At 65.3% G+C, this 54,912-nt stretch carries 57 protein-coding genes and 6 pseudogenes; 37 read left to right on the top strand and 26 right to left on the bottom strand.

Annotated elements, in window-relative coordinates; genetic code table 11:
- Window positions 1-234 precede the first annotated feature (234 nt).
- Together ripC and AWB94_RS16035 are read left to right on the top strand one after the other, a co-directional pair.
- Window positions 235-1,317, top strand: a complete 1,083-nt coding sequence (gene ripC, locus AWB94_RS16040) for a peptidoglycan hydrolase RipC (RefSeq protein WP_409365974.1) — start codon at window positions 235-237, stop codon at window positions 1,315-1,317.
- A gap of 25 nt (window positions 1,318-1,342) precedes the next feature.
- Window positions 1,343-1,708 (top strand): BlaI/MecI/CopY family transcriptional regulator, encoded by a 366-nt coding sequence (locus tag AWB94_RS16035; RefSeq protein ID WP_062657357.1) that lies wholly within the window; start codon window positions 1,343-1,345, stop codon window positions 1,706-1,708.
- A gap of 2 nt (window positions 1,709-1,710) precedes the next feature.
- On the opposite strand, the gene AWB94_RS16030 is transcribed toward AWB94_RS16035, so the two are convergent.
- Complete coding sequence (locus AWB94_RS16030; protein ID WP_062657358.1) at window positions 1,711-2,904, bottom strand: L,D-transpeptidase; 1,194 nt, start codon at window positions 2,902-2,904, stop codon at window positions 1,711-1,713.
- Between the two features lie 224 nt (window positions 2,905-3,128).
- Between AWB94_RS16030 and AWB94_RS16025 the strand changes: the two genes are divergently transcribed.
- On the top strand, window positions 3,129-3,734 hold the full coding sequence (locus AWB94_RS16025) for a DsbA family protein (protein ID WP_084395210.1): 606 nt from the start codon (window positions 3,129-3,131) through the stop codon (window positions 3,732-3,734).
- Between the two features lie 131 nt (window positions 3,735-3,865).
- Window positions 3,866-4,633: a serine hydrolase gene (locus AWB94_RS16020; RefSeq protein ID WP_062657369.1), complete on the top strand. Its 768-nt coding sequence runs from the start codon at window positions 3,866-3,868 to the stop codon at window positions 4,631-4,633.
- Window positions 4,634-4,761: 128 nt separating this feature from the next.
- Here AWB94_RS16020 and AWB94_RS16015 read toward each other — a convergent pair whose 3' ends face one another.
- The 4 genes from AWB94_RS16015 to AWB94_RS16000 form a co-directional block, all read right to left on the bottom strand.
- Window positions 4,762-5,355: a cadmium resistance transporter gene (locus AWB94_RS16015; RefSeq protein ID WP_062657359.1), complete on the bottom strand. Its 594-nt coding sequence runs from the start codon at window positions 5,353-5,355 to the stop codon at window positions 4,762-4,764.
- A complete protein-coding gene (locus AWB94_RS16010) occupies window positions 5,352-5,810 on the bottom strand; it encodes an ArsR/SmtB family transcription factor (protein WP_062657360.1) in 459 nt (152 codons plus the stop codon). Before AWB94_RS16010 ends, AWB94_RS16015 begins: the two co-directional genes overlap by 4 nt.
- 147 nt (window positions 5,811-5,957) lie before the next feature.
- A complete protein-coding gene (locus AWB94_RS16005) occupies window positions 5,958-7,502 on the bottom strand; it encodes a fused MFS/spermidine synthase (RefSeq protein ID WP_062657361.1) in 1,545 nt (514 codons plus the stop codon).
- A 96-nt stretch (window positions 7,503-7,598) separates the two neighbouring features.
- Window positions 7,599-8,357 (bottom strand): AraC family transcriptional regulator, encoded by a 759-nt coding sequence (locus AWB94_RS16000; protein ID WP_062657362.1) that lies wholly within the window; start codon window positions 8,355-8,357, stop codon window positions 7,599-7,601.
- A 111-nt stretch (window positions 8,358-8,468) separates the two neighbouring features.
- On the opposite strand from AWB94_RS16000, the gene AWB94_RS15995 reads away from it, so the two are divergent.
- The 4 genes from AWB94_RS15995 to AWB94_RS15985 all read left to right on the top strand — a co-directional run bounded on the left by AWB94_RS15995 (window position 8,469) and on the right by AWB94_RS15985 (window position 11,675).
- The gene (locus tag AWB94_RS15995; RefSeq protein ID WP_062657363.1) at window positions 8,469-9,401 is read left to right on the top strand and encodes a sterol desaturase family protein; all 933 of its coding nucleotides are present in this window, start codon (window positions 8,469-8,471) and stop codon (window positions 9,399-9,401) included.
- Between the two features lie 278 nt (window positions 9,402-9,679).
- A complete protein-coding gene (locus AWB94_RS34645) occupies window positions 9,680-9,859 on the top strand; it encodes a hypothetical protein (RefSeq protein WP_131805313.1) in 180 nt (59 codons plus the stop codon).
- The gene (locus AWB94_RS15990; protein WP_062657364.1) at window positions 9,859-10,308 is read left to right on the top strand and encodes a hypothetical protein; all 450 of its coding nucleotides are present in this window, start codon (window positions 9,859-9,861) and stop codon (window positions 10,306-10,308) included. Before AWB94_RS34645 ends, AWB94_RS15990 begins: the two co-directional genes overlap by 1 nt.
- A complete protein-coding gene (locus AWB94_RS15985) occupies window positions 10,305-11,675 on the top strand; it encodes a hypothetical protein (protein WP_084395209.1) in 1,371 nt (456 codons plus the stop codon). The genes AWB94_RS15990 and AWB94_RS15985 overlap by 4 nt, the downstream gene beginning before the upstream one ends.
- A gap of 278 nt (window positions 11,676-11,953) precedes the next feature.
- Here the strand turns inward: AWB94_RS15985 and AWB94_RS35830 are convergent, their stop codons facing one another.
- Window positions 11,954-13,381, bottom strand: a complete 1,428-nt coding sequence (locus tag AWB94_RS35830) for a hypothetical protein (protein WP_023363492.1) — start codon at window positions 13,379-13,381, stop codon at window positions 11,954-11,956.
- Window positions 13,378-14,331 carry a site-specific integrase gene (locus AWB94_RS15970; protein WP_225332378.1) on the bottom strand — a complete coding sequence of 318 codons (954 nt, stop codon included), beginning with the start codon at window positions 14,329-14,331 and terminating at the stop codon, window positions 13,378-13,380. Before AWB94_RS15970 ends, AWB94_RS35830 begins: the two co-directional genes overlap by 4 nt.
- Before the next feature lie 131 nt (window positions 14,332-14,462).
- On the opposite strand from AWB94_RS15970, the gene AWB94_RS15965 reads away from it, so the two are divergent.
- The 6 genes and pseudogenes from AWB94_RS15965 (at window position 14,463) to AWB94_RS36290 (ending at window position 17,776) form a co-directional block, all read left to right on the top strand.
- On the top strand, window positions 14,463-14,819 hold the full coding sequence (locus AWB94_RS15965) for a helix-turn-helix domain-containing protein (protein ID WP_023363488.1): 357 nt from the start codon (window positions 14,463-14,465) through the stop codon (window positions 14,817-14,819).
- A 181-nt stretch (window positions 14,820-15,000) separates the two neighbouring features.
- Entirely contained in the window at window positions 15,001-15,636 is a 636-nt protein-coding gene (locus AWB94_RS35825) for a hypothetical protein (protein ID WP_234811751.1), read from the top strand.
- 17 nt (window positions 15,637-15,653) lie between these two features.
- Window positions 15,654-16,172 (top strand): DUF6932 family protein, encoded by a 519-nt coding sequence (locus AWB94_RS15955; RefSeq protein WP_023363485.1) that lies wholly within the window; start codon window positions 15,654-15,656, stop codon window positions 16,170-16,172.
- A complete protein-coding gene (locus AWB94_RS15950; RefSeq protein ID WP_023363483.1) occupies window positions 16,169-17,155 on the top strand; it encodes a hypothetical protein in 987 nt (328 codons plus the stop codon). Before AWB94_RS15955 ends, AWB94_RS15950 begins: the two co-directional genes overlap by 4 nt.
- Window positions 17,156-17,220: 65 nt before the next feature.
- Window positions 17,221-17,624, top strand: a pseudogene (locus tag AWB94_RS15945) (sulfate ABC transporter substrate-binding protein); the annotation flags it as partial.
- Complete coding sequence (locus AWB94_RS36290) at window positions 17,576-17,776, top strand: deazapurine DNA modification protein DpdA family protein (RefSeq protein WP_418303276.1); 201 nt, start codon at window positions 17,576-17,578, stop codon at window positions 17,774-17,776. The pseudogene AWB94_RS15945 and the gene AWB94_RS36290, both read left to right, overlap by 49 nt.
- A gap of 48 nt (window positions 17,777-17,824) precedes the next feature.
- Here the strand turns inward: AWB94_RS36290 and AWB94_RS15940 are convergent, their stop codons facing one another.
- The 5 genes and pseudogenes from AWB94_RS15940 to AWB94_RS15920 form a co-directional block, all read right to left on the bottom strand.
- Window positions 17,825-18,829, bottom strand: a complete 1,005-nt coding sequence (locus tag AWB94_RS15940) for a glutathione S-transferase family protein (RefSeq protein ID WP_023363479.1) — start codon at window positions 18,827-18,829, stop codon at window positions 17,825-17,827.
- Window positions 18,830-19,061: 232 nt separating this feature from the next.
- On the bottom strand, window positions 19,062-20,510 hold the full coding sequence (locus tag AWB94_RS15935) for an MCE family protein (protein WP_023363477.1): 1,449 nt from the start codon (window positions 20,508-20,510) through the stop codon (window positions 19,062-19,064).
- Window positions 20,511-20,512: 2 nt separating this feature from the next.
- Entirely contained in the window at window positions 20,513-21,670 is a 1,158-nt protein-coding gene (locus AWB94_RS15930) for a virulence factor Mce family protein (RefSeq protein WP_079457956.1), read from the bottom strand.
- Window positions 21,671-21,672: 2 nt separating this feature from the next.
- Window positions 21,673-23,016: an MCE family protein gene (locus AWB94_RS15925; protein ID WP_023363473.1), complete on the bottom strand. Its 1,344-nt coding sequence runs from the start codon at window positions 23,014-23,016 to the stop codon at window positions 21,673-21,675.
- A pseudogene (locus AWB94_RS15920) lies at window positions 23,006-23,590 on the bottom strand (mammalian cell entry protein); the annotation flags it as partial. The gene AWB94_RS15925 and the pseudogene AWB94_RS15920, both read right to left, overlap by 11 nt.
- Window positions 23,591-23,660: 70 nt before the next feature.
- Between AWB94_RS15920 and AWB94_RS15915 the strand changes: the two are divergent.
- From AWB94_RS15915 to AWB94_RS36430, 4 genes and pseudogenes are all read left to right on the top strand, one after another.
- Window positions 23,661-23,984, top strand: a pseudogene (locus tag AWB94_RS15915) (alpha/beta hydrolase-fold protein); the annotation flags it as partial.
- Between the two features lie 345 nt (window positions 23,985-24,329).
- Window positions 24,330-24,713 (top strand): annotated as a pseudogene (locus AWB94_RS15910) (ATP-binding cassette domain-containing protein); the annotation flags it as partial.
- Window positions 24,714-24,959: 246 nt separating this feature from the next.
- The gene (locus tag AWB94_RS15905; protein WP_023363468.1) at window positions 24,960-25,712 is read left to right on the top strand and encodes an SDR family NAD(P)-dependent oxidoreductase; all 753 of its coding nucleotides are present in this window, start codon (window positions 24,960-24,962) and stop codon (window positions 25,710-25,712) included.
- Window positions 25,713-25,775: 63 nt separating this feature from the next.
- Window positions 25,776-25,913, top strand: a pseudogene (locus tag AWB94_RS36430) (ATP-binding protein); the annotation flags it as partial.
- On the opposite strand, the gene AWB94_RS15895 reads toward AWB94_RS36430, so the two are convergent.
- From AWB94_RS15895 to AWB94_RS15880, 4 genes are all read right to left on the bottom strand, one after another.
- Entirely contained in the window at window positions 25,904-26,770 is an 867-nt protein-coding gene (locus AWB94_RS15895) for an enoyl-CoA hydratase/isomerase family protein (protein WP_023363464.1), read from the bottom strand. The pseudogene AWB94_RS36430 and the gene AWB94_RS15895 overlap by 10 nt on opposite strands.
- A gap of 60 nt (window positions 26,771-26,830) precedes the next feature.
- On the bottom strand, window positions 26,831-27,412 hold the full coding sequence (locus AWB94_RS15890) for a peroxiredoxin-like family protein (RefSeq protein ID WP_023363462.1): 582 nt from the start codon (window positions 27,410-27,412) through the stop codon (window positions 26,831-26,833).
- A gap of 255 nt (window positions 27,413-27,667) precedes the next feature.
- Complete coding sequence (locus AWB94_RS35145; protein ID WP_023363460.1) at window positions 27,668-28,090, bottom strand: pyridoxamine 5'-phosphate oxidase family protein; 423 nt, start codon at window positions 28,088-28,090, stop codon at window positions 27,668-27,670.
- Window positions 28,091-28,211: 121 nt separating this feature from the next.
- Window positions 28,212-28,697 (bottom strand): peroxiredoxin family protein, encoded by a 486-nt coding sequence (locus tag AWB94_RS15880; protein WP_033718792.1) that lies wholly within the window; start codon window positions 28,695-28,697, stop codon window positions 28,212-28,214.
- A 91-nt stretch (window positions 28,698-28,788) separates the two neighbouring features.
- Between AWB94_RS15880 and AWB94_RS15875 the strand changes: the two genes are divergently transcribed.
- Window positions 28,789-29,418, top strand: coding sequence for a TetR/AcrR family transcriptional regulator (locus tag AWB94_RS15875; protein WP_062657366.1), 630 nt, complete (start codon window positions 28,789-28,791; stop codon window positions 29,416-29,418).
- Window positions 29,419-29,573: 155 nt separating this feature from the next.
- Here AWB94_RS15875 and AWB94_RS36125 read toward each other — a convergent pair whose 3' ends face one another.
- A complete protein-coding gene (locus AWB94_RS36125; RefSeq protein ID WP_023363454.1) occupies window positions 29,574-29,897 on the bottom strand; it encodes an amidohydrolase family protein in 324 nt (107 codons plus the stop codon).
- Window positions 29,898-29,908: 11 nt separating this feature from the next.
- Window positions 29,909-30,256 (bottom strand): annotated as a pseudogene (locus tag AWB94_RS36120) (amidohydrolase family protein); the annotation flags it as partial.
- A gap of 378 nt (window positions 30,257-30,634) precedes the next feature.
- Between AWB94_RS36120 and AWB94_RS15860 the strand changes: the two are divergent.
- The 5 genes from AWB94_RS15860 (at window position 30,635) to ssuD (ending at window position 35,179) form a co-directional block, all read left to right on the top strand.
- A complete protein-coding gene (locus AWB94_RS15860) occupies window positions 30,635-30,883 on the top strand; it encodes a hypothetical protein (protein WP_023363451.1) in 249 nt (82 codons plus the stop codon).
- Window positions 30,884-31,590: 707 nt separating this feature from the next.
- The gene (locus AWB94_RS15855) at window positions 31,591-32,496 is read left to right on the top strand and encodes an ABC transporter substrate-binding protein (RefSeq protein ID WP_075362184.1); all 906 of its coding nucleotides are present in this window, start codon (window positions 31,591-31,593) and stop codon (window positions 32,494-32,496) included.
- Window positions 32,493-33,317, top strand: coding sequence for an ABC transporter permease (locus AWB94_RS15850; RefSeq protein ID WP_023363448.1), 825 nt, complete (start codon window positions 32,493-32,495; stop codon window positions 33,315-33,317). The genes AWB94_RS15855 and AWB94_RS15850 overlap by 4 nt, the downstream gene beginning before the upstream one ends.
- A gap of 1 nt (window position 33,318) precedes the next feature.
- The gene (locus tag AWB94_RS15845; RefSeq protein WP_063840604.1) at window positions 33,319-34,158 is read left to right on the top strand and encodes an ABC transporter ATP-binding protein; all 840 of its coding nucleotides are present in this window, start codon (window positions 33,319-33,321) and stop codon (window positions 34,156-34,158) included.
- Window positions 34,082-35,179 carry an FMNH2-dependent alkanesulfonate monooxygenase gene (gene ssuD / locus AWB94_RS15840; protein WP_023363445.1) on the top strand — a complete coding sequence of 366 codons (1,098 nt, stop codon included), beginning with the start codon at window positions 34,082-34,084 and terminating at the stop codon, window positions 35,177-35,179. Before AWB94_RS15845 ends, ssuD begins: the two co-directional genes overlap by 77 nt.
- 314 nt (window positions 35,180-35,493) lie before the next feature.
- On the opposite strand, the gene AWB94_RS15835 is transcribed toward ssuD, so the two are convergent.
- Window positions 35,494-36,030 (bottom strand): carboxymuconolactone decarboxylase family protein, encoded by a 537-nt coding sequence (locus AWB94_RS15835; protein ID WP_023363443.1) that lies wholly within the window; start codon window positions 36,028-36,030, stop codon window positions 35,494-35,496.
- A gap of 132 nt (window positions 36,031-36,162) precedes the next feature.
- On the opposite strand from AWB94_RS15835, the gene AWB94_RS15830 reads away from it, so the two are divergent.
- The 3 genes from AWB94_RS15830 (at window position 36,163) to AWB94_RS35810 (ending at window position 38,473) form a co-directional block, all read left to right on the top strand.
- Window positions 36,163-36,813, top strand: a complete 651-nt coding sequence (locus AWB94_RS15830) for an RNA polymerase sigma factor (protein ID WP_023363441.1) — start codon at window positions 36,163-36,165, stop codon at window positions 36,811-36,813.
- Window positions 36,806-37,075, top strand: a complete 270-nt coding sequence (locus tag AWB94_RS15825) for an anti-sigma factor family protein (protein ID WP_023363439.1) — start codon at window positions 36,806-36,808, stop codon at window positions 37,073-37,075. The genes AWB94_RS15830 and AWB94_RS15825 overlap by 8 nt, the downstream gene beginning before the upstream one ends.
- 228 nt (window positions 37,076-37,303) lie before the next feature.
- Window positions 37,304-38,473, top strand: coding sequence for a redoxin family protein (locus AWB94_RS35810; protein WP_023363437.1), 1,170 nt, complete (start codon window positions 37,304-37,306; stop codon window positions 38,471-38,473).
- On the opposite strand, the gene AWB94_RS15815 is transcribed toward AWB94_RS35810, so the two are convergent.
- Complete coding sequence (locus AWB94_RS15815) at window positions 38,474-39,418, bottom strand: SDR family NAD(P)-dependent oxidoreductase (protein ID WP_023363435.1); 945 nt, start codon at window positions 39,416-39,418, stop codon at window positions 38,474-38,476.
- Between the two features lie 82 nt (window positions 39,419-39,500).
- On the opposite strand from AWB94_RS15815, the gene AWB94_RS15810 reads away from it, so the two are divergent.
- The 3 genes from AWB94_RS15810 (at window position 39,501) to AWB94_RS15800 (ending at window position 41,441) form a co-directional block, all read left to right on the top strand.
- Window positions 39,501-40,394, top strand: a complete 894-nt coding sequence (locus AWB94_RS15810) for a haloalkane dehalogenase (RefSeq protein WP_033718784.1) — start codon at window positions 39,501-39,503, stop codon at window positions 40,392-40,394.
- A gap of 118 nt (window positions 40,395-40,512) precedes the next feature.
- Window positions 40,513-40,812, top strand: coding sequence for an anti-sigma factor family protein (locus AWB94_RS15805; protein WP_306341108.1), 300 nt, complete (start codon window positions 40,513-40,515; stop codon window positions 40,810-40,812).
- The gene (locus tag AWB94_RS15800; protein ID WP_023363431.1) at window positions 40,806-41,441 is read left to right on the top strand and encodes an RNA polymerase sigma factor; all 636 of its coding nucleotides are present in this window, start codon (window positions 40,806-40,808) and stop codon (window positions 41,439-41,441) included. Before AWB94_RS15805 ends, AWB94_RS15800 begins: the two co-directional genes overlap by 7 nt.
- Here AWB94_RS15800 and AWB94_RS15795 read toward each other — a convergent pair.
- The 5 genes from AWB94_RS15795 to AWB94_RS15775 all read right to left on the bottom strand — a co-directional run bounded on the left by AWB94_RS15795 (window position 41,411) and on the right by AWB94_RS15775 (window position 44,925).
- Window positions 41,411-42,127: a TetR/AcrR family transcriptional regulator gene (locus AWB94_RS15795; RefSeq protein ID WP_307188177.1), complete on the bottom strand. Its 717-nt coding sequence runs from the start codon at window positions 42,125-42,127 to the stop codon at window positions 41,411-41,413. The genes AWB94_RS15800 and AWB94_RS15795 overlap by 31 nt on opposite strands.
- Window positions 42,128-42,185: 58 nt before the next feature.
- Window positions 42,186-42,749 carry a peroxiredoxin-like family protein gene (locus AWB94_RS15790; protein ID WP_023363428.1) on the bottom strand — a complete coding sequence of 188 codons (564 nt, stop codon included), beginning with the start codon at window positions 42,747-42,749 and terminating at the stop codon, window positions 42,186-42,188.
- A 233-nt stretch (window positions 42,750-42,982) separates the two neighbouring features.
- Window positions 42,983-43,456, bottom strand: a complete 474-nt coding sequence (locus AWB94_RS15785) for a YkgB family protein (protein ID WP_023363427.1) — start codon at window positions 43,454-43,456, stop codon at window positions 42,983-42,985.
- A gap of 226 nt (window positions 43,457-43,682) precedes the next feature.
- Complete coding sequence (locus AWB94_RS15780; RefSeq protein ID WP_023363425.1) at window positions 43,683-44,573, bottom strand: alpha/beta fold hydrolase; 891 nt, start codon at window positions 44,571-44,573, stop codon at window positions 43,683-43,685.
- A 103-nt stretch (window positions 44,574-44,676) separates the two neighbouring features.
- A complete protein-coding gene (locus tag AWB94_RS15775) occupies window positions 44,677-44,925 on the bottom strand; it encodes a hypothetical protein (RefSeq protein WP_023363423.1) in 249 nt (82 codons plus the stop codon).
- A gap of 460 nt (window positions 44,926-45,385) precedes the next feature.
- On the opposite strand from AWB94_RS15775, the gene AWB94_RS15770 reads away from it, so the two are divergent.
- From AWB94_RS15770 to AWB94_RS15750, 5 genes are all read left to right on the top strand, one after another.
- Complete coding sequence (locus AWB94_RS15770) at window positions 45,386-46,048, top strand: DsbA family protein (protein WP_050485427.1); 663 nt, start codon at window positions 45,386-45,388, stop codon at window positions 46,046-46,048.
- Window position 46,049: 1 nt separating this feature from the next.
- Entirely contained in the window at window positions 46,050-46,964 is a 915-nt protein-coding gene (locus AWB94_RS15765; RefSeq protein WP_023363419.1) for a cytochrome c biogenesis CcdA family protein, read from the top strand.
- 50 nt (window positions 46,965-47,014) lie between these two features.
- On the top strand, window positions 47,015-48,055 hold the full coding sequence (locus tag AWB94_RS15760) for an NHL repeat-containing protein (RefSeq protein WP_225337107.1): 1,041 nt from the start codon (window positions 47,015-47,017) through the stop codon (window positions 48,053-48,055).
- Between the two features lie 329 nt (window positions 48,056-48,384).
- Entirely contained in the window at window positions 48,385-51,360 is a 2,976-nt protein-coding gene (locus tag AWB94_RS15755; protein ID WP_023363415.1) for an arabinosyltransferase domain-containing protein, read from the top strand.
- A 212-nt stretch (window positions 51,361-51,572) separates the two neighbouring features.
- Window positions 51,573-52,205 carry a class I SAM-dependent methyltransferase gene (locus tag AWB94_RS15750; protein ID WP_023363553.1) on the top strand — a complete coding sequence of 211 codons (633 nt, stop codon included), beginning with the start codon at window positions 51,573-51,575 and terminating at the stop codon, window positions 52,203-52,205.
- Window positions 52,206-52,394: 189 nt separating this feature from the next.
- On the opposite strand, the gene AWB94_RS15745 is transcribed toward AWB94_RS15750, so the two are convergent.
- Window positions 52,395-52,991: a CGNR zinc finger domain-containing protein gene (locus tag AWB94_RS15745; protein ID WP_023363551.1), complete on the bottom strand. Its 597-nt coding sequence runs from the start codon at window positions 52,989-52,991 to the stop codon at window positions 52,395-52,397.
- A gap of 100 nt (window positions 52,992-53,091) precedes the next feature.
- Between AWB94_RS15745 and AWB94_RS15740 the strand changes: the two genes are divergently transcribed.
- Together AWB94_RS15740 and AWB94_RS15735 are read left to right on the top strand one after the other, a co-directional pair.
- A complete protein-coding gene (locus tag AWB94_RS15740) occupies window positions 53,092-53,661 on the top strand; it encodes a TIGR03086 family metal-binding protein (protein WP_023363549.1) in 570 nt (189 codons plus the stop codon).
- A gap of 110 nt (window positions 53,662-53,771) precedes the next feature.
- Window positions 53,772-54,566: a pyridoxamine 5'-phosphate oxidase family protein gene (locus tag AWB94_RS15735; protein WP_079612721.1), complete on the top strand. Its 795-nt coding sequence runs from the start codon at window positions 53,772-53,774 to the stop codon at window positions 54,564-54,566.
- Window positions 54,567-54,912: the final 346 nt, after the last annotated feature.

Genomic DNA, 54,912 nt, shown 5'->3' with positions numbered 1-54,912 from the left:
CTATGGCATAGAGTCGGCGGCTCGCCAACTGCGTCTCCCCGCGGTGGCGTGACAGCCGCCCATCGTGTCGCTATAACGTTGATCCTGCCAGGACGCTCTAGTGTCGAAGTGCTCCGCGAGGCCCTCGGGTGGGTGTTGACCGCCACGCGTGGACAGGTGGGCCAAACTTCCGTAACCTTCCTGTGATCTACGTAGTAAATACGTATATTCTAAGACTTTCAAGGAGGAGTCGACGTGCGGTACAGCTACGCGCAGCCGGCGTCTCGTACCATCTGGTTTCGGGTGGTCGTGTCTGCCCTGGTGGCCGCGGTGATGCTCGCCGGCGCAAGTTTGGTCAGCGCTGACCCCGCAGCCGACGCGCTTGCGCGTATGAACGAGCTCTCGCGGGAGGCTGAACGGCTGACCGAGCAGATGTACACCGCCGAGATCGACCTGGAATCGAAGACCGCCGCGCACCGCGCAGCCCAAGAGCGCCACCGTGTCGATCTGGCGGCCGCCAGTGCCGCCCAAGGCGAGCTGGCGGGCTATCAGGCCGCGGTCGATGAAGTGGCTGCGGCCGCCTACATGGCCGGATCTACAAGCACTCTAGGGGCAATTCTCGTCGCGCCGTCGCCGCAACGGATGATCGATGACCTCGCTCTGAAGTCTCTGATGGCCGGCCAGATGAGGGACCGAATGACCGCTCACCGCAATGCGATCCTGCGCTCAGATGCTGCTGTACGGGCATCAGAAGCGTCGGCTGTGCAAGCGCGCGCGGCTGCCGCTGAGGCGGCCGCGGTCCGGGCCGATGTGCAGGCTCAACAGAGTCGCCTCAAAGAAAAGATCACCTCAGTGGAGGCCCAATACCAGGCCCTGACTCCACAACAGCGAGTCGTGCTGGCCGACCCTGGGCCTGTTGCCGCGCCCCCCGCCCCTGGGCCTGATCCGGCAATCCTTGCGATGCCCGAGGCGGCCCAACCGCCAGCGTCTCCCGGCGGCGCAACCGTGGCGGTGCAGGCAGCCATGAGCCGCATCGGCTCTCCGTACTCCTGGGGCGCCACCGGGCCGGCAGCGTTCGACTGCTCCGGATTGATCAAATGGGCTTTCCTGCAAGAAGGTAAATCGCTTCCGCGTTCCAGTCAGGCTCTCGCAGCAGGTGGCCAGGACGTGGCGATTAACGCGTTGCAGCCCGGCGATATCGTGACCTTCTACGAAGATGCTTCTCATGCCGGCATCTACATTGGCGAGGGCAACATGGTGCACGCGTCCACCTACGGCACGCCGGTGAAGGTAGCGCCGATATCGTCGGCGCCCATCTACAACGCACGGCGCTACTAGGCCGCAGCTCTAGGGGACGATCAGCGTGCAGCTTGGGGGATTGGGCGAGTTGGAAGCCACGGTGATGGACCGTGTGTGGGCCAGTGTGGAGGGCGTCACGGTGCGTACAGTGTTCGAGGAACTGTCCACAACACGCCAAATTGCCTATACCACGGTACTTTCCACCCTCGACAATCTGCACCGCAAAGGCTGGGTCCGACGCGACCGCGAACACAAGGCATACCGCTACTGGGCGACCATGACTCGCGAGGAGCGCTCCGCGAATCTCATGCGGGCAGCGTTGGAAGCCGGGGGGGATCCGGACGCGGTCTTCGCCTCACTCTTCGCGCAAATGTCCGCCGACGAATCCGCGCAGATGCGCAAAGCGCTACGTCAGGTCGATTCGCGGTAGCGCTAAGCTGCGGCGTTACCCGCCTTCCACTGCTCCCAGGGGATGTTCCAGTCGCCGAGACCGTCGGTGCCGGGCAGCGTGGGCCCGACGGTGTTGATCACGTCGACGATGTCCCCGCGTTTGGTGTTGTCGTAGAACCACTTCGCGTTCTCGGTGCTGGCGTTGAGGCAGCCGTGGCTGACGTTCGTCCGCCCCTGACTGCCCACCGACCAGGGAGCCGCATGGACGAAGATCCCGCTGTAGGACATCCGGGTGGCCCACTTGACCTCGGTGCGGTACCCGTCGGGTGAGTTCACCGGCACGCCGTAGGTCGACGAATCCATCACCATGTCCGCAAGGCGCTCGGCGACGATATAGGTGCCGTTGTCGGTGGGTGAGGAATCCTTGCCCATCGAGATCGGCATCGTCTTGGCCACTTCACCGTTGACACGCACGGTCAGGGTCTTGGTGGCGTCATCGGCGGTGGCGATGACCTCATCGCCGATGGTGAATCGGCTGGTGACATCGTCCTGTCCGAACAGACCGTCGCCCAGATCCACCCCGTAGGTCTTCACCTGTACCTCCACCGTGGTGCCCGGCTTCCAATACTCGGCGGGCCGCCAACGCATCTCACGACCACTGAGCCAATAGAATGCGCCCTCCACCGCAGGAGTGGTGGTCACGGTGACCGCGCGTTGGGCGGCGAGGCGGTTAGGAATGGGCTCGTCGAAGGTCACCGAGATGGGCTGGCCCACGCCGACCACGGCACCGTCATCGGGCATGACGTAGGGCATCGTCAGGTTCTGCGGGGAGTGCGTCTCGAAGGTGGCACTGGTGTGGGTCACCCCGCCCAATCCATAGGCATCGGCGTTCAGTGTGTATTCCTTGTTGTAGCCCAGCGGCTCGGCCGAACGCCAAGAAACGCCGTCGGTGCTCAGCTCGCCCGCGACGACCCGTCCCTGCGCATTCACCAGGGTCACCTCGCCGAGCACGCCGGCCTCGACACTCACCGTCACTGGTTCCTCGACCGTGACCCCGATGTCGCCGTCGGTGACCGAAGCCTGCAATTTAGGGACGAGCAGGTCGCTGTATGGCGTGCCCTTCTCGATCGGCTGCGCCTGCGGGGTGCCTTGCGGCGAGCTGCAGGCGCTCAAACCCAAGACCAGCGCCACCAGCGTGAGGAGCGCGAATAGCGTGGTGAGCGCAGTGCCTCGCATGCGTATCGTGGAAATCGCCCGCCCCATCAAAGCCGTCCTGTCCGTCGCCGAGAATCCGTTGCGCTACCATCCTACGTAGTTGCTACGTATATGCACGTCAGCGGGGAACCATGCCGCTTTAGCGCCACCTAGGGAGTGAACTGTTGCTGACAACGCGCGCTGGCCGTGCCTGGCTGACCGCTTTGGCCGTCATCACCATCCTGGCGGTTGGCGTGGTCTTGCTCATGAACAGCGGTAGCAAGGGTGACGATGCTAACCGCAGTGAAGCAGCGCCCACCGCCGATGCCGGCGGGGTACAGGTTGTGCGCGACAGCAGCCACCGGCTCAACGACCTGCCGGATCCAAAGGTGACTCTCGTCGAGTTCCTGGATTTCGAGTGCGAAGGGTGCCGCGCCGCGTACCCCCTGGTAGAGGAATTGCGCAACCAGTACGGCGATCGTGTCGAGTTCGTGATCCGGTACTTCCCGTTGTCGGGGCATTTCAACGGTGAGCGTGCCGCACGCGCCGTGGAGGCCGCTGCACAACAGGGTCAACTCGAAGCGATGTACCGGAAAATGTACGAGACACAATCGGAGTGGGGCGAGCAGCGCGTGCCGGCTGATGACGTCTTCCGCGGTTTCGCCACCGACCTCAACCTGGACATGGCGGCGTTCGACGCGGCCTACAACGATCCGGCGACGCTGGAACGCATCCGCGTTGACCAGCAGGACGGAGAAAAGCTCGGTGTGATGGGCACACCCACTTTCTTCGTCAACGGCCAGCAGATTGCCCTGCGTCGTGCCGAGGATCTGCGTACCGCCGTCGAGGACGCGCTACAGAACACACCTTGATGACGAAGTGCGACACACGGCCATGTCATGCGGCCGACGGTTTACGGGCCCTGTTAGAGCTGAAACACATGAAAACACCTGTGCGCCGAGGGCTTCGCCTCCTGGTCGGCGCTGCGATGCTGTGGTCGTGGATGATCGCAGTACCGTCGGCCTCGGCAAGCTGCAGTGCTGCGGACCCGCAGTGCGGGCTGCAACAGCGCATCGCGGCCGCCGAGAAATACGTGGCCACCCGTCCGGGAACGGTCGGGTTCGTGCTGCGTGACCGGGTTACCGGCGCGCGCTACCGCAATGCCGCGGCCGGGACGCCGATCTGGACCGCATCGACGATCAAACTGGCGATGGTGGCTGACCTGCTGAGCCGCGAACAGGTCGGCACGCTGCGTCTGACCGCGGCTGACCGGGAACAGATGGCTGCGATGCTGCGCAATTCGGACAATGATGCGGCCGATTCGCTGTGGTCGCGGTACGGCGGGACCAGCAATGTGTTCAACGCGAACTTCGTTCGGTACGGGATGACAAGCGTGCAACCGCAACGCGGGTTCGGCGACGTCTACCCGTACTGGGGCTTTCAGAAGGGCACCGCCGATGACTTCGACGCCCTGATGAACTATGTGCTCACCGGTCTCACGCCGGCCAACGCGGCGGCAGTGGTGGCCGAGATGCAGCGGGTGGACAGCTCGCAGCAGTGGGGGGTGTGGGGCGCCGGGGCCGCGATGAGTCCCGGCAACAAGAACGGCTGGTCGCAGGAGCAGGGCGGGTGGGTGGTCAACTCCGTGGGCTTCGCCGGCCCGGGCCAGCGCTACACCCTGGCCATCATGAACGGCCTCGATGGTGAGGGCGGCTACGACGACGGTGTCGAAACGACCACCGAGCTGTCGCGAATCCTCTTAGGGCCATGACCTTTTGACTCGCAAATGCGGGAGCGCTCCTCTGCGGAAAGCAAGGTTCAGGCGGCGCCCTCGGGGTTCGCGTCCAGTACGACGAGCGTTGTGTGGCATTCTGCCGAGCGAGCGAAGCCATTGAGCTTTCAGGAGACGAGACCGCTAGCCAGGATGACGATGCCAAGACCAATCAGGACGATCGGAAAGAGTATGTGTTCCCAGCGTTCGAGGACTTCGGCGATCGGCCGGCGGGTGGCGACGTACCTGGCGGCAACGACGAGGACAGCGACGAGTACGAGGAACACGACGCAGTAGGCAACGACCGCAGCAGGCCCCACGCTGAGGAAGACAGGGACATAGACGCCGATATTGTCACCGCCATTGGCGAAAGTGACTGCAGCGACGGTCCACACGCCGACGCTTCTGCCTGTGGCGCTCGCATCATCATCGTCGTCACCGTTGCCACGCCACGCCTGCCATGCCCCCCGTAGACCTAGGGCCAGGGGGATCAGGCCGAAGTACGGGATGACCTGTGCGGGAAGAAACGCACCGGCACCCAGTGTCACCAGGACGGCCGCACCCAGAATGCCCGCAAAGCCCAGATACTGCCCAGCGGTAATCCGGACCGTGGTGCCGCGGTGCCCAGCGCCGCGGGCGAAGAACAGCGAGAGCACGATGATGTCGTCGATATTGGTGACAATGAACAGGCCGATGGCCGGCAAAACTGACGACAGGATCATGCCGGTGCGTCCGTGGCAGCGGTGCCTTCTCCTCGGGTCGGCGCATCGTTTTTTTGGTCGATGCGCGTATCGATCACAACGGCGCTATCGGTTCCGTACTGGGGGCACAACACAACGGTGTTCCCTGTCGCTGTTAGCAGCGTCTCTGCTGAGGCCAACAGGTCCATGACTTCGGGTCGGGCCAGTGAGTAGAACATCTGTCGACCTTCGGGACGTCCGATCACCAGGCCGCAGTCCCGCAGGCAGGCGACATGGGCTGAGACCGTGGATTGGGCTAAGCCCAGCTCGCCGGTCAGATCTACCACCCGTGCCTCACCGTCCGACAGGCGGCGGACGATGGCCAGCCGGGCCGTATCGGAGAGACTGCGAAACAACGCCACCGCAGCATCGACACTCGAAGTGTTTCCTGAGCCGCCGCTGCCGAACAGACAGGCACTCTCCTTATTCATCGTCATCTGGCGATGATAACCGGTTAATGGCGATGTATGGGCGGCGGGTTGGTGGCCATCGCGGCGACCCGCCGTCGACGTCGCGTCCTTTTCACCGGCGTCGGCGGCCTCATTTTTTGAACTGTGCGGGCGGTGGGCGGTCGGTGGAGGTTGCTAACCGGTGCTTCGCGTGCGGGACGGTTCGAGAAGCTGGTCGACGGGGGCGTAGTTGTCGGAGAGCGGTGTGGCGTCGCCCACCCACTGGCGCAGAGCTTCTCCTTGCATGACTTTCCATGGCGTTTCTCGAGCGTCGAGACCCGTTTGGATCGCGTCGGAGTCCAGGGCTCGATGGGAGGCGGCGACGACAAAGTTGCCGCCATCGGGTGCGGCCGTCAGATCCAGACCGAGGTCGCGGGGTTCGCCAGCCAGCAGGATGTGATCAAAGGCTTGACTGAGGGTGGCGATTTCGGCGCGCAGGAAAGACAACTCGCCATAGTCGATGAGGTTGGCGACGTATATCCCTGTGGTGTTGAGTGCCGTGCGCACATCAGCGATCGCCTCGGCGGTGGTGAGATGCCACGGCACGCTGACGCCTCCGAAGGCGTCTCCGACAATCAGGTCTTGGCCTCCTGCAGCAAGCCGGCCGACTCCGAGTCTGCCGTCTTCGACGCGGACATCGATGCCAGTATCGGATTTCAGGCCGAGCTCGTCGCGGTCGGCGCGCGCCACGCCCCCGTCGATCTCAGAGACAAGGCTGCGCGTCCCGGGCCGGGTGGCTGCGAGATACCGCGGAAAGGTGAGCCCGCCGCCTCCGAGGTGGTAGGCCGTCAGCGGCTCACCCGCAGGGAACGCGGCATCGACCACCGAGGCAAGCCCGCGTACATACATGAATTGCAGGTAAGTCGGGTCATCGAGATCGATGTAGGAGTGATTCAACCCGTCTAAGACCAGAGTTCGGCCAGTGTCGCGTTCGGGGTCGGCCACCACTCGCAAGCAGTGATATTGGGTTTCCGCATCGCAGCCTCCGGGAGCGACGTAGTCGGCGAGACCGCCGACGATGAGGACCAGCGCGAGCCCGGCAGTCCTGGCGCGGTTGCGGCGGCGCATTCGCCACTCGACGACGACTGCGCCCAGAACCAATAACGACCCGAGTCCGATCAGGATGGCACTGACCGGCAACCGCGAAATCAGGACAAACCCAGTGAGCACTGTGCCGGCGATAGCGCCCACAGTGCCGAGTCCGGAAAGCTGTCCGACGACCGTTCCGGTCTGATCCAGCGTGGTCAGGCGCAGCTTCGTCACCATCGGTGTCACCGCGGACAGCAGGGCGCCCGGAATCAGGATGGTCATCGCCGCCACAATGAGTAGCAGTGGCGGCGCCCACTCCGCCGCCATGCGCAGCACTGCGGGAGTGAGCGCGACGACGGCACCAGATGCGCCGAGCGCGGGTCCTATGAGCTGGCGCGGGTCAGTGCGGTCGGACATGCGTCCGCCTGCCCAGGATCCGAGAGCTATTGCTGCGAGCGCGATTCCGATGACGAGAGTGCTGGTTTCCAGTGTGAGGCCGAGGTAGGGGGCCAGCAGTCGCAGGGCGGTGATCTCGACCACCAACACTGCGGCCGACGAAATGACCACCAGCGCTGCCGCGGCGCGGGAACCCAGATTCGGTAGGGGCGCGGGCTCGGACTGCTCGTGGGGCAGAGCGTTCGGTCCGGTCACCAGTCCATCTTCGCAAACACGAGCCAGATCAAGGCCACGAGGTTGAACCCGCCTGAAGGCGAACGGCGAGGGTCAGCAGAGCGCCACGCCTGCCTGTCATTGCAGCTTGACACCGCGGAAAGCGCTGATGGGAGCGATACCGAACATCTCATGGAAGGCCCTGTTGGCATGCGAGCTGTCGCTGAACCCGGCCGCGTGAGCTGCATCGGTGATCGTGCCACCGTTCCGTGCTACCTCCATCGTGCGGATTAACCGAGCCCACCGCACATAGGCCGAAAGCGACAATCCGACATCGCGGGCGAACAGACGGCCCAACCGGTCGGGGGACAGGTACACGGCAGCGGCCATTCCAGTGAGTCGTATCGGTCCGGTGATCAGTTGTGGGATGAGTGCGACAACCTGCTGCACACCGGGGTGAACGAACTCATCCGGGGCCGCGCTGGTGCGGGTATGGCCGAGCAGTGTTCGCAACACGGCGTCGGCGGCGCCCGAAAGATGTTCTTGAACAGCACTATTCGGGCTCAGCGTTGCAGCGGCGGTGGTCCAGGACGAGCAGGACGCGCGCGTCTGCTTGTCGACGAGCGCGCTCACTGAGCGCCCAACGGAGGTGGTGGGTTCTAGATACACCATCAGGCCGGTTGTGTCTGCGGCATCGAGGGCGTGCGCCGTACCAGCGGGAATGATTCCAGCTAGGGCGCTCGCGCGCTGACCGCGGGCATCGGTGAAGAGAAGCGGAGTGGCGTCTGTGGCCACGGCGATCTGTACCGCCGCGTGGGCGTGATGATGCGCTGTGCCCAAGCGGCCACGATAGATCAGCCGACCCGGTTCGATCACAGCCTGACCGGACCATTGCATGCGGCTCAGTATGGCGTGTCGGATTCCGCTACGGCTAGCACGGGTTGCGCCGAGCTGAAGTCGACGGATCTGTACATGCGGGATAGTGGCTGTGGGCGAAACACTGCTTGCATGGTGAAATCTATTGTTCGGTACGGCTATCCGCCGCTGATGCTGTTGGGGGTCAACGGGGCCGCGATTGGTTTGGCGCAGGCCCCGTGGGCTGAGCTGTGGATGGCAGGTTTGATCTTGTTCGCGATTGCGGTGTCGTTCGCGGCTGAGCATCTCCTGCCCTACAACGAGCAGTGGAACGACACGGTCGGTGATGGCGGCCGCGACGTAGCACACGCGATGGTCAACGAAGTAGCGCTGCTTGCGACTGTGCTGGTGATTCCCGTGCTGACCGTGCTCTCGCCATTCAGTGTTGCGTGGCCGGCTGCGGTTTCCTTTCCTGTACAGGTGCTGCTCGCTGTCGTGGTTACCGACGTGGGGGTAACGCTGGTACATATGGCAAGCCACCGGGTGGGCTGGCTGTGGCGGTTCCACTCTGTGCATCACAGCGTCAAGCGGTTCTACGGGTTCAACGGTCTGATGAAACATCCGCTCCACGGAGCGCTCGAGTTGGCGGTCGCCACCACGCCGCTTCTCATACTGGGTATGCCCAAGGCGGTCGCCGAAGCACTTACGGTATGCATTGCTGTCCAACTGCTTTTGCAGCACTCCAATGCTGACTACCGGGTTGGGCCTCTACGAAAGGTCCTGGCGCTCAATGAGGGGCACCGCTTCCACCATCTGAAGTGGGCAGGGGTCGGCGATGTGAACTTCGGCTTGTTCACCCTGATGTGGGACCACTTGCTACACACGTTTTCATACGATCCGCGCCGCCTTTTCCGCGCCGACGATCTCGGTATCGCTGCCAAGCCGAAGTACCCGGTCGGTTACCTCGCGCAACTTGCCGAGCCTTTTCGTGCCAGCGGCGCGTGCCACTTCGTGGCTGACGCCGACGATCAATCGGCTCGACCTGCTGACGGCCGGTCGAGCGCCACACCTCAGTTGGGTAACTGAGGTGTGGGTGTGGACTCCTGCCCGCCGAACCCCTGGCAGATAAACCGCTGCCAAACCGGGGCCACCCGCGGTACTGCGTATCTTTCCTGCAAACCTCGCGGGTAGGTCATCGCTTTGCTGTGTAGTCGGTGGTAGACAAGTTCGACCGATAGTCGGTACCGACGAGATGGCACCGGCGCTGGCGGCGCGAACAGAGCGGAGGCCAATTCCATGGGAAGGGCCAGTTGGTGTAGCCCCGGTTGGGCGGTTCCACGCCGGCTCGTCGCCCGAGGACCACGATGAGCGCACCACCGGTCATTTTGATGGCCACCGACGTGGGTCTGTGGATGGCCTTGCCGGCCTTCGTCCCAGCATTTGTGGTCGCCGGCGTGGTTGCTTTCGTCATCCGTCGTGACCGCCGCCGTCCGCCGGATCCACTCGTGCCGGAAGCGCCGCCCTCAGCGGCGGAAGGACAGTGATGAACAATCGCCGACAGAAATTCCGCAGCTCTATCGCCGCGACGACATGCGCCTTCGTAATTGGTTGCGGCGCACCACCGGAAGCCTCTCAGACGACGGGCAGTCCGACCCCCGGCGAGACCACGGTCACGCAGTCGAGCCAGGGTCCCGCCACCGCTTCGGCAGCTGCAGAAGACACAGCTAGCACCGTGATCAATGTTGGCATTGCCGGCGGCGTCGTGACTCCGACGAATGGCCAGGCCCAAGCTGTTGCCGGTCGACCGATCGTGTTGATGATCGACAGCGACGTCGCAGATCAACTTCACGTGCATTCGGTGCCGGAGTACACCTTTGACATCCAGGCCGGTTCCGGACAGAAGTTCGAGTTCACCGTCGATGTTCCCGGCCGGGTAGATGTAGAACTCCACGATCTTGATCGCACGGTTTTGACGATCGAAGTCCGGCCATAACGGTGCGCCAAAGCGTTACCGTGCTCGCGCACGGCGTGGGCGGCTCCACCGATCTGCCGGTGCCACTGTCATTCGCCCTGATCGGCGCGGCCTGGGCCCTGACCGCAACTTTCGCCATCGTGGCGCTGGCATGGAGAAAACCTCGCTTTGACCCCGCCCATTCTGGACATGAGCTGCCTGCATGGGTGACCCGCGTCGTGGACTCCGCGGCAGTGCGCTGGACCGCGGCGACGGCGGCACTGTTGTTCACCATCTGGGTGGCCGCGTCGTCGGTATGGGGCCCCACAGGAAGCGGCAATCCACTCCCCGGTGTGTTCTACGTGCTTCTGTGGGTTGGGTTGGTCGCCATTTCGGTGTGCGTGGGACCTTTGTGGCGAATCATCTCGCCGGTACGCACCGTTTATCGTCTGGCCGGCATGGCGCGCCATGGAAACGGGGAGTCGTTGCCACGGCGAAAATACCCAGAATTATGGGGATTTTGGCCAGCGGTATTGGGGCTATTCGCGTTCGTCTGGCTAGAACTAGCCGCCCCCGATCCGGGGTCTACGTCGGCAATCAAAGCCTGGCTGTTGATTTACGCCCTAGTCATGGGTCTCGGGGCATGCGTGTACGGCTCGCAGTGGTTCTCGCGAGCAGATCCGTTCGAGGTGTACAGCGTTGCGGTCTCTCGGCTCGCACCTTTTGCCCGCAATGCCGGTACAGGACGGGTCTCGTTGATCAACCCCCTCGATCACCTGCCCACAATGCCCGTCCGGCCGGGGACAGTGGCGGTCCTAGCGGTGCTGCTCGGGTCGACTGCCTTCGACAGCTTCTCCCAATCACCGACCTTCAGGAACTTCGTCGATCGCCATGCTTCCTCGCTACCGGTACTCAGCGACAGCGCAGGGGCTTCGTTGGTGCGAACCGTAGGACTGCTCACCTTCGTTTCGGTTGTAGGAGTTACATTTTGCGGTGCCGCACGGGCTACAGGTGGGGTCGATCGGAAGCAGCGTCAGCAGTTGCCGGGACAACTGGCCCACTCACTGATCCCCATCGTTGTTGGCTACATTTTCGCCCACTATCTGTCGTACCTGGTCGAGCGCGGGCAGGAAACGGTGGTTCGGCTCGCTGACCCCTTGGGACGGGGATGGCATCTGTTTGGTCTCGACAGGACCGACGTCTGGTACGTGCTCTCTGAGCACCCCTCGGTGCTGTGGACCATCAAAGTGGCATGCGTGGTCGTCGGCCACATCGTGGCGGTCATCGCTGCACACGACAAGGCGCTGCAGGTCCTCCCTGTGCGGCATCAAATCAGCGGTCAACTCGCCATGATGCTCACTATGGTCGGCTACACCTTCGTGGGGCTCTACCTCTTATTCGGCGGCTAAGACAGCGACCGGGCACGAAGCAGTGGGGCAACGGCGCCTGCCTGCATGCGCAACTCAGACAGTCGTGGAAGGGACGTCTTTGGATACCTGACTAAAACCTAGCCGGTGGGAGCGCGGGGTGGTTTTCGGCGGTGTTCGTGGCGTCCTGGTGTTGTTCCCGGCGAATTAGCTGGTCGTCGGGGAGTAGCGGGTGTGAGTGTAGCGGGCGCGACGATAGCCACGCGACGCGCTGGCGTCCGTGGCCGGCCTGAGTGAGCCTCGCTGTCGTGGTGGCGGCGTTAGGCGGTTCGCTCTTCGGGGTGTCGTCGGCGGTGCAGGTAAGCCGCTATTGCGTTTCGGCCCAAAGCGAATCCGAGCATCACGGTCAACTGGCGAACCGCAGCAAAAGCGATCATCCGCCCGCCATAGAGGGTGCGGTCGAGGGTGTTGTTGAGGCTTTCGCTGTCTTCGCGCCAGCCATAGCAACGGTCGTAGACGCTGCCGCGGTCGTCGGTCTTGACGTGCTGGCGTAGGTGCTCGGCGCGGTTGTAGCCGCAGCTGCGGTCGGCGTCGGTGGTGTCGATACGCGTACGATGCACCGTGCCGCAGGATGGGGTGGCGAACTCGATGTACCAGCGGTGGCTGTCGTCGGCGTTGCCGCGCGGGTAGATCTTGGCCACCGGGCAGGGCTGCATGTGTCTGTCGCCGGCGTCGAGGATCTGGCGTTCGCAGATCCGTCCATCTTCGGTCCACAGGTCATGAACGTCGCCGCACGAGCACTCGAGTCGGGCGAATGCGGTGGGTACGCGGGTGCTGTCGTGCATCGGTGAGAGCACGGTCAACCCGAGCTTCATGGCGCGGTCGATGTGCTTGCCGCGGAACGCTCCGTCGTAGCAGACGCCGTCACACCGTACGTCGGCGTCGGCGACGACGCGGTCGATCATGTCGAGAGCGACACGAGCTTCACCGCCGTAGCCCTTGCCCGCTGGCACGGCGTCGACGTCGAGGATGACCCTGTTGTTGCGGATGGTGTCGGGGCGGGTACTGAGCATGGCGAACTTGGTGCCGTAGCGGAATTCGGTGTCGCTGTCGCCGTTTTGGGCTTCGATGCCGGCGTGCACGTGGCGTCCGCCTTGTTCGGCCCAGTGGTCGGCGGTGGCCTTGCGCACTGGTGCGGCGACAACGGTGCCATCGCCGACGACGTACTGCCCGCGCGCCGGGCTGGTGTGGGACACCCCAGCGTCTGGGTCGAGACAACCGAGTTCGCGCGCGAGCCGCCGCGCGAGCAGGCGAAACGTGTCAAGCAGCTTGTCGGTGTACTCGTCGAGTAGCCGTTGGGCGTAGTTGTGGTGCCAGCGCTGTGGTGGGCGCCGCGGCGCCCTTGGTGGCTGATGTTTGGCGGCCCGGTGGCGGATGGTGCGCCAGTAGGTGGGGTGGGCCATCGCGCGGGCGGCCTTGCTGTGCGAGCCCAGCACCCCGGCTAGGGCCTTGTGCAGCACGTGCACCCATGGGGGGTAGTGCGGACGCCGGCCCGGGGTTCCCGGCTCGTGGACGGGCAGGACCGCGGCGAGTTGATAGATGACCTCGTGGGAGGCGATCGCCTCGATGGTGTCGATCTCCAGCAGCGTGAGATCCATTGGCGTTTCGACCCGGCGCAGCTCGCGTTGCTTGATGCGTTCGGCGCCGTAGGCGCCGGCCTTTTTACGGGACCGGTCTTTGGGGTTCATAACGGGCCCGCCCGGTCATGCCAGTGGTAGCCGATGAGGGCGGCGGTGGTGTCCAGCGAGGGTGAGCCGATGAGACGCGCGGCGTCTTCGATGCGGCCGGTGCGGTCGAACTCGCGGCGCGCCGCGAAGGCGGTCAGCGATGCCGGCCGCACCCCGGAGTCGTCGGATAGCTCGGCGCGGGAGAGGATTTCGCGCACGGTCACGCACACCCGGGCCTGCTTATGTGCGTCGCTTCCGCCGGCGCCGGTGCACAACACCGGCGAGGGTTTGGGGCTGGGTAGCGGGCGGGTGAGGTGGGCGGCGCGCTCGGAAAGCACTCGCATCGACCAGCGGTCCAGCGTCAGTGTGCGGGGGCGATACTTGCTCGAGCCGTGCATCCACACGGTTGCGGCCTGTGGATCCAGATCGGCGGCGGTGATGTGTCCCAGCTCGGAGGTGTGCGCGCCGGCGAGTAGCAACGCCGCGGTCGCGGCGTGCCGAGTCGGGGCGGTGCGTTCGGAAAACAACCGCACCAGCGCGGCCTCATCCTCGGACAGTGGGCGCTGGCAGGACGACTGTCGGGCGGGGACGGCGATGTCGATAGTCGGGTCGTCCAGCGTCAGCCGCAGCCGGCGCGCGGTGCGAAAGAACGCGCGCAGCGCCGCACGGCGGTTGTGCATGGTCGCCACCGCCGCGTCCGATACGACACCGTGGCGGGTACGGCCTTTGGCCGCAACGAATTTCGCGACCAGCGCGTGATCGACTGCGGCGAGGGTGGTGACGTCGTGCACTGCGGCGAATCGGCTGAATCGGCGGATCAGCAGACCGAACTTGTCCAGCGTCTGCGCGGCCAGCACCCCATCGGCGATCCACGCACCGGTCACCGCCTGCACCGCCGCGGCCAGGCTCCCGTCAGCCATGGCCGGCCCCCACTGCAGCGGCAGCAGCAGCTGCACCCCGGGCCTCAGCATGCGGCGCCGCCGTTGATGACAGCTGGATCATCATGGTGACCCCTTCCCAAGTGGTGCGTGTATGCACCATTGGAGCAGAGGGGTCCGACACGTCGGCCTGCGGCGACGGTGGGGCGGGATATCGTGGGCCTGTGTCGCGCAGCAATGGTGACCGCCCACCGAGCGCATACGTCTTGCGGGGGTTCTGGCCGGACGCCGACCTGGACCCCGACGCGCCACCGTCGGCACCTGCCGCGCAGCAGCTCGCGCGTGCATTGCGCGCAGCCATGACCGAGACCGCCACCGGCCAGCGAGCACTCGCGGCGACCAGCGGAGTGGCCCACACCACCATCGGACGGATCCTGGCCGGCACCGTGCTCTGCGACATCGGCTCCCTGGCCCGCCTGGAACAGGCCCTGGGCCGACGGCTGTGGCCCGAACGTGACGACGTGCAAAGCCGCCCCCGCTCCAAGCACCGAGCGACCACCCGAAAGGCGAGTGGCGTCTGACACGTGAGGCAGGTTACAGGGTTGTAGTTCGATTGCAGGCCCGCCGATGCGGTGTGTTGCGCTTGACTCACGTTACAAGTGGCAGAACACTAGGTGTCGCGCGAACATACAGACGCGTCAACAGACCGAGCTAATGGGCGGTGGGCTGACTATGGGTAAGACCAGCAGATCGCTGATCGATTTGATCGACGTCGCCGCGCAACGTTACGGTGGGGCGTCCGGGCGCAGGCTAGCCGAGCTGGCGCAACACGGCGGGCATGACATTTCGCACGCGACGCTGAACCGGCTGCGGCAGGGCACGTATGCCACCCGGCCCTCGGATGCGTCGATTCGGGCGATCGCCTACCTGGCCGACGTGTCGGAGAATACCGCGTTCGCGGCGGCTGGGGTGAGGGCGCCGGGTGCGGTGGGGTATGAGCCGCCGTCTGAGGCCCAGCGCATGAACACCCGCCAGTGCAAGGCGATCGACGAGCTGATTCGGGCATTCATCGCCGACGACACCGGCGCGGTGGCGACCCGCAGCGACCTGACCAACCTCGTCGATGCGCGGCAACGGCTTGGGGCCGCGTTGAGCGCGGTCGACGTTGCTCAGCCCGCGACGGGCCAACTCGTGGCCGCCGCACAGGATGCGATGCGCTGCATCGACGAGACGCTGGACATTTTGAGCAACACCAGCGCGATGCCTCCGTCCTGGCACGGCAAGCCGCCGGAGGAGATGACCGACGCCGAACTGGACGAGGCCGCCGCGGCCGGGGACCCCTGGCCTGCGTACATTCGCACCAGGACGAAGGAGCGGATCGACGTCGACGGGGGGTAGACATGCTTCCGCGCTGCATGGGCGAGCACGGAACACTACCGCCGGGCATCCATCGGGCGACGTTGGACGAGGTACGCTCTCGATTCGTCGATGACGCTGCCGATCACACGCGCGAGCGGCGTGGCTTGATTCTGGATGCGATCCGGATTCACATCACCCTTGTCAGACAGTTGTTCTATCGTCACGAGATCACGATTTGGCTCAGCGGCGGCTTCTGCACCTATAAAGACGACACGCCCGGCGACGGCGATTTCGCCTGTCTGGTGCCAGCTCACGCGTTGGAGCAGGTACACGGTGATGCCGCACTGCCGCTGTGGACTCTCGGCTCGGTCACCGGCACCCTCGGGCACAGTGACCTGGTTGTGCAGACAGACAAGCTGCATTGCATGGGCGGGCTCACCGACGCCCTGGTGGTGAACCGCGACAACCCATATGCCGTTGAGCGGCAACGCCGGTGGTGGTCACGGGTGATCGGCCCCGATGGTGAGATAATCGACAGTGCGACAAAGGGCTTCGTGGAGGTGATCGATCAATGACCGGTCTCGGCCACCTCTCCGGCCTCAGCGACGACGACCTGCTTCGAGCCGCCATCCGCTATGAATACGAGCATTTCCCCGACACCGCGGATTTCGCACTCGGCCAGCTGTATTCGGGCACGGTACAAGGTGATCCGGCCGCAGAACGCGTCTGGGCCGAAGAAACCGCGCCTGAACAAGTCGAGCTCGACCTGCACTTGGAGGGCGCCGGGGTGCGGGGCCATGCCACCCGCGCGGACAAACTCGCAACCTTCGTCGCCGGAGTCAACGACGCCACCAAAGCGATCGTTCGAGAGAGACTTCAACTGAACGCGCTGAATCGAAACCTTCTCATACACGGGCTCGGTCCCGGCTCGGTGCGGGTTGTGCTGCGCGCCGACGCCCCACTTGACGGAGATGCGAAGCATGTACCACTCGGCGGCACAAGCCAATTCGCCTCAAGCCCCGATTCGGAGGCGCTGCGCACAATCGCCCGGCTGTTCACCAACGCTAGCTCCAGTGCCGCCGGAGTCGGCAGCGACGTGCGTGACCTACCGATCAAAGCGCGACGAGGCCTGCTGCGCTCCACATCCGCAATGAGAACAGCTGGATGGGACATCGCCGGACAGATACGCCAGCGCGGCCTCGGATCTACCGAAGTCGCCTTCACCCAGGCCGGAGCCGCGCTGCTTGGCAGCGAACTGAAAAACTACAACTACGACAGCGAACGCGGATGGGCGATCGGCACCATCGACGGTTTCCGCCGCAGCCTCGGCAGCCTATACCTCACCCCGTCAGGCACCAAAACCCCTCTGGCGGTCAACGTCAGCGACCCCGACACCCTCGCCGCCGCCGCGCGGCTGGCCGCCGAGGAGGGAGTGGTCGTGCAGGTGCAGATCGAAACCGTGCGCGCGCTCAGCAGTGAGGAATCGACTCGCATGACAACCAGCCGCAGCCTGCTGCAGATCGAACGTGCCGCCGAATCACTGCCCTACCCCGAATAACCTTGCTGCTGTCGGGCACGCGACGCGGCGGGCGGCCGCTGCCGTTAAACCACATCGAGCGGTTCATGAGGCACATCAGCAAGTCATGGGGCAGCGCAGCCGCATTGGCCGTTACCGCAACCCTGCTCGCGGGATACGGCGGGGGGCCGCCAGGTGATGTCGCCGGTGGCGACAAGCGGCCGACCGGTGAGACGACGCTACGCGTGGTGCCCACGCCGCGCCGAAGCCCGGCTGGAGCAAGACCATCCACGCCTTCGCCGCCACGCCGGAGGGCAGGGGAGTGGCCGTGACCACGTTCTACTACGGCGCCTCGGGTGATCAGCCGCGCGCCGTTGTCGACCGCAAGCCCGCCGACATCGTCAACTTCTCGGTGGAGCCCGGTGTCACCCGACTGGTCAGGGCCGATGAGGTAGCCAAGGACTGGAACGCCGACAACATCAAGAGCATCCCATTCGGATCAAGAGCATCCCATTCGCGGGTGGGCTCTGGGATTTAACGCTTTACGGTGGCTGGCATACCACGCCCGAGGAGTGTGTGGTGGCAGTGAAGCGCTATGACCGCGACTCAGACAGCTCGAATGCGCGGCCGCGAGGACTGTATGTGCGAGGACGAGGTCTGTGAGCTGGAGCAGGTACGCCGTGCTGTCTGGTGTGTCGAGACCGTCTGACACTATCGGGCTTCGGGCCCGTCGGGCATGTGTTCCCCCTCGGGAGTCGACTCAGGTGGTGTGCCGTCTCCAAACGGCCTACCGCCTAACTCTTCCCGGCCGTGCGGCGTGAGCCAGTTTGACAGGTCAGGACCCTTCGGCACGACTTGTGTCGGATTGATATCCGTGTGCACGATGTAGTAGTGCTGCTTGGTCTGCACGAAGTCGATGGTGTCGCCAAAGCCCGGTGTCTGGAACAGATCCCGCGCGTAGGCCCACAGCGTCGGCATCTCTGTGAGTTTCGACCGATTGCATTTGAAGTGGCCGTGATATACGGAGTCAAATCGGGCCAGTGTGGTGAACAGCCGGATGTCTGCCTCGGTGATGGTGTCGCCTACGAGATAGCGTTGGGTCTGTAGGCGCTCAGAAAGCCAATCGAGTGCGCTGAATAATCGGTCGTAGGCTCTGTCGTATGCATCCTGTGAGCTCGCGAACCCGCATTGGTAGACGCCGTCGTTGACCTCGGTGTAGATGCGCTGAGCGACGTCGTCGATCTCGTCGCGCCGTCGCTCGGGATAGAGCTGGGGGGCGCCCTCGCGATGGAAATGGGTCCACTGCGTCGAGAAGTCCACGGTCATTTGGGCGAAGTCGTTGGTGACCACTGCGCCCGTCGGCGCGTCCACGATCGCGGGCACCGTGACTCCCTTCGGATAGTCCGGTATGCGCTTGTTGTATGCGTCGCGTAAGAAATGGATCTTCAGCACTGGGTCGAGGCCACCTGGGTCGAGGTCGAAGGTCCAGCTGCGTGTATCGTGCGTTGGTCCGCAAAAGCCAATAGACAGAACCTTTTCCAGGCCGAGCAGTCGTCGCACAATGATCGTGCGGTTGGCCCACGGACAGGCCCGCGCGACGATCAGGCGGTAGCGGCCTGGTTCGACGGGATAGCCGTCGCGGCCGTCAGCGGTGATGCGGCTGCTGATGTAGTTGGTGTCGCGATTGAATTCGCCGGCCGCGGCGACATAGCTCATGGTTTACTCGTCCTTTTCAAGGGGTTACCCGATCTGGAATCGTGTGGGATTGATGTGGCCGTAGGTTTAGACGAGGGGTGCCGGTCAGGGTTTCGACCTGCAATCGGTTAGCCACCTCCGGCGTCCAAAGAGCGTCTTCGACCGATTGGGTATTAATGCCCATCAACACATCTCACGTTTTTACCTAGAACATTGGTGTAGCTCGCATGCGCTGCGCTCCACGTCGGATCGATCAGTCACCACCGCGTGGGATGAGCAAGTCCTGCCACGCGCGCGGCCGCCCGTCCCGAGCGAGATCGGTCTGCGTGTACTGCTTACCGTCGGGCCCGGTGTACGTGCCGGTTGCGGGGTCATACTGGGCGACCGCGATGGGTGGCGGTGCGGGGGGACCGGCTGGTGGCGGCGTCCCCGGCGGCTGCTGGGGTACCGACTGGCCGGACAGCGTGGCATTCGGGTCGCCCTTCCAGTTGTAGCCGTCGTTGAGAGGCACATAGTCCTCGTCGCTCTCGCACAACTTGACGGTGGGTGCACGCTTGCCTGGGCGTGTGATGCATGGGGCGTTACGCGCACCGCGCACGTCCAACGCCGAGTCTTGCGGCACCCGGCAGTACATGTCGCCCGCCGGCCGTTCGGGATAGTCCACTTCGCTGGGCGAGCGTACCTGTTGAGCGGGGAGGAAACCGGTGGTGCACGGCGGAGGGAGGTTGGCGTTGAGGTTGAACGACAGGAACAGTCCCTTGTAGTCCTGCTTGGTATCGCGGTTGGCGAGTTGGGCCGCCTGGAGCATTTCGATGTCCTTGGGGAACAGGACAAGGATCTGTTCGAGACTGGGTTGGTAGGTGACTGCCACCTGTTCGAGGTTGACGAGGTTGGCCAGGACCACGGGCAGCGTGGGTTTGAGCCGGTCAATCAGCTGGCGTGCTTCGGTTGTTGCGGCAGGCCCTCTGTCCAGCACGCCTTTCAGCGCGGGATCCTGTTCTTGCAGTTGGCGGGTGACCTCAGCGACGTTGGCCGCCCAGGCCCGGATCGAGTCCGAGGAGTTGATCTGACTGTCCAGCACGGGCTTGGATTGATCGATCACGGTGGTCAGCGAGTCGAGGTTTGCGCGCGCATCGGCGGCAAGGGTAGTTGCCCCCTTGACGATGCGCGCCAGTTCTGGCCCTAATCCTCCTATCGCCGTGTAGGACTCGTCGATCACAGTCTTGAGATCGCCGTGGGGGATGGCTTGCAGTCCGGCGTTGGTCTGAGCCAGCAGGGTGTTGATATCGGGGGGCAGCGTTGCGTGGTCGGCAGGTATGACGTCACCGTCCTTGAGCTTGGGGCCGTCGCCGGAGCGGGGGACGAGCTCGATGAACAACTCGCCGACAGCTGTCTGACTGTGCACATTGGCGTCGACGTTGGCGGGAATCTTGGTGTCAGACTTCAATGACAGCACCGCGTCGACTCCGCCGCCGTTGAGCCGAACGTCCTCAACGCGGCCGACTTCAACCCCGCGGTAGGTGACGTTGCCGTCTTTGTACAGCCCCCCAGACGATGGCAGGTTCACCGTCACCTGGTAGTGGCCGATTCCGAACAGCGCCTTGGGCAGGTCGAGGTATCCGATGGCCATCGTGCCTCCGGCGACGACTGCGACGACGGAGAAGACCGACAGTTGGCGTCTGACCAGCTTGCTGAGATACACGGTTACGGTCCCTGGTTGTAGCGGTAGGGCGCCAGTAGGGGGTTACCGGCGCCGTTGGGCGGCGCACTGTTGGTGCACGGACTGGGCAGCTGGCCAATGGTTCGGCCCCACTGCATCTCCAGCCATGTCAGATCGCATTCCCATCTGGTTCCGGTGAAGATGGAGCTGTCGATCCGGCTCAGCGTCAGGTCGACGACCAGACTCACGTTGGCGTAGTCGCCGCGGAACCACTTGGTCAAGGTGGATTTCGGGAACGGGAACGTGGGTATCAGGTCCAACGCATGTGTCAGCGCCGGGCCGGCGTTGGCCAGTGATTCCAGCACCGGCCCAAGGTCTTTGAGTTCCTGGACCAACGGTGCTTTGGTCTTGTTGACCGAATCGGCAGCCAGCGCGCTGAATTTGCCCAACTGGTCGACCGCGTCGATGAGATTCTCCCGTTCTCGATTGACCACCGCCAGGGCGTCGGGGATTGTGTCAAGGCCCTTGTCGAGAACCGGCTTCTGCTCGGCGAATTGGCCCAGCAGGCGGTTGAGACTGTCGCTGGCCGCGATGATGTCGCCGGTTTGATCGTTGACCCGGGTGACGAATGTGTTCAACTGATCCATCAGGCTGCGGAGGTCTCCCTCCCGCCCGGATAACGCGGTGCTCAGCGCGGTGGTGATGTCCTGTACCTTGGCGATACCTCCGCCATTGAGCAGCAACGAGGCGGTCGCCAGTGTCTGCTCGGTCGATGGGTAGGCCTTTCCCGATGACAGCGGTATCAGCGAGCCCTGATGAAGCCTGCCCTCAGGCGCTTCGTCGGTCGGCGGCGCCAGCTCGATGTGCAGCGATCCCAGCAATGCCGTCTGGCCCAGTGTCACTGTCGAATTGGCGGGTAGCGTGACATCGCCGTTGAGCTTCATGGTCACCAGCGCGTGCCAATCCTGGCGCTCGATTTTGGTGACTGTGCCCACCGTGACGTCACCGACGCGCACGCGTGAATTGGGCTGGATGTTGTTCACATCAGGCATCTGCGCCTGGATGGTGTAAGCCCCGGGCCCACCGCCTTCGGTTCCGGGGAGTGGCAGGGAATTCAGCCCTCGCCACCCACAGCCTGCGACCGCGGTGGCCGCCAGGATGCACGTCAGGACAGCGGCCGGTATCCGTCGCCAGCTGCGCATCGTCATGACCCCGTCCCCGCAGGCAGCATCATTCCCGCCAGCCCGGCTGCCGGGTCGGTGGTCTGCGGCGCCGGCCCGCCGACTATGGCCGCCGCATCTGTGGGTGCTGCCTGTTCGGCGGCCAACGGGGGGCCGGGTGGGGCGGGCGGCGCAGCTGGAGCCGGTTGCGGCGGAACGTAATCCGGGCGCATCCAGTCCTCGCTGTAGGAGATCTCGTTCGGGCGTGCCGTGGCGCCGACGAACGGGTTGAAGCCAAGCGGCGGGAAGTTGTACTGGCGGTTTTTCACGATCGGCGCCAGGTACTGCACGCACAGCTTCGCCGACTGTTCGGCACCCAGGCGTGATGCCGCCTGAATGGCGCCGCACAGGAAATTGATGGGGTCGGCGAAGTTGTTGACCGCGGCGATGCCGGTGAGGCTGCCTTGTGCGGGCTGATAGAGGTTGGCGGCGTTGGCCGCCGTCGTCGGCAGGATATGCAGGAGCTGTTTGATGTCGTCCAGGCTCTCGTTCAGAGCAGTCGAAACCGATGCGAGTTTGTCGGAGGTGGTGCCCAGCGCTTCGCGGTTGTCTGCAACGAAACTGCTGACCTTGCCGACCACATCATTGAGGTCTTTGACGGCGCCGGCGACCTCGCCGGGCTCGTCCGCGAGCAGTCCGGTGACCGAAGCGAGGTTTCCGTTGAGGGTCTCGAGCAGTCCGGCGCTGTCCTTCAGCGCGGTCACCAGCGTTGCGATGTTCTTGACGCTGGTGAAGATGTCGCCGCTGTGATCGCCGAGCGCCGAAAGTGCCTGGGACAGTTTGATGACCGCGTCCCGGATCGCTGGGCCCTGACCGCGGAGATTGTCCGCGGCGGTGTGAACCAACGCTCCCAAGGTGCTGCTGCCGCCAGGCTCGGTGGGCTGCAACGCCTGGGTGAGGCGTTCAAGCTGAACGCGGACGTCGTCCCATTCCACCGGAACCGCGGTGCGCTCCTGGGGGATGACCGCGTCGTTCTGCAGGGTGGCGCCGCCGGTGTAGGGCGGGGTGAGTTGGACGGCACGTGCGGTCACCAACGTCGGCGATACGATCACGGCCTTGGCGTCGGCGGGAACCGCGTACTCGCTGTCCAGCCAGAAGCTGATTTTCACCCGGGTGGGTTCTGGCTCGATCTTGTCGATCTTGCCGACGTTGACACCACGGATGCGGACATCGTCACCGGGGAAGATGCCGTTGCTGTTGTCGAAATAGGCAACGACATGCGTGCGATTCGAAGCTCGAATGAATTGCACGACAACGTATCCCCCGACCACGACGAGGACGACCAGCGCCGCCGTCAGCGCTGCCTTGACTCTGCGGTTATTGATCATTGCCCGCCTCACTGGAGGCCGTCGGTTCGCCGGGTGCGGGTACGAACACCGGGCTTGGCGTCGGCGGCGTTGATGCGTTGGGATCGGGTACCTGCTTCGCCGGTGGACCGGGAGGTGGACCGCCAGGCGCAGGCGCGGGTGACGGCTCCCGGTAGGGATAGCAGCCGGGACCAGGTAGCGCAATTGCGGGCGGACCACATGCCTGGTCGCCGGGGTTTCCGGTGATCGCGTCGGGCAGCGTCATCCGCGGTTCGCCAGCCTGCCCGGTGCGCGGGTAGGGCGCCGGAAGAGCCGGGGTTCCCGGCTGACCCGTCTGCGGGTCGGTGCGTTGCGACGGCAGCAGGACGTTGGGGTCCAACCCGAGGTCGGAGAATGCGGAGTCGACAAATGGCTGAATGAATTGGCCTGGAATGAGATTGGCGATGTAGGCCTTGAAGAAGGGCCCCCCGGACAACACCTCGCCGAAACTCATCGCATAGGAGTTCAGTCCCTTGATCGACTGCTGGATCTCAGCTTTTCGGTTGTCCAGCGTCGCCAGTACGCCGTTGAGTTTGTCCAACGCGGGTTTGAGGGTCGCCCCCTCTCCCACCACATCCTCAGCACAAGTGACGAGAAACCCCTCCACCGTCATCACCTGACGAGACGTCCAACACCAGGCCATGTGGGGGGCCGCGCAGTTAGGTCGTTGGAAGTGGCATGACCCTGACGTGCACGTACCGCTGCTTGTCGACAATGACACCCGGTTGTGGGTCTACAGCCCATCCACTCTGACATGCAGTGATCCGGCGGCGATGATCGGCCATTGCGATCAGGCGCAGGGCTCGAATCGATCCTTTTATAACCACTACCGCAGCGCAGGCGGACGCAACGGGCACTTTGACATTGCCCAGGGTGGGCAACACGACTGGAACAGCTGGGCTCCCCAGCTGGCAGCCATGGCCCCCGACATGACCGCTACCATCCGATGACCATCGATCGCAACCGGGCGGCCCAAGTACTCCGGCGCGGACGAACTCCGGCCGCCACTACCGCAGGTGCGCTCGCCACGATTCTCACATGCGCGGCGCCGTCTACGGCACGCGCCGACACCGATAATCCGTGTTCGTTGGCGGCGACGTTCTTGTGCCAGTTCATACCAATCGTTCCGGAACTGGAGGACGACGTGGATCTGACTCAGGAAGAGCCACATATGCCGGTGGTCGTCCCCGGATCGGCGACACCATCGGCATCGCCGATGTGGCTCACGGGTGAGCACACAAGGCAACTGGTGGTAAGGCGGTTGAGGATAGGCGCCATGCACGAAGGGATGTCCGGTGGGTATTGATGTTTCGGTTGAGGGGTTGACGAAGTCGTTTGGGGCCCAGCGAATTTGGGAAGACGTCACGATGGAGATCCCCGCCGGTGAGGTCAGCGTCCTGCTGGGCTCGGGTACCGGTAAATCGGTGTACTTGAAGTCTTTGATCGGTCTGCTGCGCCCCGAGCGCGGCAAGATCATCGTCGACGGCACCAACATCATCGAGTGCTCGGCCAAGGAGCTCTACGACATCCGCACACTGTTCGGCGTCATGTTCCAGGACGGCGCGCTGTTCGGTTCGATGAGCCTGTATGACAACACCGCGTTCCCGTTGCGTGAGCACACCAAGAAGAAGGAAAGCGAGCTCCGCAACATCGTCATGGAGGAGCATGAACCACCAGGATCCTTCCCAACCCGGGGAACTCGATGTCGATCAGATATCTCGAGCCATGGACGCTCGACTTAATGCGTGATCCGTCGACGGTGCGGAATGGAGGAACCGATGGTCGGTTAGGCATGTGCCGACCCCTGGCGAGAACGTTGCGGTCACTGAATCATTCATCACCTCGTCGACCGCGCGGGTCGCGACCATGGGGTCAGCGCTTGGTCTGTTGTTGGACTTGCACTTTCGAAAGTATGGGAAAGTATTATGCCGAAATTCTCCGAGAAGACTGTGATCATCACGGGTGGCGCCGCGGGCATCGGTCTCGCCGCTGCTAAACTATACGCCGCCCAGGGGGCCAACGTTCTTATCACCGGCCGCCGACAGGACAGACTCGACGACATCGCACGCGATGACCGAGCCATCGTGGGGCTCGTCGCCGATGCTGGCGATGCTGACGACGTTTATCGGACCATCGATTTCGCGATGGCGCGGTGGGGGCGCCTAGACGTCATCGTGAACAACGCCGGAGCGGGCGTCCTCGCCGCGCTCGCCGACGTTTCGATCGAAGCAATATTCAACACATTCCGAATCAACGTGATCGGCCCTACTCTCATGGCTAAGGCGGCCCTTCCGCATCTGGCCCGATCACACGGCAGCATCATCAATGTGTCCAGTACATACGGGTCGAAACCTGCTGCTGGCTTGTCTCACTATGCGGCAAGTAAAGCCGCGGTCGAGCATCTCACGCGCTGCTGGGCGCTTGAACTGGCCTCCACAGGCATCCGGGTGAATGCGATCGCATCGGGGCCTGTCGAAACGGCATTTCTAAAGGAAAGGATGGGACTCAGCGAGGACGCGATAAAGGAAGTCAAAGCCCTGGAGACGGCAACCATTCCGCTGGGGCGGCGCGGCGTCCCCGACGACGTCGCAGCCTGGATCATCAAGCTGACCGATCCCGGTTCGGACTGGGTCACCGGTCAAGTTCTCGCCGTGGACGGCGGCCTCGCCGTCACATAGCTCCTCGTCACGGCTCCTTTTCGTACTCCACTATTGATTAAACCTTTGCACCCGAGTCCTATGACCGCGGCCCTGGCACGGCGAGTCGGTCGCGCTCGCTTCGAACAGCACAACACCTTCGAAGACTTCGACTTCACCCTCAGCCCCAAGCTGCCCGCCGCGATGCTCGATCTCCGCTGGGAGCTTACAGGTCACCGGGTTGGCAGTGTGCCCGGCGCGGCGCGGACGTCGTTGATGTAGTCGCCGAGTGTGAGCTCGAGTGGGCCGGGCTGTTGGAAGCCGTCTTTGAGTGCTTGGGCGATGATCGATGCGGCGGCGGGGCGCGCAAAGGCCCCGATGAGTGTGTCCATTTCGGAGAGCAGGGTCGCGTCGGCAGGTAGTGACGCGTTGTTCACGAACCGTTTGATGTCGGCGAGGGCGAGCAGGTCGAAGCGTGACACCCGATGTGCGAATGCGTCGACGAATGCGTCGAATTCGGCATCGGGGATGGCCCTGTTGACGTATCCGTAGCGCTCGGCCAGCTCACCGGTGAAATCGTGGCCGCCGAGGAGGATCTCCAGGGCCCGTCCGCGGCCGACTATCGTGGGTAGCCGGCTGGATGGACCACCGCCTGGGATGGCGGCGAAGCCGACTTCGAATTGTCCGAGGATCGCCCGTTCGCGGCTGGCGAAGCGGATGTCGGTGGCCAGCGCTAGCTCGCTGCCGGCGGCACGCGCTCGGCCGCGGATGGCGCTGATCGTCACGGCTGGCAATTTGCTGATCCGGATCAGCAGATTGGTCCAGTGATGAAACGGCGAGGGCGCGGTGGGCAGCGCCGTGAGTGGTGAGGGGTCGGCTGCGACGTCAACGTGGTTAAGGAAGAAGTCGGGGTTGGCGCTTTCGAACACGATGACGGCAACGTGGTGGTCTTGTTCGATTTCGGTGAGGAGTTGGTGAAGTTCGACGACCATCAGCGGGTCGACGAGGTTGATGGGCGGGTTGTCGAACGTGACCCGCCACAGTGCAGGGGTGGTGCGTGTGACGCTGAAGCGTGGCGAAGTGTCGGCTTGGGTGCTCATCGCGTTTCCTTGGGGTTGTGGGTGAAGTCCTGCGCGCCCGGTGGGCGTTGTTGATGGCGATCACTGTTGGCGTGCGGTGGCGAGTATTTCGTCCACCGTCCATTGGTCGTAGGCGTGGCTGCCGTACTTGGCGGCGAGGATTCGTCCATCGGGCCCGATGAGCAGATCGGCGGGCAGTCCGAGGTTGCCGTTGGTCGGTGAGGCGGGCAGTGGTGAGCGGCGTTTGGCGATCGCGGTCTTGATGGCGTGCCAGTATCCGCCGGGCAGCGCGCGCCAGGCCGCGAGTCTGAGGGCTTTTGTCGAGGCTTCCACCCCGAATCGGCGGTAGAGATCCTTGTCGGGGTCGCCGACCACCGCAAAGGGCATATCGTCTTGGTATTTGCGCAGCTCGGCGGCGGTGGAGTGGAACACCACCACTTCGCGGATGCCTGCGGTGTTGATCTCCTCGATTCGTCCGCTGATCGAGCGCAGGTGCAGATTGCATACCGGGCAGCCTGCGAAACGCCGGAACTGCAGGTGCGTTAGCGCGCCCGTGGGGTCGGGAATCTGTACGGGTTCGTCGTTGAGTCCCCTAAGCAGCAGGGTGGGGAACTGCTCGCCGACAGTGACGCGCTTGGATCGTGCTGGGGCCGTGCGGGCCATGATGATCTCCTTCTACTGATGGGCCGATGGTCAGGTCGGGCGAGCAGATGCCCACCGTCGACGATCAATTCGGTGCCGGCGGGCGTTCACTCGCCTCGTCGGCTCGTAGTGTGCCGGGCGGGGAGTTCGTTGGGGGGCCGGAGGGTCCACGCCCGCGTCGTCGTCGTCGACCACGTTCGGACCCGGCCCCTTTCCGCTAGGGCCACACCGCACTTCGATGTGTCTTGCCCCGATGTGTTGCTTTGGTTGCGGTGCTCATCCGGCTTCCGTTGGGTTGTGGGTGAAGTCCAGCGTGTGCTGGTTGGCGTTGTCGATCGCGATGACAAAGCACACGCGTCCGGGGCCGCGGCTCGGGAAGGCGGCGCCGGTGTATTTGATTGAGATCGGGTCCATGTAGTGGCAGGCGGCGTCGTCGCGGACTGCGATGACCCTGCCCTGCAGGGCGGCCATCCGGTAGGGGTTGTCGAACGCGGTGATCGACAGGCCGACGCGAGGGTCGCGGCGCATGTCCTTGGCCTTCGGGGCCTTGGCATGGGTGCAGATCAGGACGTTGTCGTCCTCGCGCGCGACCCACACCACCCAATTGCGGGGATGACCGCCGGCCGAAACTGTGGACAGGTGCGCGTAATTCGGTCCGTCAATAAGCACCCGGATGCTGGCCGGGATCGGGCTCGACATCCTCACCGCCCGCGCCGCTTGGCCGGGGAAGAGGCGGCGGGCACCAGGCGGCTCGGCTGCATGTGTTCCGTCGGGCTGGTCTGGCGGCACGGCAGCGGCCTGCAGCGGTGTGCGGCGTTGCTCATCGCGCGTCGGGGTGCTCGGACAGGTACCGGACGAAACCGATGACGTCGTCGGCAACCAGCCGCCCGATGGCCCCGCTCGAGTACACCGCGAGCCGCACCGTCCCATCAGGTGCCAGCACGAAGCCCGTCGATTGCAGATAACGGGGATGGTCGTTGACGTAGGCACCCGTCGCCGCAGCGATCGCGTCGGCGTCGGCGCTATGGCCAACCGGGAAACGCAGCTTGTGCTTGGCGACCAGCGCAGCCGAGGTCTGCTCATCATCCACCGACAAGGCGATCACCTTGACGTTGAGTTCACTGAGCGTGTCGAGCGCGCGGGAGAACCCGGCCAGCTGGGCATTGCAGTATGGGCACCACGACCCGCGGTAGATCAAGATGACGCCGTAGGACCCGGCGAGATCGCCGGGCAGGGAGATCGTGGCGCCGCCGACGGCGGGAACCTCGATCCGGGGAAACAGCTGACCATAATCGAGTCGGGACATCGGCATCCTTCCGAGGGGTTGGGTGGACTACTCGGTCCATCATGATGACATAGGAGTGGACTGGCAAGTCCAGTGTCGGTAGGCTGCGGTCATGGTGTCAACGGAGGGCCCTGCTGGTTCGCGGCTGACGGCTCGCGGCGCGGCGACTAGAGCCCGCATCGTCGCGGCGGCGGCGTCGCTGGTGCAGGAGCACGGGGTGGCCGGAACCAGCCTGGACGATGTCATGGCCGTCACCGCCACCAGCAAGTCGCAGCTGTATCACTACTTCGCCAACAAGGACGCGCTCATTCGCGAGGTGATCACCATCCAGCTCGGCGGCGTGATCGCCGCCCAGGAGCCCGACCTTCGCGAGGTCTCGTCGTGGGAGGGTCTGCAGCGCTGGTGTGATCACCTCGTTGCCATGACCCGCGCGAGGCAGGGTGTCGGCGGCTGCCCCCTTGGCTCGCTGGTCGGTGAACTCGCTGAGCGATCCGAGACTGCGCGACACGTGCTCGCGCAGTGCTTTGCCGAATGGGAATCGTATCTGTCCGCGGGCTTTGTGGCCATGCGCGACAACGGCGAACTGGCCGCCGAGGCCGACCCGGCCGAGCTCGCGTTGACAATGATGAGCGCGCTGCAAGGCGGTCTGCTGATGGCGCAGACCATGCGCAGCGCCCGCCCCGTCGAACTCGCCCTGAACATGGCGCTCGGGCACGTCAGTGCTTACCGGCGCAACCCATAGGCGCGACGGCGCTGATCAGCCAGCAGCCTGCGACTCAGTCGACGTCAGCTCGCCGGCAGGGCGGCCCCACCCGAGAGGCTGGTTCGGATCGGCAGCGACGCCACGGCCAACCCGACGCTGTTGTGCCGCGACCGTCTTGGATGGATAGGTGCGGCTCAACGGGCTGAGATCGCGAGGATGCGTTCGGCGTTGGCGTGGGCGATCTTTGCCCGGTCACCGGCACTGAGCGTTGTTCGCTGCAGCCGGGCGACGGCCTCTTGCGAGGACTCATACGGGTAGTCCACGGAAAACATGACAGCATCGGCGCCCACCTCCAGCACCGCCCCGGTCAGGGTCGCCGGCGAGAACACCCCGCTGGTGGTGAACACGATGTTGGTGCCGATGTAGGCCGATGGTGGTTGCTTGAGCGGTGTGCCGGGTTGGATGGTGCGGACACGCGAGTCGAGCCTGCTGCGCTGCAACGGCAAGAACGCGCCCATGTGGCCCAAGATCAGGGTGGCCGAAGGGATGGCGGTCGGAAAACTCCGGCGAAGAGTATCCGCAGGGCGTGGCCGCTGACCGCGGCGCCCCAACTCCCCGTCGGGCCATACAGTTCGCGCCGACCGTCCAGGGCATGCCACCGATCGGCCGGCGGGGCGCCCGGGTGCAGATACAGCGCTACGCCCAGCGCTTCCAAGGCGGCCCAAACCTCGTCGTACTCGGGTGCATCCAGGCAGTGTCCGCCCGGTCTGTGGATGCAGTCATTGACCAGCGCCCCGGACAACCCGAGCTGTCGCACGCAGCGTTCCAGCTCGACCGCCGCCCCGGCCGGGTCCTGCAGCGGCAAGGCCGCAAAACCGCGGAACCCAAGGGTGTAATTTCATCGTTTCGGCGCCGATTCCGTCTGAAGTCCTCACGCCCAACGGCTGTGTCGCCGCCGTGGTGGTGACTGCTGGGGCCGAAAGTACTGGCGCTCCTAAAATCCTTAGCGGTCGGGCGCGATGCGCTGATTGTGCCGTCGGCGCTGGCGAGTTGGCGGCGTGCACATTTTTGAACGAACAGCGGATGAGGTCGCACAGGGGGCTGGTGTCCAAGCGGGCGTAAGCATGTTTGGTCGCGGCCGACAGGCCGATCTTGCAGACAGCATGGCTTTTCGGCAGTCGAAGACGGCGACAGAGCGTCCGGGTTCGCAAACGGCGACGGCCAGCTGCAGGAGCGCGGCGCGAAGGACTTTAACGTGGTCGCCTATTCCCCCCTGCACGGGGCAACGCCGCGGCATCCCGATTCCGAGACCAATCTCCTTGTGCCGCTAGACCATACCGCGGCTGCCGCGAAGTCCAGTATCCACCGTGTCATCGGCGTCACCGTCACGATGTGCACGTCCGATTCGGATATCGAACTGGCACAGGCGTTCTGTTCACACCGCATCCCACTCGAAGCCACTGTGATGATGGTCAGCGGACGGCGGACGTTCGCGCTCAGCTGAAGGAGGCGGCGGTCGGGATTCCGATGCTGTCCTCGGTGTTGGCGCTTTTGTTGCTGTCGTTCGCCCGGCAAGCCAGGCCGGGCTGGCCGTGGTGGCGTGTCTGGGGGCGACTCGGTGAACGTCGATACCAGCCCGACTACTTCCGCTTCTCCGTAGGCCCGCGGTAAGACATTGTTCAAGCTTGCGGGAGGGGCGTCTGTGTTGCTTGTGGTGGCGAACCCCGCAGATTTCTAGGGCAGTGCAGGGCGGTGGACGAGGCCGGGTTTCGACTCGCGGTGATCATAACGGTGGCCGCTCGCAACAGGAACTGCAAACTTATTGTGCGGGCGCCACGGTTTGTTGTCGGGTGGGCGCATGGACTCTGACGATGCAGGAGAACATCGATACCCACCGCACTGCGACGTCCGCGTGGCCGGATCGTCTATCAGGTCATCGAGCGCTGTGCGGGACGGGAATGCGGTGCCAGCAGGCGCAGTTCATTGCGCAGACCCGATTGCGCAGACCCGTCTGCCTCGGAGGGTTGAAGTCCTTGGAGCCGGGCTTGTTGATCCGGTTCAGCGATACGAGTGCGCTACAGCTACGTAATGGATCCATAACCAGGAATATCTATCGTGCGACAGATTGGTAGCAAGGGAGTCTGCAGAATGTCGACGCTCCGAGTTCGCGGCGGCCGGCTAGCCCGGTTGGTCGGCCGCATTGGATTTGTTGTGGCACTCGTGCTCTTCGTAGGTGGCTGTGGCGGGGGCGGTGGTGCCCCGGATACAGTCCGGATTGGGACTTTCGCCAGCGCAGTCGATTACGCACCGTTCTATATCGCGCGCAAGCAACGGTTGTTCGAATCCGCCGTCGGCGCCGGCACGAAAGTCGACTACGTGGAATTCGACTCGGCGCCAGCCGTCACAGAAGCGTTGGCGACAAACCGGGTCGACATGGTCTTCATGGCCGAGCCGCCGGCTCTAATCGCCGCGGCGGCGGGAGTTCATTGCAGGATTGTGGCTCTGGGCGCGAGCCTGGTCCAGGACATCCTCGTACCGATCGACAGCAAGATCGCGAGCGCTGCCGATTTGGGCGGAGCGCGCGTCGGTGTGTTAGCGGGTACGTCGTCGCATTACGCCTTGATCAAGATCGCCAAGGATGCCGGCGTCGATCCCAAGTTAATTCAAGTGATCGATATGGCCCCGCCGGACGCGAAGGCGGCGTTCGAATCAGGTCACCTGGATGCGTGGGCGGTGTGGCCGCCGTTCGTGCAGCAGCAGCTTGTCCAGAAGACCGCCAGGCTGCTACCGGCAGGCGATGCTGCGATCCAGTCCATCGCGGTTGCACGGCCCGGGCTGGCCGAAGATGCACTGGCCGTTTACTCCGCTTTGGTCGCTGCCATCGGCAAAGCAAAGGAGTTCATCCGCGCATCACCGGCAGAAGCGAAATCGATTGTGGCCACTGAAGTTCGGGTCGATCCGGAGGTGGTCGAATTGGCCTGGCCGCGCCACGACTTCACCGCCACGCTGACTCAGGAGGTCATTGCCGACATCCAGGCGAAGGCCGATTTCCTGGCCGATGCTGGCTTCATTCAGCAGAAGGTCGATGTCAAGGACCTGGTCGGACCTCCGCGATGACGATGATGGTGACTGCGCCCGTGGCGACAAATGCGCCCCGTCGACGCCGGCGGTTCTTCGATCGTCTGACAAGCTGCGTACTTGCGCTGGCCGTACCGATCGGACTGGTCGTGGCATGGCACGTCGCGGTGGTCAGCGGCGTCCTGCCGCACACGCTCGTTGCTGGACCGCTCGACTCACTCGAAGCGTTCGTCAGGCTGGCGATGGATGGAACGCTGATCGAGCACGCGTGGGTCAGTGTGCGCCGCATAGCGATTGGCTTTGCCATCGGCAGCACGGTCGGCATTCTGGCAGGGGCGGTGATCGGCACCAGCCCGTTGGCAGCCAAAATCCTGGAGCCCACCGCCTTGACGTTGATTCCGGTCCCGGCGGTGGCGTGGATTCCGGTGCTGGTCATCGTGTTTGGCATCGGAGAGCTCTCAAAGGTGACCTTGGTGGCGATCGGGTCCGCCACCACGCTGATCCTGGCGACCGCTGCGGGGATTCGTTCTGCCTCGCAAGATCTCGTGGAGGTCGCGCAGCTCTACGAGAAGTCGCGCTGGACAGTGCTGCGGACGGTGTTGCTGCCGTCGGCGGCTCCGTCGATTGTCGCATCGGCGCGCGTTGCGATGGCGCTGTCGTGGACACTGTTGGTCGCGGCGGAGGTCATCGCGTCGGCTAACGGGTTGGGATGGCTCATCTGGGATTCGCGCAACTTCGCACGGCCCGCTGCCATGATCGCCGGAATGCTCGCAATCGGCATTCTCGGAAAGGCCACCGATGGGCTTCTCGCCCGCTTCGGCCGCTACCTCACCCGCTGGGACCGCTCCTACCGTGGCTGACGTGAATGGCGCGGAGGTGCCGGCCCTGCAAGTACGAATTCGCGAGAAACGGGTCACGGTCGGCAAGCGTCCCCTGGATGTGCTGAGCGAGGTCAACTTCGACGTCCGCCGTCAAGAGGTTGTCGGCATCGTGGGTGGCAGCGGAGCTGGCAAGACGTCGCTGCTGCGCGCGATCGCGGGCCTTGACACCACGTTCGTTGGCGAAATCCGGGCCTTCGGTCGACTCGTTCGGGGACCCGGCCGGGACCGGGGCCTGGTCTTCCAGGAGCACCGACTGATGCCGTGGATGTCGTTGTCTGACAACGTCGCCTACGCGCTGCCGTTCCGGAGACCGGCCGCCCAAATCGAAAAGCAAGTCGTCCATGCGCTCGACCTGGTCGGGCTGGCCGGTTTCGGCAAGGCGTGGCCGAATCAGCTTTCCGGCGGCATGGCGCAGCGAGCCTCCTTGGCCCGCGCCTTGGTCACCACTCCCGAGATCCTGCTGCTCGACGAGCCGCTGGGCGCGCTGGACAGCCTGCTGCGCAGTCAAATGCAAACCGAACTCGAGCGGATCATCCTCGACGAGGCGCTCACCGCGATCCTGGTGACCCACGACGTCGACGAGGCCGTGCTACTGGCAGACCGGGTGATTGTGATGGCTGGTCCACCCGGACGGATCATCGCCGACATGGCGCACCCCCAGCCCCGCCCGCGGGACGTGGCGGACCCAGCACTTCAGGCCCTCCGCGCCCAGATCCTCACTGTTTTGCATCAAGGAGGCAGGAATGGACATCTACTGGTACATCCCCACCCACACCGACGGCCCACACCTGTCGACGATGCACCGGGCGCGGGCGGCTAACCTGCGTTACATCACCCAAATCGCGCAGGCCGCAGACGATCTGGGCTATGTCGGAGTGCTGGTCCCGACGGGCTCGGTGTGTGAAGACGCATGGATCACCGCGTCGTTTCTGGCACCCGAGACCACGAGCCTGCGATTCATCGTCGCTGTCAGGCCCGGGCAGTCGACCCCGTCGATGACGGCTCGAATGGCCTCGGCCTTCGACCGCTACAGCAGGGGTCGGCTCACCGTCAACGTGGTCTGTGGAGGCGATCCGGTCGAACTGGCCGGCGACGGTGTCTTCCTGTCGCATGGCCAACGCTATGAGCAGGCCGACGAGTACATCCAGGCGTGGACCGACCTGCTGCAGGGCAAGACCGTGGACATGAACGGCCGATATGTCCGCATCGAAGGGGGGCAGCTTCACTACCTTCCCCTGCAGGAGCCGCACCCTCCGCTGATGTGCGGCGCCTCCTCTGGCGCTGGGCAAGCGTTCGCCGCGAAATGGATCGACACCGTGCTGACGTGGGGCGAACCACCGGAGCAGGTGCAGCCGAAACTCGACGAGATGCGGGCCAAGGCACACGCTGCCGGGCGACGAGTCACCTTCGGCATCCGGCTACACACCATTGTGCGGGAAACGAGCAGAGAAGCGTGGGCGGCCGCCGATGACTTGATCCGCTACGTGCGCGACGAGGACGTCGCCGCCTCCCAGGCGGCGCTGGCCCGCTCTGAGTCGGAAGGCCAACGCCGCATGGTGGCCCTGCACCGTGGCTCGAGGGAGCACCTCGAGGTGAGCCCCAACCTCTGGGCAGGCGTCGGTCTGGTCACCGGCGGGGCCGGCACCGCGCTGGTGGGCAGTGTCGAGGAGGTCCGTGACCGGATCATGGAGTACCACGACATCGGCATCGACACGTTCATCCTCTCCGGGTATCCGCACCTCGAGGAGTGCTACCGGGTCGCTGAGACGCTGTTCCCGCAGCTGCCCTTCGAACCGAAGGTGAACAGCCTACAGCCGAAGGTGATCCCCGGCGGCTGGTGATCGACTGTCAGGACAAGGTGTTGGCCTCGCTGACCACAGCGGCGCCCGCCAGGTTGACCGGAAATCGCCTCAGCTGCAGTCGCTTCCGTCATGGAGCGGGTATTCAGGCCCACTCGCCGCGACACGATGGACGTGTGACGACGTGGGCGTGATAGCCGTCGCCGTCAAGTATCGGGCTCGGATTCTGGCGCCTCTCCGTTTCACATCGGAGAGGCCGCCCTGCCGCGGTCTTCGAGGATGACCCCGGCACCGCACGTGTCGTGTGACGGCTGGCCTGGCGGGCCGCGGTCGCGTGACCCGCCAGGCCGTGCGGTTCACGGCTGCACGATTGGGAAGTCGATTTCGGTGTGCGCGACGTTGTTGAAGTAGTTCGTCAGCACGTTAAGGCCCACGTGGCCAATGACTTCGGCGATCTCGGCGTCGGTCAGACCTGCGCGGCGCGCGTTTTCCAGATCGGCGTCATCGATGTGGCCGCGGTGTTCGTTGACGGCCACCGCGAATGCAAGGATCGCGGCGGTTTTGGGGTCGTCCGCATCTGCTTTGCGCGCCGACCCGATTTGATCGGCGCTGAGTCCCGCCGCCTTTTCACCCAGGTAGCTGTGTGCGGACAGGCAATACGAGCACCCATTGGCCTGTGCGATGGCGATGGCGAGGCGTTCGCGGGTGGAGCCCGGCAGCGTTCCGCGGTCGAGAGCGCCGGCCAAACCGAGATATCCGCGCAGCAGCGCCGGACTGTGCACCATCGCGCGGGTGAGGTTGGGAATCGTGCCCAATGCCTGCTGCACGGAGGCCAACGCCTCGGCCTGGTCGTTGGTCGCGTCGGCGTCGGTGACAAGGGACAGCGTGCTCATTGGTTCTCCTCCAGTATTGTTCGGGTTGATGGCCTTACACCGCATGCCAGATCGATGAGGCCACTGGTTAGACGCCCGTGCAGCTGATCTGTTACACGGGCCGCAATTTCGGCTGGGGAGCGGTGCTGGGTAATGGGCGAACACATCCGCACGGTCGTCGACGACCGGTGGGCTAGCGAGGACGAGTTCGTCGACGCGTTGCGGGCCGGGGACACCGAAGCATTCCGCCTACTGGTCGACACGATGCATGCACCCCTGGTCCGCATGGCGCGGATCTACCTGTCGGCGTCCATTGCAGAAGATGCCGTGCAAGACACGTGGACGTCGGTGGTTCGCACGATCGGGAGCTTCGAAGGTCGTTCGACGGTCAAGACGTGGGTGTTCCGCATCATGCTCAACCGAATACGGACGCTGGCCCGAACACAGGGGCGCACCGTGCCATTTGCCGTCGCAGGTCCGGAGGCGGATCCGTACCCGTCGGTAGATCCCAACCGGATGGTTCACGCCGAACTGGGTGCCCACCACTGGTCTGACGTGCCCGCAAGGTGGGACCTGTTGCCAGAGCAACGACTGCTTTCTCGCGAAGTGCGCACCTTGATCTCGCACGCCTTGGCCAAACTGCCAGACGCGCAACGCGAGGTGGTCTCGATGCGCGACGTCGAGGGCTGGACGAGCGAGGAAATCTGCGACGCGTTGGGGATCTCGGCGGTCAATCAACGCGTGCTGCTGCATCGTGGGCGCGCCGCCCTGCGGGCTGCGCTGGAGGAGTATCTCGATGACTGACGAATTCATCACCAACGAACTGCAACTGGCGTGCAGCGACGTGATCGAGCTGGTCACGACGTATCTCGATGACGCACTGAGTAACACAGACCTGCGCCGGTTCGAACAACACCGACGCGGCTGCGAAGCCTGCCGAGTCTTCATCGACCAGATTCGCCGCACCGTCAAGATCACTGCCGCCGCGCGCGACGACGCGGTGCAGGTGCGCCCGGCGAACTTCGACGCTCTGGTCGCCGAGCTGCGACGGCGGGGCCGTAGCTAGGGCCATCGTGTGCAAATCCACGCCGAACTCGATGCCCCCGAACGTCGCATGCCGCCGATGATGGCCCATGGCTGCGCGGGGGACAACGAAACTCGAGTCCCCGCCAGTTGTGCGTTCGGACCCGACAGGGCTTGGTGCTCAAGCGAGTTCATCGTCTGTACTGTTTGGTACACTAGGCGAGATCGCTGTCGACAGGCTCGATGACACCACCGACGGGGAAGGCGTGCTATGACAAGCTCTAAGTTCACCACTTTCAGCGAGAAGGTCGCAGAATTGGCGGAGCAGTTGGCCGGCGTGGCTCCGCCTGAGGTGCTCGAGGTCTTCGCCGCCGACCAGCGCGAGCTCCAGGCGGCCGGGGTGCCGGCGTCGGTGGCCGTGCCTGGGACGCGATTCCCGATCGCTGAGCTCATTGGGGCGGACGGGACGTCAGTCTCGTCGGCCGACGTGCTGGCCGGAGCACCCACGGTCGTGGTCTTCTATCGGGGGGCGTGGTGCCCGTATTGCAACATCGCGCTGCGCGTTTACGAACAGGATTTGGTGCCGGCGCTGGAGGCCCGCGGCGTTCGTCTGGTGGCCATCAGCCCGCAGAGCCCGGATGGTTCGGTGTCGATGCAGCAGGCCAATGAGCTGAGCTTCGCGGTGCTCTCCGATCCGGGCAACCGCATCGCCGCCGCGTTGGGCATCGTTATCGCGCCCAGCGACGAAGCGCAGGCCGCGCAGAAGCAGCTGGGGCTTGATCTTGCGGCGGTGAACGCCGACGGCACCGTTGCGCTGCCGATGCCCACGGTGGCGATCGTCGATGCCGAGTCGGTGTTGCGGTGGATCGACGTGCATCCTAATTACGCCACGCGCACCGAGCCTGAAGACATCTTGGCGGCGGTCGACCGTGTTCTTGGCCGCGCGGCCACGTCAGCGGCGACCACACCTTCTCTTGCCCCGGTGGCGCCCCGCCTGGAAGAACTGGCCGACGAACTCGGTGTCAAGTCCGTTCTGGTCATGCGCTCGGACCCCGATTCCATGGTCGTCGCGGCGACGGCGGGCCCGGGCACCGCCTTCTATCGGGTGGGCGCCGCAGGCTCCAAGGCCGGCGCCGCACCGGATCGGGTGCCGCTGTATTGCGAACGGGTGGTCGACGGCGGGGAGGCGATCTTCGTGCGTGACTCCCGCCTCGATGACACCTTCGCGGGCAACGAGGATGAGACCGAGTTCGGCTTGAGTAATTACCTCGGGATGCCGGTCCGAGACGCCGGCGGGCACGTGGTGGGGACGGTGTGTGTTCTTGATGACCACGCACGCGACTATGACGGGGCCGCCCGCGACCACCTCGACGCGCTGCGCATCGAGGTGGAGGCGATCGTGGCAGCCGACCCGTCGGCGCTTGTCACCGATGATCGGTAGTCAGCGAGCGGCGGCGACAAATCGGTGGATGGCTTCGTCGGCGCGATCTTGGATCGTGGTGTCGGCGAAGTCTGCCAGGATCGTCGCCTGGTCGACGACGGGCCCGGTGAGCTTCCCGGCGCCACTGGCGTAGAACACTCCGCTGCGGTACGAGTCATCGACGATTGCGTCAACCAGACGTCGCGCGCCGACGTCGAGCTTGTGCGCAAGGCCGAACAGCGGTGCGATGTAGGGCATCACGACGCGGCTCATGACGGTCCTCACTATCGGGTTGGTGTGCTCGAACGCGTTGGTGCCTGCGGTGTTGCCCGGGCTCACGGTGAGCAGACGAAGGTCGGGATGGCGGCGTGCCAGGGCCGATATCCACAGTGCACCAAGATATTTCGCGTGGGCGTAAGCCAGCATCGCGGTGGCGCGCCTGCCGGTGTAGAAGGATCCGTCGATGACGCCGGCGAACTCGTCGGCGGAATGGTGGGCGAAGGTTGGGGGTGGGATGCGCAATTGAACAACACCACGGGCAGCCTCGCTGCCGGTCAGCACGGCGGCGGCGGTTAACATTTCACGCTGGATCAGCGCCTCCAGCAGCATCACGTGCCCCAGCACGTTTGCGGCGAAGACCTCGGTGACACCATGGTCGTTGAGCGCCAATGGTTTTGGCCCGCCGAGGCCGCCAGCGTTCAAGACGACGGTGTGCAGCGGTTTGGTGATCGTGTCGAGGGCCGATTGCACAGATCCGGGATCGGCGACGTCCATGTGCAGGATTTCGAACAGCGCGGTGTTCGTGGCGCGCTCGAGGTCGGATCGTGCCGACGCGGCTCGCGTGAGGTTGCGACACGCGAGGAAGATTGTCGAAAATGCGCCGCGCAGTGCCAGTTGCCGTGCGATCTCCTTGCCGATCCCGGAATTCGCGCCCGTGATGAGAATGGCCCGATCCGTCCGTGTCATCGCCGCTCCGACCGCCGAAAGTCTGACTTTACCGTTCGGTACACTACATCACGATCACCTGCCTCACACCTGGAGCTGCCCGATGAGCGTTGGCCTGCCTGAAGTTTTTCGGACCCCGGAGGGCCGATTCGCCCACCTGCCTGGCTATGACTTCACGCCGCACTATGTCGACGTTGACGGTCTGCGGATCCATTACCTCGACGAGGGCCCGCGCGAGGGCACGCCGATCGTGTGTTTTCACGGCGAGCCGAGTTGGGTTTACCTGTACCGCAAGATGATCGGCCCGCTGGTGGCCGCGGGCCACCGTGTCATTGCGCCGGACTACGCCGGCTTCGGGCGCTCGGACAAGCCGACTGACCCGAACTGGTACACCTTCGACCGGCACGTGCAGATCGTCAGCGCGGTGCTCGATCGCCTCGACGTGCAGCAGGCGACGGCCGTGGTGCAGGACTGGGGCGGCCCGATCGGCCTGCGCTGGGCCGTCGAGCACTCCGATCGCGTGGCTGCACTGGCGATCTTCAACACCGGGCTGTTCACGGGGCGGGTGTCCAAAGGGTTCCTGTCCTGGCGCGAGTTCGCCGAGAAGAACCCCGACCTCCCGGTCGGAATGGTGATCCAGGGTGCGACGGCCACCGACCTGGCCGACGACGTCGTCGCCGCCTACGACGCGCCCTTCCCCACGCCCGAGTCCAAAGCCGGGGCGGCCCGCTTCCCGCTGCTTGTCCCCATCACGGGCGACGACGTCGGGGCCAACGAGATGCGGGCGGTCATCGACCAGCTGTCGCGGTGGCAGAAGCCGGCCCTGGTGGCGTTCTCCGACCAGGACCCCATCTTCCCCTTCCCCCGAGCTGGTCAGGTGTTCTGTGACCTCATCCCCGGCGCCATCGATCAGGTGCGCATCGAAGGCGCATCGCACTTCCTGCAGGAGGATCGCGGCGAGCTCCTCGCCCACGAGGTGCTCAAGGTGGCGCCGTGACGAAAGTGTGACGGCTGGTGGCAACGACCCGTTGGCCGTGTCACGCTGAATTCATCGGCCCGGCATTCCGCCGCGCCGACCGGGGATCTGGGGACCCGATGATTGTCGAGGGCGAGAAATGACGTCTAAGGCTGGCCGGATGCGGTGGTGGTGGCGGCGGCGCGGGGTGATGCGGTCGCGCCCGCTGCGGTGCGAGGAGATGGTCGAGCTGGTCACGGCGTATCTGGAGGACGCGCTCGATGCCGACGATCGCGCGCGCTTTGAGACGCATCTGCACGGATGTGAGGGCTGCGCCGCTTATTTGGACCAGTTGCACGCCACGGTCGGCACTCTGGGCGGCATCCGTGAGGAGCACCTCGATCCGGTCTACCGCGCCCGGCTGCTGGCCGCCTTCGCCGAGACGGCGGGCTCATGGTAACCCGGATCGCCGGTGAGCAGGCGTTGGTCACGGGGCTTCGCGCGGGTGATCAGCGTGCCTTTGCTCAACTGGTCGACGAGCACACGCCCGCCCTGTTGCGTGTCGCACGCGCCTACGTCTCCGATCACCCGACAGCCGAGGACGTGGTGCAAGAGACTTGGATCGCCGTGGTGAAGGGCATTAGGGGTTTTGAGGGCCGATCCTCGCTCAAGACGTGGCTCTTTGCGGTGTTGACAAACATCGCCAAGCAGCGCGGGGTTCGCGATCATCGGCGCAACGAGACCCTCACCGACTTCGGTGCGGCCACCGTGGATCCAGCGCGCTTTCACCGTCCCGGCGAGCCCGGCGCCGGCTCGTGGAAACAGCCGCCGGCGCCGTTCCCGGACAGCCCGGAGGGCTCGGTTCTGCATCGCGAGTTGTTGGAGGTTGCCCGGCGTGAGCTGGACAAGTTACCCGAGGGACAACGCGCCGTGGTGACCCTGCGCGACCTTCTCGGGTTCGACGCCGCGGAGGTCTGCGAGGTGCTCGACATCACCGCGGGCAATCAACGGGTGCTGCTGCACCGCGGACGCGCAGCGATCCGTCAAAGTCTTGAGGATTACCTCAGCGCAGGCCAGCGAGAGTTCTGACGGCTCAACGGGTTTGGCGCTTGCGGCGGGCCGATCCGGGTTTGGCGGGTGCTGAAGTAGCCGCCCAGCGGTGAAGTTCGGTGACCGCGCCGTCGAGGGTGTCGCGTAGCACGGTGACGTTTCCGCGCACACGGGCGAGCAACATCCCGCCCTGCAGGGCGGCGATGACCATGGCGGCCAGGCGCGCCGGTTTCGCCGTGTGCACCAGGTCGCCGCGATCCTTCATCGCCTTCAGCCCGCGCGCCAGGGGGGGCTTCCCACCGAGCGAACGCGGCATCCAGGCTGGGGCCAAACGTGTCATCGTTTTTCAACTCGGCCGCGATCGTTCCCAACGGACACCCGAACGGGCCGCCCCTTCGGGATTGCTCGCGCACGATGCGGGCCATCCACGCGTCGATGCCCTGCCAGGAGTCGGTGTGGTCGAGTTCGGGTTGCTGCGCGGCGAGCACCAACTCCAGTTGCCGCTCGATCACCGCGGCCACCAGGTCGGCCTTGCCGTCGAAATAGTGATACATCTGGCCCTTGCCGGCGCCCGCGGCGGTCAGCACGTCGTCGAGGCTGGTGGTGCTCACGCCGTTGTGATACATCAACGTGGCCGCGGCGTCCACGATCTGTGCGCGCGCACGCTGACCGCGCGCGGTCGCTGGGAGCGGGCGCGCCGTGCCGGTCGGTCGCAATGCGGACATCCCGAAAAGGATATAGAAGCAACCCTGGCCGACCGGCACGGCGCGACCGCGGCCGGTGTCACCGCACGTGGGCCAGCAGTTCGTCGACCGACCACTGGTCGTAGGCGTGGATTCCGCGTTTGGCGGCGACCACTTTGCCGTCCGAGCCGATCAGGAAGTCTCCCGGCAGCCCCAGGGTGCCTCCGATCGGGTCGTTGTTGTAGACCGGTGTCGGGGTCGGGTCGCCCCGCTTGAGGAGTTGGCGAATCCGCTGGGCCACGACCGGGGCGAGGGCGCGGGGGTCGAGGATGGCCCGCCGCGAGGAACCCACACCGAACTCGTCGTAGAGCAGCTTGGCCGGATCGCCGATGACCGCGAACGGCAGCTCGACCCCGTGGCGGCGCAGTTCGTCATCGCTGGAGTGGAACACCACCACCTCACGGATGCCGGCCGCGGCGATCTCGTCGTAACGCCGCGCCATCGACTGAAGGTGCACGTTGCAGATCGGGCAGCCCGCGAAGCGACGCAACTGCAGATGGACAAGGCGGTCGGGATCCGGGATGCGCACCGTCTCTCCGGATACGGTGACCAGTTCCCGGGGTGCCACCACAGTGCCCGGGCCGACGACGTTGGCTTTTCTCATGAGAAGTACTGCCTTTCAGAAAGTTCGTGGCGGGCCCGCAAGTGACAAAGATAGTGTACTAAACAGTACAGTCGAGGCTGCGGTGGGTAATGGGCGATTTCGCGGCTGTCGGCGTTTCGTCACCATGACCTGACGGTGTACGACAATGCTTGCCGCCCAGGGCCGAATCGCACTTCGGTGGTGGCGTGCCGAGTCGGCGTCGACCATGGCGCCCATCGTCGATCGCGTGGGGGTCACCCACGTAGGGTGTCGGCCAGGGTCCACAGCGACACCCCGAGTAGGACGACGTCCTTGAGCAGGAACTGACCGGTCGACGACAATGCGGGGAATCCGCCGCCGGCCGCTTCGGCGACGCCGGGGGTGCTGAACAGGAAGCTGATCGTCGTCAGGAACAACAGCGTCGCCAGGACGCTGCCGAGCACCGAGAGTTTGGGCGCGATGGGTTTGGCGGCCAGCAGGATCGCGGTGAGGATCTCGAAAACCCCCAGCAGATTGGAGAAGGTCTGCACCGAGAACAGGTTGTAGAGCCAGCTCAACAGTGGGCTGTTGGCGACCAGTGGCTGGATGCCCTCGGCCTCGTAGGCGGTGAACTTCAGCGCACCGATCCAGGCGATCACGACGACCAGGCCGTAGCGGGCGACGAAAGACGCGAGGCCTTCGAGCCTCGCGTGGATGCCCGGATTGGTCAGGACATTGTTGGTAGCCACGAGTTTAACCTCCAAACGGGAGTCTGCTGTCGTTGGTGTGGTGTCGGCCAACCCGGCTTCCGTTACACAGAACAGGGTTTCGGCTCCAAGTTGACCGAATGGTCAACTACGACTCAGGCGCGAGGCGCCTGTCCGCGTGGTCGCTGCCTGTGTGTTTGACAAGGAGTGGACGCGGGCGCCGTAACGGCTGTTCGTGGCGACTGTCAGGTTCGCAACGGTGTCGGGTTTACCGACGCTGTCCGTCAACGGCCGAAGCGAGACGGCAGACGGCGTCGGCGATCTGTTCTGGGTAGTCCTCTTGGAGGAAATGTTTGGCGGGCAACAGGATCGGGTCGTCGATGCCTGATGCCAGTTGCGCGTGAATGCCGTCGTGGCGCAATGTCAGGGCGTGGTCTCGGGCGCCCCAGACGATCTGCACCGGATACGGGGTGTTCCGTACGGCGGACACGTAGCGCCGTTGCTTGTCGGCGGTCGGCTCGAAGCCTCGCATGATCTTCAGGAACGCCCGCCCGCCGTCGTCGCCGAGCAACAGCGGGACATACGCGGCGATTTCGGCCGCCGGAACCTTGCGGCTGACACCCGTGTAGCGCATCAACGACAGGAACACACCGGGCAACTGCAGCGACGCCAGCCACGCCTCGCCCACGCCCGTGTGTGCAAACGGCTCCATCATCCACGGGCGCTGAAAGCTCTCAACGGCCACAGTGGTGTTGAGCATGGTCAACGACCGGATCCGGTCAGGCTGTGCTGCGGCGACTTCGAACCCGATCGGCCCTCCGATGTCGTGCACCACCAGGTGGAAACGTTCGAGCTCCAACGCGTCGACGGCCGCGAGCAACCAGCGGCCAAGGCCGGTCCAGGTGTAGTCGAAGTCCGCCGGACGTTCGGCGTAACCCAGCCCGGGCAGGTCGACGGCAATACCGCGCAGACCCCGGTGCGCCACGGCCGCTACGACCTTGCGGTAGAGATAGCTCGACGCGGGAACCCCGTGCACGCACACCACCGGCTCGGCGTCCGGCGCACCGGCATCGAGGGCAAAGGAGCGCACCCCGGCGGCGGTGAACTCTCTGCCCGATGCCCGGTACCCGGCCAATAATTGCTCGACGGCAAGCGACATTATCCTGTGGATCCGTTCATCTCAGCCTACCCTGTACTGGACAGTACACTACCGGGCGCTGCATACCGTCGCACCGTAGCGTCCGGTGCGGTTGGCGGCCTCGTCAGCAGCCGGTCGGGCAAGAAATGTCGACGTAGGCGGTCGGGTTGGCGCCCCCAGCGTCCTTCTTGACGCCGGTGACGGTGCACGCCGAGAGGTTGGCGCTTGGTGTCCCGTTGATTTGCACGTTGTAGCCCTCGGATTTCAACGAGTTGACGGTGTCGTCGGCCGTCGCCCCCGCGGGTCCGGCTGTGGCAACACCGGCCACGGCCAGCAGGCTGGCGCCGACGATGGAGAATGCGATTCGATTCATGAGGGAACCTCCTTGGTTGGCATGCGTTGGTTGGTTGGCATGCGCTGGGGCCGGCGCCTTCGGCAGCAGCCCTGATTGTCGCACCGCGGCAAAGCAATTGGATCACGCCAATTGTGACGGAACGGTGACCGCCAAGTCTCGACCGGTGGTGAGCGCGTAGGGTTCGATTCAAGACAGCACGATTTTCGAATCAGTGAGTTGATCAGATTCCTTCGGCTGCAAGGAGTTACGGACATGCATACCCTCGCGTCAGCATCGCTTGCTCCAAGACGAGTGTGCTCGCGATGCCCGAAAGACGTTCTGCCTCAGCCGACATCCAACTTTGACCGATCGGTGAACCATGGATGATCTGATGATGAACGACTCGTCGGGCGCTTCCGCTGCGCGACGCCCGCGAGCCTCGGGCACCCTTGGGCGCCGGCTGGCCGGGCGTGCACGGTGGTGGCTGGGTGCGTTGAGTGTGGTCGCGGTTGTGGTGGTGCTTGCTGTGGCCGGTATCCACCATTCGTCCGAACCACAGACGCAGCACGGTGCGTCACGATCCACCGCCGCGTCCTCGGCGATTCAGACGTGGCGCGGCGCGCATCAGCCGTCCGAGGGCGATGCCCTCGCGAGGGGATCGGTGTCGGCGCCGGTCGTGGTGGCGGAGTGGGGTGATTTCCAGTGTCCGTTTTGCCGGGCGTTCGATCTGGACAGCCAGCCGGTGCTGATCGGCGATTACGTGCAGACCGGCAAGGTGCGCTTCGAATGGCATGACCTGGCCAAGTTGGGTCCGGAGTCGGTGCTGGCCGCGCGCGGCGCGCGCGCAGCAGCGCGCCAAGGGGCGTTCTGGGCGTTTCACGACGCGTTTTACCGCGACCAGGCCCCGGAAAACAGCGGGGCGGTGACCGAGCAATCGCTGATGGCGATGGCGCGCAACGCGGGACTCGACGTTGACAGGTTCGTCGCCGACTTGGCTGACCCCGCCATCGCCGACGCGGTCGAGCGCGACCGCAGCGACGCACGGCAGCTCGGCATCACCCACGTGCCCTCCTTCCTGGTCAACGACGAGCTGCTCATCGGTGCGCAATCCTTGGACACGCTTCGTCGGGTCATCGATGCCGCCGCGGTGAAGGCGCCTTGACGTGCTCGACATCGGCTACCTGGCTGCGTTTCTGGGTGGGGTGCTGGCGCTGCTCAACCCGTGCAACGCGCTGCTGTTGCCGTCGTTCTTCGCGTACGCCTTTTCTAGTCCGACGATGATGGTGGCGCGCACCGGTGTCTTCTATCTCGGCCTGGCCGCGGTCCTGGTCCCGTTGGGTGCGGGCACAGGCGGACTGGCGGCCATCCTCACCGAGCATCGGAGGGTGTTGATCGTTGCTGCCGGGACGGTGGTCATCGTTTTCGGCCTGGTTCAGATCCTCGGCGGCGGGTGGACTCTGGCGCCGGTGGTTCGCCTTCAGGCGCGAATGGCCCAGCGCAGCACCTGGATATCGACCGCCGGCCTGGGAGCGGCATACGGCCTGGCCGGCTTCTGTTCCGGCCCAATCCTGGGTGCGGTACTCACGGTGGCGGCCGCCGGCGCGGCCCCAGTGCGCGGTGGCGTGCTGCTGGCCGTCTACGCCGCCGGTATGACCGCGCCGCTGTTCCTATTGACTGCGGCGTGGCAGCGGTTCGACCTCGGGCATCGGAAATGGTTGCGTGGGAGGGCATTTCAGGTCGGTCGGCTGCACCTGCACACCACGTCTGCCATCGGTGGGCTGCTGTTTGTCGCGACCGGGGCGGTATTCGTCTTCTTCGGTGGCAGCACCGGCATCCCCGCCGTCGATCCCAGGATCGCACTGCGGGGCGAGACGGCCGCCGCGGCTCTGGCCGCTCACGTTCCCGACACCGTCGTGGTGCTGGTCGTGCTGGCCGTCGCGGTGCTCACGCTGCGGTGCCGGCGGCGACACCCGCGGGCGGGGGCCGCCGACTCGACACAGCCGCCGGACGGCAGGCCCGCGATCGTCGGTGGTGTCGAGCACTCGGTCCGGCACACCGCGGTGGCAGACCCCGACTGAGGCCGCGGGCTCGACGAATGCGGGTTTCGCTGGACATAGCATCTATCGCATTGACCGTCGGCCTGGCCGTCGGTGTGACGGTCGGGTGTGGCCGCGATGCCGGCTCGCCGGTGTCCACGTCGAGTCCGCCTCCGACATCGGGCGCGGCGCGGCCGGCTGAGCCCGCGACCGCGGGTCAGTTGCGCACTCCGCCCGCGGGCCGGGTGGTGTCGATCGGAGCTGCGCCGGAAGGAATCGTGGTCGGGCGGTCCGGAGTCGGGGCCGTGGCGGTGCGCAATCCCGATGGCGTGGTGTTGTTCACCGCTGCGACAGGTGTGGTGCGTCGACGGATCTCGACCACCGCAGCGGCGCGGCACCTAAGTCTGGCCGGACCGGACGGGCCGGTCCTGGTGCCGATGGAGGGGTCCAACGAGCTGCTGCAGGTGTCGCTTTCGCAGGGCGCGGTTGTTGCCAGGACGACCGGAGTCGGCCACCAGCCGCACGACGCCGCTCAGACCGCGGATGGAACCATCGTGGTCACCAACGAACTCGGCGGCGGTGTCGTTTTCGTCCGCGACGGCCAGGTCATCGGTTCGGCTCCTGGCGGCCCGGTGCAGCCGGGAGGCGTTGCGGGCGTGGGCAAGTACGCGGCCGTCGCCGATGTGCGGGGAAACGGATTATGGGTCTACGACGGCGCCGCGCAGCGGCTGGCCGCGCACGGCCCGGCCGGTGTGAAACTGACCCACGTGGTGGGGTTGTCCACCGATCTGGTTGCACTCGCCGACACCGACGGTGGTGCGGTACTGATCGAGCGAATCGAGCCGCAGATCTCGCAGGTCTCCAGGATCGAGGGTCCCGGCAACCCGTACGGGCTGGCCTACGATGCGCGCCGTGCCCGCCTTTATGTCACCCTGACCGCATCGAACCTGATGCGCGTGATCGACACGACCGACGCCGCGACGCCGCGCATCATCGCTGACGTCCCCACCGTCCAACAGCCCAATTCTGTTGCAGTGGATCCATCTTCAGGCACCGTGCTGATCACCGGCAGCCACCCCGTCGGCCAGGACAACTTGCAGATCGTGTCGCCCGACCGGCTGCCTGCCGGCTAGCCGACCGATTTTCGGCAGGTCCAGAGCCGATCACCGGGTGAACGTATCGCGCCGCTGTGGCCGACGCGCGGCTCGCTCATCGAGTCTTGCTGTTGGCCGGCAGAACATTCACTGCCGCGGTCCTGCCTCGCCGATGGCCAGAAGGTCATCAGGGGTTTGCATCAGCTGCCGCGCCGGGGTGCAGGCGTTGTGGTGGGGGACCGATGGCGGGCGTGATGCTCAATGGTGACCGCACCGTGACGTCGAAGCGGTGTGCGAGCGAGCCACCACGACGGACCGACACCCTTGTGTGTAAACCCTGTCGGCCCGATCCCGAAGGGACTGCAGACTTGGAGTCACAGCGTGCACGCGAGGCGACTCCCGGCTGGCTGGCTCTGCTTGTCGGCCTCGTGGGCATCGTTGCCGGCCTCGCGCTGCCATTCTGTCCGGTGCGGGCCCAAACGACGACGCTGACCTGGCCGGTGCCCGGCCAGCCGGTCGTCTCCAGCAGCGCGATCGTGGTGCCCTACCGACCGCTGCACCTGCAGGCGACGATCCCCTGCGCGGCCCTGCGCGCCGCGACCGCATCTGCCGTACGTGTCATTGCGCTGAGCACCGGTACCGGGCCTGCAGGCCTGACCGTCGGCGGTGATCGCACCGGGATCAGTGTTGCCGCCGACGGGCGCAGCGTGCATTTGCCGGTCGCGCGCCACGACGTCGCATGTGACGTGCACGTCGCAGCCGGACCGGCCGGGATGTCGGTGCGCGACGCCGACTCCGGGCGCACGATCGAGCTGCCCGGCCACCCGGTTCCTGAGGTGTTCGGGTTCCGTACGGACCTCGACGCGGCCGATGCGACCGGGATGCAGGTGCGCCTCGAGGTCGGTGATTCCTTCACCACGTCTCCCGGTCCACTGAAGAACGCCCTGATCGGGGTGCAGCTGATCGCGGCTGCCGCGGCGCTGTGGTTGTTGCCGCGACCCACCGCGCCGCGTCGACGGTGGCTGCGGCAGCGGGATCGACTGTGGTGGGTCGACGTCGCGGTGGTGGCGGTGCTGGCCGGGTGGGCGGTGATCGGTCCGCTGGCCGTCGACGACGGCTGGGCCGCCATGATCGCGCGCAACCAGGCCGAGACGGGCAACCCGGGTAATTACTATCGATGGTGGAACGCCGCCGAGGCGCCGTTCGCGTTGAGCCAGCAGCTGCTGGCACCGCTGACTGGGGTCAGCGTGGCGCCGTTTTGGCTGCGGGGCCCCAGCACCGCATTGGCGATCGCGACCTGGTTTGTGTTGACGCGGGGGGTACTACGCGCGGCTTTGCCCGGGGTCGCGGCGAGCATGCGGGTCCGCAGTTTGGCGGCGTTGTTCCTGCTGGCGACCTGGCTGCCGTTCAACCTCGGTACCCGTCCGGAACCGTATGTGGCGCTGGGTGTTACGGCGGTTCTTGCGCTGGCAATACGCGCTCGCAGTCCGGCCGGTGTGGGCTGGCTGCTGCTGGTCGTCGCAGTCACGGTGCCGATCAGTGCCAACGGCCTTCTGGTCGTGGCCCCGATGATGGTGTTCGCCCCGCGGCTGATCGCGGCAGTGCGCGCGGCATCCGCTCGCATGCACCTGTCGGCGGTTGTCGCGATGCTGTGCTGCGTCGCGGCTGTGGCTCTTACCGTCGTCTTCGCCGATCAAACCTGGGATGGCGTGGTGGTGGCCACCGACTGGCACAACTTTTTCGGGCCGTCGCTGCGGTGGCACGAGGAGCCACTGCGCTATCGGTACCTGTTGGGGTCCGACCAGCAGGGCAGCTTCGCCAAGCGGCTGCCCGTCTTGTTGTCCGTCGCGATGGTGCCGATCACCTTGTGGGCGGGGCTGCGCCGCGGCGATCGGATCGGCCGGCCCGGTGCTCGGCTGGCGGGGGTGGTGGCGACGGCGCTTGCGTTGCTGGCGCTGTCACCGTCGAAGTGGTCCTACCACCTGGGGTCAGCGGCGGGACTACTCGCCGCGCTGCTCACTGTGGGCGTCGTGATGCTCGTCCAGCGAGTCGCTGCGGCCGATCGTTACGGCGTTCTTGCCGGGGTTGTGGGATCGGCGCTGGCCGCCGGAGCGGCGGCGCTGGCCTTCGCCGGGCCGAACGCTTGGTGGCTGCCTGCGGTCTATGACGTCCCGTGGGCCGACACGGCGCCCCGACCGCTCGGCCTGCCGCTGGCTCATCCGGTGTTGTGGCTTGGGCTGGTCGCGGCGCTGTCGGCTGCAGCGGGGATCGCCGCTCGACGGCCGGGTGCCCTGCGGGTGGTGGTCGCGGGTCCCGCCATGATCGCCGTGACCGCTGTCGGTATGGCGCTCGCCCTGCTGGTTGGCTCGTTTGTCGCGGCGCCCATCCGCCGTCCGGCCGGTTCACTGGCCCTGATGAACACGCACTGGATCGGCGGCAGCCGGTCGTGCGGGTTGGCCGATGACATCGAAGTGTTGCCCGACGGCGCGATCCTGGACACCGCGCCCGACCCCGGCGGCGCGATCGCCGGATTCACCGCCCACGGCGGCTTCGTGCCCGGCGCCCCGCCGCCCGACCCCCCGGGGCGAGGCACGTCGACTTTCCTGTGGGGTAGCCGCGCGGCCGGTGTCGCAGCCACGGCAGCCATGACCAGCCCCTGGTTCGTGTTGCCGGTGCTCTCGCCCGACGCCGGCATCGCGGTGTCGGTCTCGGGGCGCACCAACGGCGGCAACGCGCTCGCCTTCGAATTCGGCCGCAGCCAGGGGGCGGAGGTCAGTGTGCTCAGCGACCGCGCCCCGAACGACCGGCCGGCCGCCGGCGAGGATCCCGACCATCCACTGTGGCGCACGATCGGTGTCGATGCCGCCGAGGTGCCCCGCGGCGCTGACCGGGTACGGATCCGGGCGGTCGACGCCCGCACCGACGCCTTCGGTTGGCTGGCGTTCACCGGACCGCGGCTGCGTTCGATCGTGCCCTTGAACCGGTTTCTTGCCGGCCACGGACCGGTTCTGCTCAGCTGGCCGCAGTCGTTCGTGTTTCCGTGCGTGCGCGACATCGCCACGATCTCTGGCGGCGTCGCCCAGACACCCGTCGTGGTGATCGAGTCACCACGACCCTGGCTCACCGAGGACAGAGACCCCGACGTCGGGGGCACCTTCACCGAGCTCGCCCAGTTCGGGAACCTCTACGAGATCCCCAGCCGTCTGGTCGGGCACCCAGAGGTCGACTGGGGAACGGTGAAGGTTTCAGGGGACACAGCCAGCCGCGACGCCTACCAACGCACCGTCACCGAGGTGATCGTCCCCGGCAGCGGAGGTGTCGCGCATCAACGACCCGAACGCTGAGCGCGCAGACTGCCGCCCGCGCGCGATACCGACCGTTGCTGACGGAATCCTCACATGCCCGGCGCTCGCCAGGCAACCAACGCCACCCGGACATAACAATGACCGTGCGCGTCAGGCACCGCGATTGGGTGCAGACGCATCCCGAGCCGACGACCGATCGGCGACTCAACACCACGGGCGTGCCACGCCCTCTACTCGTACCTGGAGGGTGGATGCTGGGACCGCAGTACGAGCGCGCGCTTCTGGGGGAGCGCTGCTGGCTTCGCCACGACGACGGTGAACGCGTAGAGCTGCCGGTGGATCTCTGGCTCGGCCATCACGGCGCGGACCACTCCTTCGACGAAACGGTGGTGTCTTTGTGCACGGGTCCGACGATCGACCTCGGCTGCGGACCTGGACGTCTGGTCGCACAACTGATTCGACGCGGGCTACCCGCACTGGGAATCGATCAATCCGCGACCGCCGTGCGGATCGCCAACCAGCGTGGCGCGCCTGCCCTGCGCGGCGACGTGTTCAGTGCGTTGCCCGGCGAGGGTGGTTGGGGCACCGTGCTACTTGTCGATGGCAACATCGGCCTCGCTGGCGATCCCGTGCGGGTGTTGGCCCGCGCCGCGCGGTTGCTCGCTCCCGGCGGGCAATGCCTTGTCGAGTTCGACCCGGCGACATCGGGTGTCAAGCAGCGACGGGTTCGCCTGGAATCCGACAGCGGGATGGGTCGCTGGTTTGACTGGGCCTCGGTCGGCCTCGACAGCGCCTCGGAGCTGACCGAGCGAGCGGGCCTGACCTTGACCCATACCCACCGCGTGGGCGCACGATGGGTGGCGCAGGTGTCCAAGCCGCGATGATCGGCCCACAACCCGCGACGGACGAAAGACCGGCGCGGGCGGACATCGCGGGTTCTCACGATATGGTTGCTATCGGCCGCCCGATGAGTCATCGAGACTTCGTGTTGAGCACAAGCAGTGTGTTCGCGGTGGCGTCTCGGCATGCGCGGCCGGCGAAGTTGGCATCGGCGCGGTTGGCCGGGGCCCGGGTCAGTTGCGGTGGTGGCGGTGGTAGTGCCGGGCCACTCGTGTCCTGTTGGCGCAGATGTTCTGGGTGCAGAACTTGCGGCGGGGGTCGGAGGCGACGAAGAGCATGCTGCAGGTCGGGTTCTCACATCTGCGCAGGCGATTGTGCGCAGGCCCGACCAGCAGATCGATAAGGCTCTCGGCGACGGCAGCTAGCGCGAGTTCGTACAACCGGTCGGCCGGTGGATGGCGAGTGGTCAGGGCGGCCCACCCGGCTGGGGTCTGCACCAGCTGCCGGGTGCAGGCCACGCTTGATGCGATGTCGTTGACGCGATTGACGACCGCTGCGCTGGGACTGATCCCGGCGATGTGTGCGTCGAGTATCTCGCGAACTGCTTGACGCAGCTCAATGGTGAGCGCAAGTGACGGAGCCGGCGTCCCGTCGGGTAGTCGATCCTGCTGCAGGCCCCACCAGAACCGACACGCCGCCTCGTCGGCAAGCAGATCGACGACTGGATCCCGACTGGTGATGATCGTGTCGGCCAAGTCCACAGCCAAGGGCTCTCCCGCCACGACGAATCCCGCCGCCTGCGCCCTTTGGAGCCGTGACCCGGTATTCATTTAACTAATGCTATCAAGATGTTGACAACGTTAGGCAGCGCGAGTACAAAATCTAACGGTAAACATTGCTGTCAAACGTTAGTTGACGAAAGGAACTCGGATGAACTCGTTGGACCTGCTGCAACAGGCCGATAAGCGCCTGGTCGACCTGGTCTCCACTCTGAGCGTGTCGAATCTGGACGCCCCCAGTCCGTGCTCAGGGTGGAGCGTGCGGTCGCTGCTCAGCCACACTGTCGCCACGATCGACGCCTTTGCGGCGGCCCTCGACGGACAGGGCGGCCCGACCGAGCAGGAACTTTTCAGCGGGGCCGACATCCTCGGTTCAGCGCCGCTCACGGTCGTCGAGAAGTCCGTCGACCGCTCACAGCAAGCGTGGACCACCATCACCGACTGGGAGCGTCCCATCCTGACCGTCATCGGGGAGATGCCGGCCCGCCAGGCCATCGGCATCATCACCTACTCGACGCTGATCCACAGCTGGGACCTGGCGGTGGCCATCGGCAAGCCGATCCACTTCGACGAGGCCGAGGCCACCCTGGCCGAAGCGGTCGGATCGCAGCTCGTCCCGGCGCTGCGACCTCAAGATCTCTTCGGTCCGGAGGTCGCGGCCGGCGCGGACGCGACCCCCACCCAGCGAGTCGTCGCCTTCGCCGGTCGTAACCCCCTGTGACCCTGCAGATGACGAACGAAAACCGGCCCGCCGCTGTGGGATTCCACAGCGGCGAGCTGGCCGTCCAGACACGCGCCGGAGTGCGCACGCGTGCCGAGCGGCTGGCCCCGATGGCGGCCCGCGGCCAGCTCCGCACCGCCACAGCTGACTTCGTGGCGGCGGCGCAGCTGGCGGTCCTGACCGCACGCGACGCCGCAGGCCGACTGTGGACCTCACCGCTGCTGGGACAACCCGGCTTCCTCCGGGCGGCGACACCGACCACACTGCACATCGAGGACCCCTTTCTCGACGCCGACCCGCTCCACGACCTACCGGCCCGCCAGCCCGCGGGGCTTATCGTGATCGACTTCGCCACCCGCCGCCGAGTGCGCATCAACGGCGTTCTCGCCCAGGCTGATTCCGGCGGTCTGACAATCGATGTCGACCAGGCATACGGCAACTGCCCGAAATTCATCCGGAACCGCCACCTGCGCCTCCCCGCCAACGCTTCCGGCCCAGACCGCACACCGGTTTTCACCGGCGAACTTCTGCGACCGGAGGACGGTCGGCTGATCGAACACGCCGACACATTCTTCCTGGGCACCAGCCATCCGACGTCAGGCAACGACGCCTCCCATCGAGGCGGGCCGACCGGCTTCGTCCACATCGAGCACGATCGCCTCTGGTGGCCGGACTACCCGGGCAACAACCTGTTCAACAGCCTGGGCAATGTGACGGTCGACCCGACCACAGCCTTGCTCTTCATCGACTTCCCCACGGGGACAACGCTGCAACTAACCGGCACAGCCACGTTAGTGTGGGAGGACGAAAGGCCGCGCGACGAAAGTCAAACCGGACGACGAGTCACCTTCACACCCCAGCGCGTCGTCGTGACCGGCATCGCGGCGTTGCGTGCCGAGCACTGACGACAGTGCACGGCATCCGTTCCAATCCGTTACCTGAGGGACACCCGACGAACGCTCAGTACCGGCTGCGTTGTGGGACCCGTCCGGGCCCGAATTGCACGAACTGGACTCTGCGTCGTCCTGACGCGCCCAAAAGTTGCACTATCCGCGAGCTGATTCCCCAGCCGACAGTGTGCACGTTCCCAAATCCGCTAGGTCACGTTTCCCAACCCTCGAGCCCACCGCCACAGACCAGGCCTCAACCAATTTTCGTCAGCGCCACGGACATCCCTTCCGCGTCAGAGATCGGTAACCAGGACTCGGTTTTAATTCTCCGCATTTTTGCTGGTTCGATCACCGGACCGGA

It is taken from the genome of Mycolicibacterium canariasense, assembly GCF_002101555.1.
Taxonomy (GTDB): Bacteria; Actinomycetota; Actinomycetes; order Mycobacteriales; family Mycobacteriaceae; genus Mycobacterium; species Mycobacterium canariasense.
Note: the sequence above shows the minus strand (reverse complement) of the source record. Positions and strands in the feature narration are given on the sequence as shown.

Excerpts from the sequence above, each read along its gene's own strand:
- AWB94_RS15930 (WP_079457956.1), bottom strand. The coding sequence starts at position 21,670 with ATGCGCAGCTGGCGACGGATACCGGCCGCTGTCCTGACGTGCATCCTG.
- AWB94_RS36125 (WP_023363454.1), bottom strand. The coding sequence starts at position 29,897 with ATGGGCGCGTTCTTGCCGTTGCAGCGCAGCAGGCTCGACTCGCGTGTC.
- AWB94_RS16025 (WP_084395210.1), top strand. The coding sequence starts at position 3,129 with ATGAACAGCGGTAGCAAGGGTGACGATGCTAACCGCAGTGAAGCAGCG.
- AWB94_RS15745 (WP_023363551.1), bottom strand. The coding sequence starts at position 52,991 with ATGAATACCGGGTCACGGCTCCAAAGGGCGCAGGCGGCGGGATTCGTC.
- AWB94_RS15835 (WP_023363443.1), bottom strand. The coding sequence starts at position 36,030 with ATGAGCACGCTGTCCCTTGTCACCGACGCCGACGCGACCAACGACCAG.
- AWB94_RS15740 (WP_023363549.1), top strand. The coding sequence starts at position 53,092 with ATGAACTCGTTGGACCTGCTGCAACAGGCCGATAAGCGCCTGGTCGAC.
- AWB94_RS35830 (WP_023363492.1), bottom strand. The coding sequence starts at position 13,381 with ATGAACCCCAAAGACCGGTCCCGTAAAAAGGCCGGCGCCTACGGCGCC.
- AWB94_RS15735 (WP_079612721.1), top strand. The coding sequence starts at position 53,772 with ATGGCGGCCCGCGGCCAGCTCCGCACCGCCACAGCTGACTTCGTGGCG.
- AWB94_RS16020 (WP_062657369.1), top strand. The coding sequence starts at position 3,866 with ATGATCGCAGTACCGTCGGCCTCGGCAAGCTGCAGTGCTGCGGACCCG.
- AWB94_RS15750 (WP_023363553.1), top strand. The coding sequence starts at position 51,573 with ATGCTGGGACCGCAGTACGAGCGCGCGCTTCTGGGGGAGCGCTGCTGG.
- AWB94_RS15830 (WP_023363441.1), top strand. The coding sequence starts at position 36,163 with ATGGGCGAACACATCCGCACGGTCGTCGACGACCGGTGGGCTAGCGAG.
- AWB94_RS15775 (WP_023363423.1), bottom strand. The coding sequence starts at position 44,925 with ATGAATCGAATCGCATTCTCCATCGTCGGCGCCAGCCTGCTGGCCGTG.
- AWB94_RS16010 (WP_062657360.1), bottom strand. The coding sequence starts at position 5,810 with ATGACGATGAATAAGGAGAGTGCCTGTCTGTTCGGCAGCGGCGGCTCA.
- AWB94_RS15950 (WP_023363483.1), top strand. The coding sequence starts at position 16,169 with ATGACCGGTCTCGGCCACCTCTCCGGCCTCAGCGACGACGACCTGCTT.
- AWB94_RS15940 (WP_023363479.1), bottom strand. The coding sequence starts at position 18,829 with ATGAGCTATGTCGCCGCGGCCGGCGAATTCAATCGCGACACCAACTAC.
- AWB94_RS15880 (WP_033718792.1), bottom strand. The coding sequence starts at position 28,697 with ATGTCCCGACTCGATTATGGTCAGCTGTTTCCCCGGATCGAGGTTCCC.
- AWB94_RS15895 (WP_023363464.1), bottom strand. The coding sequence starts at position 26,770 with ATGAGCACCCAAGCCGACACTTCGCCACGCTTCAGCGTCACACGCACC.
- AWB94_RS15825 (WP_023363439.1), top strand. The coding sequence starts at position 36,806 with ATGACTGACGAATTCATCACCAACGAACTGCAACTGGCGTGCAGCGAC.
- AWB94_RS15815 (WP_023363435.1), bottom strand. The coding sequence starts at position 39,418 with ATGACACGGACGGATCGGGCCATTCTCATCACGGGCGCGAATTCCGGG.
- AWB94_RS15850 (WP_023363448.1), top strand. The coding sequence starts at position 32,493 with ATGACGATGATGGTGACTGCGCCCGTGGCGACAAATGCGCCCCGTCGA.
- AWB94_RS35810 (WP_023363437.1), top strand. The coding sequence starts at position 37,304 with ATGACAAGCTCTAAGTTCACCACTTTCAGCGAGAAGGTCGCAGAATTG.
- AWB94_RS16015 (WP_062657359.1), bottom strand. The coding sequence starts at position 5,355 with ATGATCCTGTCGTCAGTTTTGCCGGCCATCGGCCTGTTCATTGTCACC.
- AWB94_RS15795 (WP_307188177.1), bottom strand. The coding sequence starts at position 42,127 with ATGTCCGCATTGCGACCGACCGGCACGGCGCGCCCGCTCCCAGCGACC.
- AWB94_RS15925 (WP_023363473.1), bottom strand. The coding sequence starts at position 23,016 with ATGATCAATAACCGCAGAGTCAAGGCAGCGCTGACGGCGGCGCTGGTC.
- AWB94_RS15800 (WP_023363431.1), top strand. The coding sequence starts at position 40,806 with ATGGTAACCCGGATCGCCGGTGAGCAGGCGTTGGTCACGGGGCTTCGC.
- AWB94_RS15995 (WP_062657363.1), top strand. The coding sequence starts at position 8,469 with ATGGTGAAATCTATTGTTCGGTACGGCTATCCGCCGCTGATGCTGTTG.
- AWB94_RS15905 (WP_023363468.1), top strand. The coding sequence starts at position 24,960 with ATGCCGAAATTCTCCGAGAAGACTGTGATCATCACGGGTGGCGCCGCG.
- AWB94_RS15805 (WP_306341108.1), top strand. The coding sequence starts at position 40,513 with ATGACGTCTAAGGCTGGCCGGATGCGGTGGTGGTGGCGGCGGCGCGGG.
- AWB94_RS15990 (WP_062657364.1), top strand. The coding sequence starts at position 9,859 with ATGAACAATCGCCGACAGAAATTCCGCAGCTCTATCGCCGCGACGACA.
- AWB94_RS35145 (WP_023363460.1), bottom strand. The coding sequence starts at position 28,090 with ATGTCGAGCCCGATCCCGGCCAGCATCCGGGTGCTTATTGACGGACCG.
- AWB94_RS16000 (WP_062657362.1), bottom strand. The coding sequence starts at position 8,357 with ATGCAATGGTCCGGTCAGGCTGTGATCGAACCGGGTCGGCTGATCTAT.
- AWB94_RS16030 (WP_062657358.1), bottom strand. The coding sequence starts at position 2,904 with ATGCGAGGCACTGCGCTCACCACGCTATTCGCGCTCCTCACGCTGGTG.
- AWB94_RS15890 (WP_023363462.1), bottom strand. The coding sequence starts at position 27,412 with ATGGCCCGCACGGCCCCAGCACGATCCAAGCGCGTCACTGTCGGCGAG.
- AWB94_RS15970 (WP_225332378.1), bottom strand. The coding sequence starts at position 14,331 with ATGCTGAGGCCCGGGGTGCAGCTGCTGCTGCCGCTGCAGTGGGGGCCG.
- AWB94_RS15875 (WP_062657366.1), top strand. The coding sequence starts at position 28,789 with ATGGTGTCAACGGAGGGCCCTGCTGGTTCGCGGCTGACGGCTCGCGGC.
- AWB94_RS15955 (WP_023363485.1), top strand. The coding sequence starts at position 15,654 with ATGGGCGAGCACGGAACACTACCGCCGGGCATCCATCGGGCGACGTTG.
- AWB94_RS15780 (WP_023363425.1), bottom strand. The coding sequence starts at position 44,573 with ATGTCGCTTGCCGTCGAGCAATTATTGGCCGGGTACCGGGCATCGGGC.
- ssuD (WP_023363445.1), top strand. The coding sequence starts at position 34,082 with ATGGACATCTACTGGTACATCCCCACCCACACCGACGGCCCACACCTG.
- AWB94_RS15790 (WP_023363428.1), bottom strand. The coding sequence starts at position 42,749 with ATGAGAAAAGCCAACGTCGTCGGCCCGGGCACTGTGGTGGCACCCCGG.
- AWB94_RS34645 (WP_131805313.1), top strand. The coding sequence starts at position 9,680 with ATGAGCGCACCACCGGTCATTTTGATGGCCACCGACGTGGGTCTGTGG.
- AWB94_RS15810 (WP_033718784.1), top strand. The coding sequence starts at position 39,501 with ATGAGCGTTGGCCTGCCTGAAGTTTTTCGGACCCCGGAGGGCCGATTC.